Raw genomic sequence first — 57,458 nt, forward strand, 5'->3', positions numbered from 1 at the left:
CACTCACTGCCTAACAACTCATTCAAGCCGAAGTTGCTTCGCAACTCGGCTTAATGCAAGCGTTAGAATTGATGAGAACTTTTATTGCAGTTGTAACAGCATTTCTGGCAGCCGCACTCGCGCCTGCTCTGGCTTTTGTTTTTGCTGGTATGGTTTTGAACGGGAAAGCGCTATGCAGCGGCGAAGACGTCATTTCTTTCCTGGCCTTAATCGGTTTCTGCATGATTTTCGCCATTGCTCATGTAGTTATTCTTGGTTTGCCGGTGTCACTTTGGCTAGTGCATACAAACAAATTCGTGCTCCGCTCAATGCTTTCGGCGGGATTTCTCATCGGATCTCTACCCATCGCATTATTAGCCAACACTCTACTAAGATCTGACTGGGCCGATTATATTCAGCTTGTTTTTAATGCCGGCGCCCTCGGTATAATCGGCAGCACGGCCTTCTACTTCACGTTCAAGGGCATCATCTCTAACAATTCATTCAAGCCGAAGCCGCCTCGCGGCTCGGCTTAATTCAGGCGTTAGGCAGCAAGGAGAGATCATCGTGACTCAGACAGTGACCCCCATCCTTCGGGTAACCAGTGCTTCCGCCAGTTTTCCGTTCTACGTTCAGGGGCTTGGATTCACCGTCGATTGGGAGTATCGACACGAGCCGGATTTTCCGGTCTTTGCGCGGCTTACTCGCGGAGACCAAACGATCTTTCTGACAGAACACGCGGATGACTGTCAGGTAGGTGGTGCCGTCTACTTTGCTGTTCCCGATGTAGACGAGTGCCATCAGGCGTTTCAAGCAGCAGGACTTGTGCAATCTGGCGCGCGGCATAACACCGCATGGAAAACCCGCGAGATCCTAGTAACAGATCCAGACGGCAACAGGCTCACATTCTTCACTGAGCTCGCTTCCTAACAATTCATTCAAGCCGAACCCGCTTCGCGGTTCGGCTTAATTCAGGCGTTAGGGGCGTCTACCATGCGATATCGCAGTCTGTTACTGCTGGTTTGTTGCACCATCGCTGGCCAGGCTTTTGCCGGCTGCGACTCGTTGCCGTGGAAGTTCGGCATGTCTCAGGAAGAGGTCGCGGGTATCACCGAGTGCGGGCCCTACAAGTCGTTTAGTAACGGCGATCTTGAAACGTACAAAGGCGTCTTTGACGGTAAAGAGCAGAATTTCCAGTTCTTCTTCGCAGACAAGCAGCTCCGCCGGATCGGCGTCTATCTGTATGAAGGGCAAGATTCTAAGGGAGGGGCGAAGGTGTGGCTCGCGCTTTACGGCACCATGGCTAAGCTATTCGGGCCTCTTGAAACACCGGACAACGTTGCGCCTGCCACAAGCCAGATGACTGCAACTTCATTTGAGGCTAAGGCTTTGGAGATGGTAGAAAGTCCGGGCAAGACCCAAATGGCGCCACTGTCTCAACCCAAAGACGCTTCCGTATTCTCAAGCTTTATGCGGCGCGAGGTGGACGGTGAGAAGCACTACTACGTCGTATTGTATTTCGACAGACGCCCCTAACAACTCATTCAAGCCGAAGTTGCTTCGCAACTCGGCTTAATTCAAGCGTTAGGCCGCGGAGAGAAGCTGCTTGTGACCAAAGACTCCAAAGCGCGCCTCGTTTATTTCGTGCTTGCCTTGGCTGGCGTCTTCTTGCTTGGGGTAGCAACACCTTGGCTCAAGACTTTTGGTTCAACTGTTTACGTCTCGGCCGCCTTTGCATATCTAGCCGTGTTGTGGGTTGGGCTAAACTGGGTCGCGCACCGTGTCCGTACTAAGGATAATTCGTAGTCACACGCGACTTTTGAATGTGGAGCCGCGGCCTAAGGAACCTCTGAACAACTCGTGGCGTTGCGAACTAACTTGGGATTTCGCTTGATTGCGGCGGTCGCTCATGTTGCAAATCAATAACTTGCGAGTTACGGAGAGTGCCCCAGGGACTGATCGGAAGCTGGCGAAAGAGTTGTGCAGAGGTTCCCTAACAATTCATTCAAGCCGAGCCCACATCAGGGCGGCGCCTAGGTGCACGCCTTCGGCTATATTTGCACTCAATCGCCGCCCTGCTGTGGGCCGGCTTAATTCAGGCGTTAGGCACCGCATGAAAGTTCGATGGCTATTTTTTGCGTGGGGAATTTTGGCAGCTTGGGTTCTTTTGCTTCGTTTCGGAGTGGTCGGTCCACGAGAGTGGCTAATCACGCTTTATGCCGTGGGTAGTCTTGCACTTGCAGGCGGGGCTGGCGCGCTACTCAACATCCGTTTTCGCCAAGATCTTTTGGCCGTTGATCGAGCTGCCTGGGAACACCTCACGCAATTTCCTGGTCTTGGTCCTGGCTACCACAACAATTTTTGTGAGCTGAGCTGGATCACACAGCCGTCGTCTACTATCCCGCCCCACCTCAAACCGCTGTGGCTTCGGGCACGCAAGCTCGTCTGGCTGCCAATTGTCTGGTTTCTAACCACACCGGCAATCTGCGTTGTTGTAGGTGTCGGCAGTGCCTAACAATTCATTCAAGCCGAACCCGCTTGGCGGGCCGGCTTAATTCAGGCGTTAGGTCTCTGATGAGACTTCTCGTACTACTTCCTTTGCTCTTGCCACTCACCGCATCCGCGCGTGATATGGCGTCCTTAAATAATCCAGAGCTTGCTACGGTCCTTGGCCTTTTCCAAGAACTAACAACACCATCAAATTCAGACCATCCCTAAAGCACTCCCGTCATGCTCCCATCATCTCTATATCGTGTCGTACATCAAACGCCGACTATCGAAGCGTATCGTCATCTTCGCCAAGCAAGCGGCTTGAGCCCGAAAGCGTTGGAAGCGGCCGAGCGCGGGTTGCCCAACTCGCTGTTCAGCGTGCAGGTGCTTTGCGATGGCGAGCCGGTAGCGATGGGGCGCGTCATCGGCGATGGCGGCTGTTTTTATCAGGTCGTGGACATCGCCGTTTTGCCAGCGCATCAGGGCCGTGGTCTGGGCAAGGCTGTCATGGGTGAGATCGCAAGCTACATAGAACGCGAAGTACCTGCGTCTGCGTATGTCAGCCTGATTGCGGATGGTGAGGCGTATAAGCTCTACCAGCAGTTCGGTTTTGCGTTGACTGCGCCTGCCAGTGTAGGCATGGCCTTCAAGAGGAAAACATTGAGGACAAGCACGGCGTTTGACGTTCTGAAGAGCTAAAATTGTTCTGCTGCGCTCGCGCCAGTACTCCAATCTGTCATTCCAGCATTACCGCCAAGGAACGCATGTTCTCCATCTTCAAGAAGCAAGCCGCTCCATTACTGATTGTTCGTGCCGATGGGCGGGAGTTGTGTCGCATTAGCCAGAGCGATGTCCCGTGTGAGATCAAGCCTTCCGCATGGTTGAAAGCCGATAGCGTCCTGGAATTTGCCGACTCGGCGGGAGGTGTGCATCGGCATGAACTTGGTACTGCGACAGGATGGTTCCACTTCTCCATTCGCGTACATCCCAACCTGGGGTGCCAGGCAGACTGTGTCATTTCCCAGACCGAGCAGCTAGATCCAGACGCGTTTGCGAATGGGCAAGCAGACGGGATCAGATTTCAGCCGTTCTTCCTGCCGGGCGCCAGCGTCAGCAGTACCGCACTTGCAGGCAAGGGGCTTTTTGCCAGGGGTCTGCACTTCAGTGGACTAGTCACCGGTGGCAACGTGCTGCTTTCCTGTGAATGCGACCACTGCAAACGTTCGTTTCTGATCCGTTCCTACCACGCCGGCTTCAGCAACGCGGGCTATTTCTACTCGGAATCAGGCAGGTACACCATCACGGTGGAGGACCATATTGCGGGCAGTCCGGCTGCATTGACAGAGCCGGACCCCGAGCAGCTGCGTGCACTGGAAGAACGGCTGCCGCTGGCACCGGATGGGTCGGCCTATCGCTATATGAATCCGTTTCGCTGCCCACACTGCGCTGCACCCTATATCGACTTTGCAGCACACCCCGGCCTTCGAAAGAACGAGTACTACGGCAACTACTTTGTCGGCAGCGATCTGCTGCGATATACGCCAGCCGATCCCTGAGCCGTATCTGCTTACGGCGTCTCTGCTGTCGCGGCAGGCAAAGGTATTAGCGGGCTTGGGCCTAAATTTTGCTTAGCTGCGCCTGGTAATAAGAGCATCTGTCAAAACTACTGCGCAGTCGTCAGGCGACCGGTGCTCGGAATCGGTATGTACCCCGTACACTCCGGTTCCTGCGCGCCGTCCGCATACACATGAGAGAGCACGGCGATGGCGCGAGCTGTTGCGAGATCTGGCTGATCGTTCTGGTGCCCTACTTGGCGAAGTAAGCGCTTTTGGCCCTCTGGCAGCAGCGCTTGCTTGGATGAAAGAGCGACCCGACACTCACCAGGTGAGCGCGCGCTCATCAGCCATTCCAGCTCAGTCACCTGGATCGCCATGAAACAGATGTGGGCTTGCCCGACGTGCAGGCGTGCGTTCACGCGAACACATCAGCGGCACGCTTGCGGACTGGGTGACCCGGCGCAGGTGCTGCGCGATCGGCCGGCCGGGCTGGTGGCGCTGTATGGAGCGCTGGAGCAGTTTGTGCGCTCGCTCGGCCCGGTGGAACTTGTGACCCGAGAGCGCTACGTGCTGTTTCGCCGCGACCGGGTCTTTGCCGATGCCATCATCATGTCGGATGCGATCAGGCTGGCCATCCACCTGGAGCGCCGTGTTGCGCATCCACTCTTCGTCAAGGTGGCGACGGACGGGAAGCGGGTTACCGTGGTGGCAAAGCTTCGTCTTCTCGAAGAGTTAGATGAGATGAAGGAGCTTTTGCGAGAGGCTTTTGTCCACGCTACTGCATAAGCCAGGCTCCATGGGCCTGCGGCCGGCTTAGCGCAGCTATCAAAACGACTGCGCAGCCGCCAGGCGGGCGCGGCCGGTGCTCGGAATCGGCATGTACCCACGTACACTCCGGTTCCTCCGCGCCGTCCACACCCACCTGACGGCTGCTCGCTACGTTTTGTTAGCCGCTCTTAGTTCTTGCCTGGAGCCTTGTTGGGGCAGACTAGTCGCTACCAACCAGACCCGAGGTCAAGCCATGTCGCAAGCTGCCAGCTCCGGCTTGTTTATCTATGCCAAGGATCTTGAGCGTGTGGCGGCTTTTTACCAGCGCCTGCTGGGTATGCAAGCGATCCATTCCAGCAAGGAATTGGTTGTGCTGAACGCAGCCGCGTTGCAACTTGTCATCCATGCAATACCTGAGGAAATCGCCGCCTCCATCACCATCGCCGATCCGCCCAGCAGGCGTGAGAACACCGCGCTCAAGTTCTTTTTCACCGTCCCGAGTATCACGCAGCTCGCCGGGCTTGCAGCTGCGCTTGGCGGCGAAATTTTGCCAGAGCAGTGGCGCGGCGCCGGCTTCGTTGCCTGTAATGCCGTTGACCCGGAAGGCAATATCTTCCAGCTGCGCGAACGCGCTGCCTAGAGAGTGGTCGAGCAGCGCATCGGAGCGGCGAGGCTTCGGTCGCGTCGAGGCGCAGTGCTGCAGGGTGTTGTGAGCCTTCGCCCATGCGACGCCACGGGAACGTTCGCTCTGGGCGCACGCAATCATTCAGCCGTCCATGAACCAGATCCCGCTGCACGGCAGCGGCTGCAAAGCGATACTGGCACTGCTGTTCTGGCCTATGCTTCGCATCTTCCGAAACAACGCTTGGCGAATGGATTCACGATGAAGAAGAAAGTGTGGCTCATCTGCTTGCTGGTGTCGGGATCGGCGTTTGCGCAAGGCGTAGCCCCTGCCACGACACGGGAGATCAACCAGCTGTTCGCGGCGTTGAAGAGCTCCAACTGCGAGTTCTCGCGCAACGGGTCGTGGTATTCGGCGCCTAAAGCCAGCGAGCACTTGCAACGCAAGTACGACTACCTGCAGAAGAAGGGCCTGGTTACCAGCGCCGAATCCTTTATCGAGCTTGCTGCGACCAAGAGCAGCATGTCGGGCAAGCCGTACGAGGTGCGATGTGGTGGCGCGGCGGCAGTACCGAGCCAATCCTGGTTCACCGGCAAGCTGCGCGCATTACGCAAGGGCACGCCGGCCTCCGGCAGCTAATACCTCGGCCGAGCGATGACGCGCAAGATTGCAGGCATGTCACCGCCGGCTTCCCTGCGGCACTGAGCACGGCGGAGCGTCTGGATGCTGCAACGGCTAGAAACACGCGTTCCACCGCCTGTGCTGCTTGTGCTGCTGGGCGTGGTCGCCGCCGGCACGGCAGCGCTGTTACCGGGCATCGCTCCCGCTGCCGGGCCGGATGTTGATGGCCGGCACCTGTGTGCTCGGGGGCATCGCGTTGAATGTGCTTCCAAAGCTGACATTTGCCAGGGCCGGGCCACGATCAACCCGCTCACGCCGCAGCGTGCAACGCAGCTGGTAACCACGGGCCTGCATCGCTACACCCGCAACCCGATGTATCTCGGCCATGCGCTGCTGCTGAGCGGCTGGATCGTGTCGCTGCAGCAGGACGCCGCCCTGGTCCTGGTGGGTGCCTACGTGCTGGCAATCACGCGGCTCCAGATCCTGCCGGAGGAGCGCGCATTGGCGGCGCAGTTTGGCCCCGCCTACGCCGCGTATTGCCGGGTGACGCCGCGTTGGCTATAGACCACCACAGTGTTGCTCACGCGGCATGGCGTGCCTGTCTTGCAGCACTCTGCGCTGTGGGCGCTGCGTCTTCTACAAAAAGGCTCACTGCATCTTCCAGCTGTGCGGCATGGTCGCCCATGGCACGCGCGGCGGTGCTGGCCTCCTGCATGCGTAGCACGCCGTCGCGCATGTCGATATCCACGCGACTCAAGGTCTGATGCACCTGCGCGATGCTGCCGGCCTCTTGCTCGGAGGCGACCGCAATCGTGCTCAGCGTGCTGCTCACCTGGCCAATGGTGGTCACGATGTGCTGCATGCCGGCACCGGCGCTGCGTACTTGCTGCACACCGGCTTCAACGTGCGCCACCGACTCGCCGATCAACGCCTTGATCTGGCTGGCGGCGGTGGAGGAGCGTAGTGCCAGCGCGCGCACCTCGCTGGCCACCACCGCGAACCCGCGACCTTCATCGCCTGCACGCGCCGCTTCCACTGCAGCGTTGAGCGCCAGGATGTTGGTCTGGAAGGCCAACCCATCGATGACGGCGATGATGTCCTGGATACGCCGCGAGGCGGCTTCCATCTGTTGCATGGTGCCCATCGCCTTGCCCATGGTGTCGCCGCCTGCACGCGCCGCTTCCGATGCGGCGGCAGCCAGCACATCGGCATCGGCTGCCTGCGCGCTGTGCTGCTGCATGGTGCCAAGCACGGCCTGCATCTGTTGCGCCGCCTCGCCCAGCGTGATCGATTGGCGCCGCACCTGCTGCTCCAGTGCGTCGTTGCCGTGCAGAATGTGGCCGGTGGCCGCATTGATGGCGCCGCTGGAACTGCGGATCTGCACGATGATGCGGGCAAGCGCATCGGCCGTGGCATTGGCATCGCGCTTCATGTGGTCGAACACGCCCTCGCAGGCGCGATCGATGCGTTGCGACAGGTCGCCGTGCGCCAGTGCCGACAGCATGCGCCGCATGTCCTGCAAGCTGTCTTCGGTAACCGCAAGAAAGCGGTTGATGCCTTCGGCCAGCTGGCCCAAGGCGCTGTCGTGCGCATGTCCATGCAGCCGCGCGCCGAGCTCGCCGCGGGTGGCTTGCGCAATCACGGTGGTCAGTTGCGCTTCGAGCAACAAGGACTGGGTGCGGTCCTGCCATTCCACCACCACGCCCAGTGGCGTGCCGTCGTGATCGTGCACGGGCGTGACGCTCTCCTGCAGCTGCAGTGCGCCAAGCGCGCGCGCGCCTGCGCCACTTTCGACAGCACGCCGCTGTGCGGCCTCGGCAAGCGCCTGCTGCACGGTGTGCGCATCGCTGCGCGCGCTCAATTGTGCGAAGGAGTGATTGCGGTAGATCGCATCGCCATGCGTGTCGACGATGGCCACAGCCATGGCCGAGGCATCCAGCGCCAGGCGGATCCGGCGGTTTTCCTGCAGCAGCTGCTGTTGCGTGGTGATGCGTTCCTGCACCTGCGCGCTCATGCGCACCAGCGCCTGCGCCAGCGAACCCCCACGAAAATGCTGCTGCATGATGGCCGGCGGCAAGGCGTCGCCCTTGGCCAGCGTGTCGGCAAGCTGCGCCAGCGCCTCTGCTTCATGGTCCAGCGCGTCCAGCTGGCGTCGCAGTTGCACGGCCATGACGCAGACGAAGGCGGTTTCCACGATCACATAGCCGGCGTGCAGCACGACGATGCCAAACCCGCTGCCGGCACTGAAGGCCTGCACCGGCAGACCACGCGCCTGCAGCCAGTAGAACGCGAGGTGGTGCACGGCAATCGCGGCGGCGGCCACCACCACCGGCAGCCAGTCACGGTAGTACAACAGCAGCGCCAGGATCACGAAAACGCCGAAGTGCATTTCCACCAGCCCGTGTGCCTGCTGGATGGTGGCAGCCACCAAGGCCATCAGCACCAGCGCGGTGGTCACACTGGTCAGCCGCGTGCCGGGATTGAAGCGCGCCTGCCACAGCATCAGCAGCAGGCTGGGCAGCGTGACCGCCAGGAAGGGCGTCCACTGCCCCTGATACCAGGCCAGCGCCAGCGAGCCAGCGCTCTGTAAGGTGGCGAGCCAGAGAAAGAGACGGTCGGCCTTGATCGCCAGCCGGTTGGCGTAGCCCGAGGCCAGCTGCGCGGTGGGTGCGTGCGGTGCGGTGCTGCTCATGCCGACACCCCCGCAGCACAGGCGCACGGTGCCACCAGCGCGGCATCCGCCGGGCGTGCCAAGACCTGCGGTAGCCAACGCGGCCACTCTGCCGCACCGGCACGCCCGCATACCGCGCTGCCCTGCGCGGGGCCGGCATAGCGCGGCTGGCCATCGGCGCCAAGCAGCCACACCGCATAGCCGCTGCCATGCAGGGCCGGCACATCGATCTGCTGGACGCGCCCGCCGCGCGCGCGAACCGCCTGGCTCAATAACGCCCAGTCACGTGCATCGGCGGCGCCGTCGCAATTGCAGGCACCCACGACGCCGACCAGCATCGGTGCGGTCGACAGCGCCGGCAGGCTGGCCTGCACGCGCGCCCAGGCGCTGGCCGCATCGCCGGCAGCAGCCTGCGGCGTGGTCCAGGCAACGGCGATCCAACCGCACCACAGCGCCAGCAAGGCGACGCCGGCGGTGCGCCGGACGGCGGTTGAGGAGGAACCGATTAGGGACATGTGCGCTGGATCCGACGGGCTGGTGTCGCCTTATCGGACTTGGGCGCTTACGCTTGAGCCGGCTTCGATTGGTATTTCCGATCGCTGCGATAGCAGATGACGCTGCACATTGCAGCGCAACGGTTTGCGGTGATGGCCGGTGTGCGCACCCGAAAAAGATGTTTAGTCGCCGCGCGCCTTTGTGAGTGTGTTTTCACGGGCCGATGGCAACGCATGCCCTAGCGGAGCTGCCGATGCATGCAACGGTGGTGGCCCGACTGGATGTCCTGGGCCGTGCCGGTAGTGGGCCAACAACCATCCGCTCAGGTGTCGCGGCCGTGCCAATGCGCAGCCGCAGAGGATTGCGCGCCCGGACGAACATTCGGCGCGCAGCAGCAACGAGTACAAGGCATCACGCGGTCAGAGCCGTATGAGCGGCATGCAGAGCGATGCGCGACGCCGAGTCACGGCGACGTTGCCGCAGGCGACCAAACGAGCGCTGAGGCATACACGCCGGGCAGCCGACTATCGAACTACCAACACCTAGGTCACCCAGTCCAACGTTCGCCGTGCATGCCGGTGCATCGCAGGAGCGACCTGACGCGTGCACCAGCGTCGGCGCGCATACGCTGCCGCGGTCACCGCGATCGCCGTGACCGCGGCAACGCGCAGCGTCAGGCGATCGGGTCGTTGGCTTCCATCAGCCCGGCGGTCTGCGCGCGGTCGAAACGCTCACGTGCGGTGCGGATGTCGGCGTGGTGTTCGCCGGCCCAGTTGAGCAGCTGCGAGACCGGGCCGAGCAGCGCCACGCCCAGCTTGGCCAACGCATACTCCACGCTCGGCGGCTTGGTCGCGTAGACCTTGCGGGTGATCATGCCGTTGCGCTCGAGGTTGCGCAGGGTCTGGGTGAGCATGCGCTTGGAGATATCCGGCACGGCGCGCTGGATGGCGCTGAAACGGGACGGGCCAGGGATCAGCGTGAGCAGGATCAGCAAGGTCCACTTGTCGCCAATCTGGTCGAGCACATCGCGCACCGGGCACTTGGTGGCGTCGAACGGCCCTTCCAGGGACGGCGGCGGCGGAAACAGGGCAATGGCATTCACAGGGCATCTCACGGTAACCAGGGGGAGAAAAACTGCCTCCTTGCGGAGGATGGGACGACCCCGACAATAGGCTCGCTGGACTTCCGGTCTAAATACTAGACCAAACCTCTTATCGATACCTGACGGAGCGCATCATGGCACACACCTCCCCCCTGATTCTTGTCACCGGCGCCAGCGGACAGCTGGGAGCGCTGATCGTCGATGCGTTGCTTGAGCGTGTGCCTGCCGGCCGCATCGTAGCAACCGCGCGCGAGACCGCGTCACTATCGGCATTCGCAAAACGCGACATCAGCGTACGTCGCGCCGATTACGCCGACCCGGCCTCGCTGGACGCCGCCTTCGCCGGGGTCGGCACGGTCCTGCTGGTGTCCTCCAACGCGGTGGGCGCGCGCGTGGAGCAGCACCGCAACGTGATCGAGGCCGCCAAGCGTGCCGGCGTGGGTCTGCTCGCCTACACCAGCGTGCTGCGTGCCGACACCAGCACGCTCTCGCTGGCCGGCGAGCACGTGACCACCGAAGCACTGCTGCGCGACAGCGGCGTGCCGCACGTGCTGCTGCGTAACGGTTGGTACACCGAGAACTACACCGGCTCGATCGGCCCGGAACTGGCGCACGGCGCGGTTATCGGCAGCTCCGGCGATGGCAGGATCAGCGCCGCAACCCGTGCCGACTACGCAGCCGCTGCGGCGGCAGTGCTGGCCTCCGCCGAACCGCAGGCCGGGCGCATCTACGAGCTGGCGGGCGATCAGGCCTTCAGCATGGCCGACTACGCCGCCGAGCTGGCGCAGCAGGCGGGCAAGCCGGTGGCCTACAACGACATGCCGGAGGCGGACTATGCCGCGGCCCTGGTCCAGGCCGGGCTGCCGGCCGGCTTCGCCCAGGTGCTGGCGCAGTGTTCGGCGTCCGCAGGCGGCGGCAGCCTGTTCGACGACAGCCACACCTTGAGCAAGCTGATCGGCCGCCCCACCACCCCGCTGCGCGACACCATTGCCGCTGCGTTGGCGGCGCACCCGGCGGGCTGATCCCGGCACCGTTCGCAGGCAGGTCCTGCGAACGGTGGGTGGGCCCGGCGGAGACCTGTTGCCGCCAACGCAGCCGGAGCGAACGCGCCGGTCACTCGGCCAGAAGGGCGCCAGGCATGCGGCGCCCAGCTGCCGGCATGACGGCATGCCTGTGCCGTGCGTGTCGCGCCGACTGAAGCGAATTTGGCTTGAGTCGCTGCTGCGCCCGATGCGCAAGGAACACAACTCCGGTCGCTGCCGATGGCGTGCAGGCTTGGTCGCCATGGCGTCGTGCGGAGATCCTTGGCTCCGAGACGCAGAACGGCACCACCATTGATCCCTCGAACAAAGGCCCTGCATCCGGTAGGCGCGCGGTACCGGGCGGTCATCGCTGCGTCGTCCGCGCTCCACCGACCACACAGGCGACGCCAACGCGCTGTATCTCCGCGCCGCTGTCCATGGCCGTGGTCACGCATCCCGCAGCGCTAGCCGCATGCGCCATCGCGCCAAGGCAGTGGACGCCCGGCCTGGGCAGGCGCGCACTGCGCCGCGCCTGCCGCAGCACTGACATCTGCCGGACATGCAGCTGACACAGTCATCCGTCGGATGGCGCTGCCGATGTCACCAAACTGACATCAAACCTAAATATAACTGCACCCCATCGCTGCTACGGCAGCACTGCGGAGCGCCATGACGGTGCCCGGCATCTGGCCGCACGCGCCCTTCTTGCAGGAGCGCCTGGGCCGGCCACGCCACCGCCGCCCAGTTCCCCTTGCCGAGCCGGATCCATGAAAAAACGCAATCTCGCCACCGTCCTGTGCGCCCTGAGCGCGACCGCCAGCGGCAGCACGCTGGCCGCCGAGCTGGAGCTGTACGTCGACCGCAAGACCAAGCAGATCTTCGCCGAGCCCGCGCCCGGGCGCGACAAGCTGGGCAAGTTCGTGCAGGTGGACGAAAACGGCAAGCTGCCGGCATCCGCCCTGCCTGAAGCGCCCGCGGCACCAGTCCCGGCCACCGCGCCCAGCACCGGCGTGGCCCAGGCAGCGCCGCCCGCTCCGGCGGCCGCGCCCGTGCCGACCGCTGCCAGCGACGCGCCCAAGAAGTGGTACGACAAGTTGAGCCTGCGCGGCTACACCCAGATCCGCTACAACCAGGGCATCGGTGGCGATGCGCAAGACCTGCGTGCGCCCGGCGACCGCTTCATCGGCAATGACCAGAGCCTGGGCATCCGCCGTGCACGCCTGGTGCTGAGCGGCGATCTCAACGAGCACGTGTCGCTGTACTTCCAGCCGGATTTCGCAAGCACCCCGACAGGTTCGACCACCTCCAACTTCGCGCAGCTGCGCGATGCGTACGCCGACATCTTCTTCGACAAGAAGCGCGAATACCGCGTGCGCGTGGGCCAGTCGAAGATGCCTTACGGCTGGGAAAACCTGCAGTCCAGCCAGAACCGTCTGACGCTGGACCGAGCCGACGCGCTCAACTCCGGCCTGCGCGACGAACGCGACATCGGTGCGGTGTTCTACTACAGCCCCACCGTGACCAAGGGACGCTTCCAGGACCTGGTCAAATCCGGCCTGAAGGGCTCGGGCGACTACGGCGTACTCGGTGCCGGTGTGTACAACGGCCAGGGCGCCAACCGCGCCGAACGCAACGACGGCATGCATGCGGTGGTGCACGCCACCTACCCGTTCAAGTTCGCCAACGGCCAGTACCTGGAAGTGGGCGCCGATGCCTACGCCGGCAAGTTCGTGCCGACGGCGGCAGCGGTGAACATCGGTGGCCGCAGCTTCACCCCGACCATCACCGAGCCGAACGGCTACACCGATCAACGCGTGGCCGCGCACATCATCTATTACCCGCAGCCGTTTGGCCTGCAGGCCGAGTGGACCGTGGGCCGCGGCCCGGAGCTGGACGTGGCACAGCGGCGTATCCGCACGCGTTCGTTGAGTGGCGGTTACGTGCAGGCGATGTTCAAGCACGACTTCAACTACGGCACGCTGCTGCCTTACCTCAAGTGGCAGACCTACCGTGGCGGTTCCAAGTTCGATACCAATGCGCCACGCATGCGCCTGGACGAAGTGGAAGCCGGCGTCGAATGGCAGCCGATGGATGCGCTGGAACTGGTCTTCGCCTATTCGAAGATGAAGCGCACCGACGTCACCACCGCGCCGTATCCGGTGGTCGAAGGCGATCTGCTGCGGCTGCAGCTGCAGGTCAATTACTGATCAACGTGGCTGCACCACGGCGCATGGGTTGCGCCGTGGTGATGCGTTGTCAGTCGATCAGCGCGTCATTGCCAGCCTGCGACTGCATGGGGTGGCGCGATGGTTGCCTGCATCCGCATGCTTGAACGCAGCGCGGCTTTACGCAACGGCCGCCTCCTGCGTTGCGCGCCGGTGCTTGGAGCGGCTCAAGAAACGTAGCGAGCAGTCAGGTGGGTGCGGACGGCGCGGAGGAACCCGTGTGTACGTGGGTGCATGTCAATTCCGAGCAGCGGCCGCGCCCGCCTGGCGGCTGCGCAGTCGTTTTGATCGCTGCTCTTAATTACGCTGGCGCCACAGTGCTCTACAGCAAACCAATCCACTGCCGGATCACCGCTTGAAACGTGGCGCGCCCGGCAGCGAGATGGGCAAGGTCACGCACGGTCAGCACCGCGCGGTCCGCGGCCGGCCAGCGCAGCCACTGCGCCGGGTCATCGATCACTAGCCCGCCCGGTGGCAACGCACGCACCTTGGCGCCCCGGTGCAGTACCACTGCGATCCCCGTCTTGGCGCGGAGTTGTAGCGTGGCGAAGTACTCAACCGTGCGAAAGCTCGGCGCATTCCACTTGATGCCTTCGGCAATCGCCGCATCCGCCGACAGCAGTGCGCTGCGCACCGCCACAATCAGGTCCTTGTGCGGGTGGTTGAGTTGCACCAGAAACTGCTCGACGGCCTGCGTTGAATCGGCGGCTGAGGTATGCGCGGTGGAGAAGGTCGAGGTCGCTTGCATGCTGTCCCGCCTGGCCAGAAGGAAGTTGCGTTGCACGGCTGCACTATAGCCTTGCACCAGCGTGTGACAACGCGCCTGCGCACTGCGCCGCGATGTCGCGCCTGCTCATTGCACCGCGAATGCCGCGCGATTACAGCCGCACCACCACCTTGCCCTTGGCGCGGCCGGTTTCGACATAGGTCACCGCGTCCTGTGCCTGCGCGAATGGATAGACCGTATCCACCACCGGCTGCAGCACGCCGCTGTCGAGTAGCGTTGCCAGCGCTCGTAGCTGCGCGCCGTCGGCGCGCATGAACAGGAATGTGTACGCCAGGCCGCGCTGTCTGGCCTGCTGGCGCACCTTGCGGCTCAGCAGCCGCATGATGAGCCGCAGCGGCATTGCCAGGCCCAGTTGCTGCGCAAACGCAGGCGTCGGCGGACCGGAGAGCGACACCAGTGCGCCACCGCGCTTGAGCACACGCACCGATTTCATGAGCACCGGCGTATCCAGGCTATGCAACACCACATCGTAATCGCGCACCAGGGTTTCGAAATCCTGCTGCGTGTAGTCGATGACCAGATCGGCGCCAAGGCGCTTGACCAGCTCCACATTGGCCGTGCTGGTGGTTGCGGCGACGAAGGCGCCCAGATGTTTGGCCAGCTGGATCGCGATGGTGCCCACGCCGCCGGAGCCCGCGTGAATCAGCACCTTTTGGCCCGGCTTGAGCGCAGCGGTCTCCACCAACGCCTGCCACGCGGTCAGGCCCACCAGGGGAAACGAGGCCGCTTCTTCCATGCTCAAGCGCGCCGGTTTGCGCGCCACCGCTGCCGCGTCGATCGCCACGAACTCGGCCAGGGTACCGATGCGCCCCGGTTCGGTCTTGGCGAACACCGCATCGCCAACCGCGAACCCGCGCACCGCCGGGCCGACTTGGGTCACCACGCCGGCAACATCGTTGCCCAGGACGAATGGCGGCTTGAACGGCAACATCAGCTTGAAGTCGCCATTGCGCAGCATCAGGTCCAGTGGATTGATGCTGGCCGCGTGTACCTGGATCAGCACATCGTTGGCGCGCACGTGCGGCACTGGCACCTCACCGATCCGCACCAGCCTGCGCTTCTGGTAGCGATCGACAATGACGGCTTTCATCGGTGCACCTCGCACCGGCCTGCATGCAGACGCGTGCTAGTTACGGTGGTGAGGTGGCTCACGAGCGCACGCCCGCGGCCTGCGCGGCATGTGCCGCTGCCGGCACTGCGGCCACCTGGTGCAGCTTGAGGTCCTTGCGCACCGCGTCTCCCACCATCCGGTTCGGCAGCAGGCGGCGCAGGAAGCTCAACTGCCGAGCGACCTTGCCCGCGGTGTAGCGGGCTTTCGGGCGTGCGTCTTGCGCCGCGGCGAGCACCACGTCGGCCACCACGCTGGGTGCATCGGCCTTTTGCATGACCTGCGCAATGTGCGCGGCCACATGCGTGCGCACTGCCTGATAGATCTCCATCGGTGTATCGGGCTGCAGCGCGTTGGTGTCGAACGCCGTCCTGGTGTAGGCCGGCTCGATGACCGACACGCGGATGCCCCAGTCGCGCAGTTCGTGGTCCAGCGACTCCGTATAGCCCTCGATGGCGTGCTTGCTGGCCACGTACAGCGCCGCGTACGGGATCGGCACCAGGCCGAGCACCGAACCGATATTGAGGATGCGCCCACCGCCTTGCTTGCGCATCTGGCCGATCACCGCATTGGTCATGCGCAGGGTGCCGAAGAAATTGGTGTCGAACACCGATTGCGCCTGCTGGATGGAACTCTCTTCCGCAGCAGACGGCGCCACGCTGAAGCCGGCGTTGTTGACCAGCAGATCCAGCCGGCCTTCCTTGCGCAGGATGGTGTCCACCGCTGCAGTCACTGACGCGTTGTCGGTGACATCCAGCGCAAGCATCTGCACGCCGGCCGTTGTGGAGGTGCCACCGCGCCGGCTGGTGCCGTAGACCGTGTAGCCGGCGTTGGCCAGGCGCGCGGCGGTCGCTTCGCCGATGCCCGAGGAGGCTCCGGTCACAAGTGCAATCTTGCTGTTCATAGGTGCCTCTGTCTCTTGGGTGAGGTGCCGGCCGGTCGGCGCTGGAGGCGCTGCCGTCGCCACGGAATCGGGCTGTCAGGAAGGAAAAACGGGTGAGCGATTGCTGCGGAAACTCTACTTAATATTACGAACGTCATATTTTTGAGCAAAAACAATTCGGGGCTACGCCACACCGGCCGCACCGAAGTGCGCCAGCACGGCGTCACGCATGGCCGCAGACAGCGCAGGGTCGTCCACGGCACGCGCCAGCATCAAGGTGCCTGCCATCGCACACACCGTGACCAACGCGCGCTCATGCGCCTGCGGCGTTCCCCAGTCCGGGAATTGGCGTGCGGCCAGGTCGATCATCTCCTTGATACGGCGGGTTGCCGCCTGCCGCACCGCCGGTGCCTGGCGTGGCATTTCCGAACCCAGCGCAGCGATCGGGCAGCCGGATTCGAGGTTATTCAAGTGTCCATCGGAGAGGTACGCCTGCATCAGCGCCACGGCTGCCTGCTCCGGTGGCACGGACGAAACAATTTGTGCCGAGGTCGCCACGGTCTGCGCACCGGCATGGTCCGCGGCCTCGGCCAACAATGCATCGCGCGAGGCAAAGTGCGCGTAGAAACCGCCGTGGGTCAGCCCCGCCTCTTTCATGATGTCGGCCACGCCGGTGCCGTCGTAGCCGGTCCGGCGGATGGCACGTGCAGCGACCTCGACAATGCGCGCATGGCTGTCGGCCTTGCGGCCTGACGATGCGCGGGAGCGTGGCGAGGTCTTTTTCATGATGGTCATCATACATAAGATCGGCAGCGACGGACGCCGCACCGGCGGCTGTCCGACGAGCGGTAGGCGTGGGGTGCCGGGCACCGCCTGCTTTCAGCACCCAGCCGGCACTGCGACAGCGCATACGAGGGAGCGGGAATGGCAGTCGCGTGCATCCATGAAGCGATGGCTTGCGGTGCGCGGCTGTTTGATCGAGCGAATGGTGACGTCAGGTTCGCGCGGGTATGCGGCGATGTCACGCGGTGCCGGCTACGCCTGTTGCGCATTGAAGGCCTGATGAAAGCATGGTGCCAGAATCTGTCACTACGGCTTTCTACACTGGGCGCCCACTCCGAGGAATGTCCTGGTGACCATCTTCACCCGCTCCCACCCGACCGACCCCGCAGCGTCATGCGCGCGCGATGTCCACGCGCCCACCCTGATGCCCTCGCCTACGCACGCGCGCTATCGCGCCGGCGGACCTTTCGCCGCTCGCCGAACCGACCCTACCGCCCATCCAGGCAGTCCAGTCGCCCAACTGCGCGCACATCTTGCCTGCAAGGCCACATCCGCAGGTGCCGCTGCCACCGGAGCATCGCGCCCATGAAGCGCCTTCAATACAACCGCTACGGTGGCCAGGATGTCATGCAGCTGGCCGACTTCACGCTTGCTGCGCCGGCAAAGGGCCAGGTCGCGGTGAAGGTGAAATACGCCGCGATCAATCCGGTCGACTGGAAGATGCGCAATGGCGTCATGAAGATCGTGACCGGCCGGCAGTTTCCGCGTGCGATGGGCATGGATCTGTCGGGCGTGGTGCTCGCGGTGGGCGAAGGCGTCACCCGCTTCAAGCCGGGCGACGCCGTCTTCGGACTGGCACGCTTCAAGGAGTGCGGCGCATTGGCCGAGGCGGTGATTACCACCGAAGAGAACCTGGTCAAGAAGCCCGACAACGTTTCCTACGAAAACGCCGCCAGCCTGGGCACGCCGGGGGTCACCGCGTGGAATGGTCTGGTCGACAAGGCTGGCCTGAAAAAAGGCCAGCATGTGTTCGTTAACGGCTGCGCCGGCGCGGTCGGCGAAGCGGCGGTGCAGCTGGCGCAGCGATTGGGTGCAACCGTGTCCGGGAGTTGTAGCGCAGGCTCGATGGAACGGGCCAGATCGCTGGGCCTGAAACAGGTCTACGATTACAGGGTGACCCGACTGCAAGACATCCGTAAGCGCTTCGATGTGATCTTCGACACCTCGGCCGTCATGAAGGCAGCTGCAGGGTTGGCGCTGCTGCGCGACAAGCGCGGCAGTGTGCTGGATCTGGAACCGGACCTAGGGAAGTTCGTCCGCGCCGTGGTGGACCGCCGCTTCAAGCTGGTGTTCTGCAAACCCTCCGCCGCCATCCTGACCCACCTCGCCAACGCGGCGGCGGCCGGCACCTTCGGCCTGCCCATCGGCGAAATCGTTCCGCTGGACGGTGCCATCGGCTTGATGAATGCCCTTGAATCTGGCCAAAGACGCCCGGGCAAGGGCTTGGTCAGGATGGACTGACATGTCGCGTAGCCAGCGCCTGTTCGATCTGTTGCAAGTGTTGCGTCGACACCGCGGAACGGTGTCCGGTCGCACGCTTGCGCAAGAACTCGGCGTGTCGCTGCGCACAATCCGGCGCGACATTGCGACCTTGCAGGCGACGGGTGCCGATATCGAGGGAGAGGCGGGTGTGGGATACATCCTGAGGCCGGGCTTTGTGCTCCCGCCTCTCGCCTTCACCGAGGAAGAACTCCGCGCGCTGGTCACCGGCGCGCAGTGGGTCAGCCGCCAGAGCGATGAGGCGATGACCCAGGCGGTGCAGAATGCGCTGGCAAAACTCGACGGCGTGATCCCGCAGGAGATGCGCCCGGCGCTGGACGACAGTGCGCTGTATATCAGCCGGGGACACCAACCGGAGTCCATCGTGGACCTTGGCAAGATCCGCAAAGCTCTGCATGCACAACGCAAGCTGCGAATCGGGTACACGAGCACGGCTGGCGTGGTGTCGGAACGCACGATCTGGCCGATCATGCTGGGCCTGGTCGACGCGCGGTGGAAGATTGCCGCGTGGTGCGAAGCATGCGGCGATTTCCGCATCTTCCGCGCAGAGGCCATTGGCACGATCGATTATCTGCAGGAGCAGTATCAGCGCAATCGCCGCCAGCTGGTGAAGCAGTGGCGCGCCAGCGATCGCCATCCCTGCAAGCAGGGCGATTGCTGAGCGCCTGACATTCAGCGGCTACACCGATCGTTACCGCAGCCGAGAGCCGCTGGTGGTGGTTGCACCACGCAACCACCACCAGCGACGTTGCCCAACACCCTAGCGGTGATTCATCCGCGCGAACAGGGCTTCACCCAAACGACGGGTGTCGGCCGAGATCCCGATCAGCACCTCGTCCTTGCCGTCTTCAAGTTGGGTGATCGCCTCGGCGGCAAACTGCTCGGCAGACATCATGTTGCGTGTTGCCGTGCCTGCACTGCGCGTCCCGCCACCCAGCCCGGTATCGACGATTGGCGGGGCGATCTCGATCACGCGGACGGCACTGCCTTTCAACTGGTGACGCAGACTCAGGGTGAAGGAGTGCAGCGCCGCCTTGGTGGCGCAGTACACCGGCACATCGGCCATCGGCGAGAACGCCAGCCCCGAGGTGATGTTGATGATGGCCGCATGCTGTTGCTGCTGCAGCAACGGCAGCAGCTCGGCACTCAGATAGATCGGCGCGGCCAGGTTGATGGCGATCTCCTGATCGAGATTGGCCACAGCATCGGTGCCGGTGAAATCACGATGCTGCTGCACACCGGCATTGTTGATCAACACGTTGCAATGTGGATGGTCTGCCCGCAACCAATCCACCAGTGCACGACGACTTGCGGTGTCGGTGATATCGCAGACCTGGGTGATCAGCGCCGGCAGCGTGTCCTTGGCCTGGCGTAACGCAGCGGCGCTACGCCCACAGATGATGACGGTGTTGCCCTGCACCACCAGCGCACGTGCGAGCGCAAAGCCGATGCCGGTGGCACCGCCGGTGATCAAGATGGTGTTTGAGGTGAGATTCATGCGCAATATCCTTCCAGGGTCAGTGGAGGCGCGCCGATGATGGGTCGTGAGAGATCACCGGGCACACCTCGTTCCGGCAAGGCCGGTCTCGGTGTCGCGGATACCCTCAGCGGGAGAGCTTGCCACCCGGATCGGATGGATGACCGGGCTACCATCCGGCCTGCGCTCTTTCGACCTCGCAACTGTAGCGAGGCCACGCAGCGCAGACAATTGGGCAGCCCGCAGCGACGAGAGAAGGTTCAGCATCGGCGCTGTGTCGGCAGGCCGGCATGCACCCCGTTCGCACGCGGCCGCATCGGTTCGCGCCGCGCGCAGGTTCCACGCCGGGTGACGCCGCATGCTGTTGTCATGGCCGATTGACGCATGTGCAGACCACACATGCGCGCATGGCTGCTGGTCCCCGAGGGTTGTATGCGCATCAAAGCCACACTTGAGCGACTGCCTGGCGGCATGATGCTGGTCCCGCTGTTACTGGGGGCGCTCTGCCACACGTTGTGGCCAACTGCCGGCACCACCTTGGGAAGCTTCAGCAACGGCTTGATCAGCGGCACCATCCCGATTCTGGCGGTGTGGTTCTTTTGCATGGGCGCGACCATCCAGTTACGTGCCACCGGTCAGGTCCTGCGCAAGTCCGGCACGCTGGTGCTGACCAAGATCGGCGTGGCATGGCTGGTGGCGGTGCTGTGTCAACCGCTGCTGCCGCCCGCCGGCCTGCCCAGCGGCCCGCTGGCAGGATTGTCGGTGCTAGCGTTGGTGGCGGCCATGGACATGACCAACGGCGGCTTGTATGCCGCGTTGATGCAGCAATACGGCAGCCGCGAGGAAGCCGGTGCGGTGGTGCTGATGTCGCTGGAATCGGGCCCCTTGGTGACCATGCTGATCCTGGGCGCCAGCGGTGCCGCCTCGTTCGAGCCGCGTCTGTTCCTCGGTGCCGTACTGCCGTTGCTGGCAGGCCTTGCGCTTGGGAATCTCGACGCGGAGCTACGGCAGTTCTTCGCGCAAGCCACGCACACACTGGTGCCGTTCTTCGGCTTCGCACTCGGCAACACGCTGGACCTGACCACGATCGCCACCACCGGCGTGCATGGCGTGCTGCTGGGCATGGCAGTGGTGGTCATCACCGGCGTGCCGCTGATCCTGGCCGACCGCCTGATCGGCGGCGGCAATGGCACCGCCGGTCTGGCCGCCTCCAGCACTGCGGGTGCGGCGGTGGCCACACCAGCATTGATCGCAGCGATGGCGCCGCAGTTCGCAGCGGCCGCACCGGCCGCCACCGCATTGGTGGCCAGCGCGGTGATCGTCACCGCTTTGCTGGTGCCGCTGCTCACCGCCTGTTATTGGCGCCTGCTCAAACGAACCGCAGCGGCGGCGGCCTCACCGGGCTGAAGGCCATACGGAACGCGCCGCCCTCACCTCCTTCGCCAGGCGATCTACACAAGCACCAGCGCGCTACTGAGCTGACAATTCACCACGAATGATGTCTGCACCCGCACTGAGGGCACTGAGTTTGCCGCGTGCGACGTGCCGGGCGAGCGGCGCCATGCCGCAGTTGGTGGACGGGTAGAGCTTGTCGGCATCCACAAACCGCAGCGCCTTGCGCAGCGTGTCGGCCACCTCTTGCGGTGTTTCGATCGTATTGCTTGCCACGTCGATGGCGCCGACCATCACCTTCTTGCCGCGCACCAGTTCGATCAGATCGATCGGCACATGCGAGTTGTGGCACTCCAGCGAGACGATGTCGATCGTGGATGCCTGCAGCTTGGGGAACGACTCTTCGTACTGACGCCACTCCGAGCCCAGGGTCTGCTTCCAATCGGTATTGGCCTTGATGCCGTAGCCATAGCAGATGTGGACGGCGGTCTCGCAGGTGAGCCCTTCGATCGCGCGTTCAAGCGTGGCAACGCCCCAGTCGTTGACTTCATCGAAGAAGACATTGAAGGCCGGCTCGTCGAACTGGATGATATCCACGCCGGCCGCTTCGAGTTCTTTGACTTCCTGATTGAGGATCTTTGCAAATTCCCAGGCCAGCTTTTCGCGGCTTTTGTAGTGCGCATCAAAGAGCGTGTCGATCATCGTCATGGGGCCGGGCAGCGCCCATTTGATCGGCTGCCGGGTTTGCTGGCGCAAGAACTTGGCATCGTCCACGAAGACGGGCTTGGGCCGGCTCACCGCGCCAACAACGGTCGGGACGCTGGCGTCATAGCGATTGCGAATGCGTACGGTCTCGCGCTTTTCGAAATCGACGCCGCTGAGGTGTTCGATGAAGGTGGTGACGAAATGTTGGCGGGTTTGTTCGCCGTCGCTGACGATATCGATCCCGGCGTGCTGCTGTTCCTGCAACGACAGGCGCAGCGCGTCCTGCTTGCCTTCGGTCAGCTCCTCGTCCTGCAGCTTCCAGGGCGACCAGAGTTTCTCGGGCTGCGCGAGCCAGGACGGCTTGGGCAAACTACCGGCGGTGGAGGTGGGGAGCAGCTTATTCATGATGGGCAATGTCTTGCGTTGGTGTTGACGAGAAAGCGTGGCTGGAGGCCCACTGCTCAAGAATGTTCCCGTAGGGCTTGATGAAATGCTCCTGGGTGAATTTGCCCTGCGTCACCGCGAGCTGGCTGCGCTCTTGCCGGTCGTAGACGATCTGGGTGGCGGAGTAATCCTGATGCTTCAGGCTCGGCTGGTAGATGGTTCCCGCGGCGGAATTGGCGTTGTAGATTTCGGGCCGGTAGATCTTCTGGAACGTTTCCATGGTGCTGATGGTGCCGATCAGCTCCAGATTGGTGTAGTCGTTCAGCAGGTCGCCGAGGAAGTAAAACGCCAATGGGGCGACACTGTTCGGCGGCATGAAATAGCGCACCTGCAGGCCCATTTTTTCGAAGTATTGATCTGTCAACGAAAATGCGTCCTGCCTGTATTCAACGCCCAGGATGGGGTGCCGGTTTCCGGTGCGGTGATAGACCTTGCTGCTGGAGACGCTGATGCAGATGACCGGCGGCTTGGCGAACCGCGCCGTGTAGGCATCCGAGTTCACGAACTGCTTGAACAGCGTGCCATGCAGGCTACCGAACCCCTCCGGCAGGCTGAAGCTGGATGTGTCCTGATTGTGCGCCGGCAGCAGCACGCTGAAATCGTAGTCGCGCACATAGGAGGAAAAATTATTCCCTGCGATGCCATCGATACGCGCGCCGGTTGTTTGATCGAGGATGCTGGGCTGTAATATCTCGATCAACGGGAATGCATCGCCTGTGTCGCGCTCGCCGATCTTCATCTCGACAGAGATGATGTCGAGTTCGACAGCGTAGCGGTCACGCGTGGGGTTATCCCAATGCGCCAGGTCGTTGAAGCGGTTGTTGATCATCGCCAGCGTGTTGCGCAAATTCTCCTGACGCCGCTGCCCTCTGGCCAGGTTGGCAAAGTTCGTCGTGTTGCGTGTATTGGCCGCGGGACGGTAGTCCTCATCGAAGCGGAGGCTCTTGATGCTGAAGGTCAATTCTTGAGTCATTGCACACTGACGCCTTGTTCTCGAAATCAATACGAAACGCCGTTTTCAGCGCAGCGGTTGATGCTGGCTGGATGGAGCTGGGACACCGGATCGGCAAGCAATTCGCCAACGGACCCGGTGGCCCGCGAGCGGCGTGGTGGCACGCAAAGCGCCCGTGGGCGTGATAGCCCTCAGGCCGCAGCCACGTTTGCTGCGGCGGTAGCGCTGGCCTGCCACGTCACTGCGATCAGCGGCAATGCCCGCTGCACCGCCAGCCTGGCGCGTTCGGCCAGGGCCTCGTTGTGCACGCGGTAGTCCAGAAAATCCCGATCGGTTGCGTAGACGCCCAGCGGCAACGTGCGTGCCTGGAAGAAACTGAAGAGCGGCCGCAGCTGGTGGTCGATCACCAACGCATGCCGCTCGCTGCCCCCGGTGGCCGCCAACAGGACCGGTGTGTCGATCAAGGCATCTTGATGGACGAAGTCGAAGAAGTGCTTGAACAGCCCGGTGAAGGAGCCGCGATACACCGGTGTGGTCACCACCAGCACGTCGGCCTGCTCCACCGCGACCAGTTCCTGCTCCACCGTGGCGGGCAGCTGGGAACGCCAGAGTGCACCCGCGAACTGCGGTGCCAATGCTCCGAGTTCCACCAGATGCTGCTCGCATGGCACCTGCGCGGCGATCAATGCCAGCAGGTGCTCGGCCAGGGCGGCCGCCTTGGAGGGGCGTTGCATCCCGCCGGACACCGCAACGATGCGGAGTGGATGTGGCACGTTGACAGTCATGCAGATGGCCTTAAAACGACGAACTCCGATGCTAGGGCTCGCATTCGATGAAGTAAAATGGTGTTATTTCAACAATCCATGAATTCGGATCATCTGAATGCTTGAGCGCATCCACCTCTCCATCGTCCAGCAGGTCGAGCAGCAGGGCTCGCTGACGGCCGCCGCAGGCGTGTTGAACCTGACCCAGTCGGCGCTGAGCCACAGCATGAAAAAGCTGGAGCAGCAGCTGGGCACCGATGTCTGGCTGCGCGAAGGGCGCAGCTTGCGGCTGACCCAGGCTGGCCAATATTTGCTGGCGGTGGCCAACCGGGTGCTGCCGCAGCTGGATCTGGCCGAAGAGCGCCTGGGGCAGTTCGCGCAGGGCGAACGCGGTGCGCTGCGCATCGGCATGGAATGCCATCCCTGCTACCAGTGGCTGCTCAAACTGGTGGCGCCCTATCTGGCCACGTGGCCGGATGTGGATGTAGACGTCAAACAAAAGTTCCAGTTCGGCGGCATTGGCGCCCTGTTCGGCTACGAGATCGATCTGTTGGTCACACCCGACCCGCTGTACAAGCCAGGGCTGACGTTCGAGCCGGTGTTCGACTACGAGCAGGTGCTTGTGGTGGCCAGCGGTCATGCGCTGGCGTCGGCGGCCTACGTCACGCCGCCGCAGCTGACACGCGAGGTGCTCATCAGCTATCCGGTGGACCTGGAGCGGCTGGATATCTATAGCCAGTTCCTGCTGCCGGCCGGTGTCACGCCCAGGCGCCACAAGGCCATCGAAACCACCGACATCATGATGCAGATGGTGGCCAGTGGCCGCGGCGTGGCCGCGATGCCGCGCTGGCTGGTGGAGGAATATGCCGCCAGGATGGACGTGGTGCCGGTTCGGCTGGGTGCACGCGGCATCGCCAAGCAAATTTTTCTGGGGGCGCGCGAGGCAGATATCGCCATCGATTACCTGCGCGCCTTTATCGAACTGGCGCGCCAGCCTGGCAATGGCAGCGCCACTGCGCCGTGACTCCACTGATGGACACCACCGCCCAGGCGCGCGTGTTGCATGGCTGCCCTCCCGCACGATCAACGCTGATGTGCGCGAGCCAACCACTCACCACCACAGGACGGCGCCGCCTTTGATGTCCCCGGATCCACCTAGCCGCGCCGCCACCATCACCGATGCTTATTCGTTGGAGGTCGGCGCACACGACATGGCGGCGCTGACTGCAGCAGCGCCGCAGATCATGCGTGGCTCAAGCATGTTCATTCCCTACCTGCCCAGCCAGAACGACGAGGCGCGACTGGCCGCCGCACAGAGGGTGCGCGCCCTCGGCTTCGCGCCCATGCCGCACCTGTCCGCGCGCCGCATCGCCTCGCTGGACGCGCTACAGGCATTCGTCCGGCGCGCCGTCGATGAGGCCGGCGTTGAACGCTGCCTGGTGATTGCGGGTGATGCGCCGTCTGCGGTTGGGCCGTTTTCCGATAGCGTGTCGCTGATCGAGACAGGCGTGTTTGAGCGCTCGGGCATCAAGGCCATCGGCGTGGCAGGACATCCGGAAGGCCATCCGAGCATGCCTGCAAGCGCGCAGTGGGATGTGCTTGAACGCAAGTGCCGCAGCATCGCCGAGCGCGGCATGGCGCCGCTGATCGTCACCCAATTCGCGTTCGATGCCGACACTGTGCTGACGTGGTTGGAGGCGCTGCGCGCGCGTGGCATTGCCCATCCCGTGCGTGTGGGCGTGCCAGGTCCTGCGGGCGTCGCAGTGCTCGCACGCTATGCCGCACGGTGCGGTGTTGGCGCATGCGCATCGATGCTCTCCAAGTACGGCATCTCGCTCGGCAAGCTGTTCGGGACTGCGGGGCCGGATCGCTTTGTGGATCGCCTCACCGCCGGCCTCAGCGAAGCGCGTGGAGATGTCAGCCTGCACTTCTATCCATTCGGCGGAATCGCACAGTCTGTCGCGTGGGTTGAGCAGTACCGCCACCGCAGCGCGCGTCCCCTGGCGGACTGACACCCGCCAAGTTTCGGGGTTCGCCATCAACCGCAGACCTCTGGTTTTCTGCGGCTTGCAGGTGCGAAGAATCGGCACGTCCACGACGTGGATCACACTCTGTACTTTTTATTTCTGCAGGGTTGTTTGTTGCGCGTGAGGTGTTGCAGCGCACAGCAGAGCTGTCATGCATGCGGGGTATAACCGACTCCGAGTCGCAGCGAGGGGGCGCTGCATCCGATGCCGCTGTGTTCGATCGCAGCGCATCACTTTGCAACTCCAAGGAGCGCTGTTGCCATGCATACGCCGTCGCTGTTGTCGTTGTCGTGCGCCCTCTCGCTCATCGCCGCGCCCCTGGGCGCGGCCGAGCTACAGCCCAAACAATTGGCCGGCCCGCCAGAAGAGTTCGCGCAGATGCGCGCGCCCGATCCGGCGGAATCGGCCATCCTTTCGAAAAGCGCATTACTGCCGGTGGAGCTTGCACCGGCCGGTGCCAGTGCACGCTGGCAGGGCAGCCTGCCGGTGGAAAACGGCCACCTGCGTTTTATGGTGCTGGCCGGTGACCAGCAGTGGGACGCGGCCGTGGCCGCACCGCGCGTTGCCGGCGCGCGCGCCGCAGCAGCGCCGCAACTGCAAGCACAACGCACACAGCTCGGCAGTGTCGACAGCGGCACCAGCGGCATGCGCTATGCAGTGGACGCAGCACAGAACGGTGTGTGGTCGCTGACGCTGCAATCGGCCTCGCCCACGGCGCAACGTGGCTATGTGTTGATGGAAGGCGACCCGCGCACGCAGCTGGCCTCCTATCCACGGCATCGCCACCAGCAGGTGGGCCAGTCGCTGACGCTCAATGCGCTGCTCAGCGGCAGCGATGCACAAGGCGCGAGCTTATTGGCCGGCCAGGCCGGGCAGATCGATCAGGCCAGCCTGCGCGTGCTCGATCCACAGGGCACGGCACGCACGTTTGCGATGGCCGATGACGGCAAGCACGACGACGGCGCTGCCGGCGATGGCGTGTATGGCGGCAGCTTTCAGCCGACCAGTGCCGGCACCTGGGTCGCACAAGTGATCGTGCATGGCCGCGACCAGGCCGGGCAGCCGTTCGTGCGCACCAGCGAGCACGTGTTACCCGTGCTGGACACTTCTGTGCGCCTGCTCGGCACCGCGCTCAGCGCGCGCGCGGCGGACGGCACGCGCCTGAGTATCGGGCTGCCGATCGCCGCGCGCGGGCAGGCGCCCACGCATTACCGCGTGTTCGGTCAGGTGTGGGGCACCGACGCCAAGGGCAAGCAGATTCCGGTGGCCTGGATCGGCGGCATGCTCACGCCGCAGCAAGGCCAGCTGCCGTTGAGCCTGGACGAGCGCTGGGTGGCGCGTGCCGGTGCGCGCGCACCGTTCACGCTGCGCGGCCTGCGCATCGAAGACCCGGACCATTACATCCCGTTGGCACAGGCCGACACGCTGCCGCTGCAATTACCTGCACTGCGCCGGGCGAGCATTGCGCGCACCACGGCCGGCATCGACGAAAGCATGCGCATGGGGCCACGCCCGCGCACGCTGGCCACTGCCAGTGCACGGGCGCAACCGCAGGCCGCTGGATCGCGGCTGGTGCTGGTGCATGGGTACTGCTCCAACGGCGTGTGGCCGGAAGCGCAGTTCAGCAACGCGTCGTCGTTTATCGATGCCAAGCAGAACCGCAGCAACGATCAATTCGCACAGCGCTTGGCGCAGTTCGCCAGCCAGTGGTCCTCGTTCGCCACGGTGGCGCACAGCCAGGGCGGCATGGCCGCGCTGCATCTATACACCTACTACTGGAGCGGGCTGGATAACGCCACCGGTGGGCGCGTGATGCAGTCGGTAGGCACGCCGTACCAGGGCACCAACCTGTCCGGCATTCTGGCTGCGGTGGGTTCGTGGTTCGGCGTCGGGTGCGGCAGCAACACCGACCTCACCTACGACGGCGCCAAGGCCTGGCTGGCCGGCATTCCCGCCGATGCACGCGCCAAGGTCAACTACTACACAACCTCGTTCGCCAAGACCAACTGGTACACCAACGACTACTGCAACGCCGCCTCGGACCTGGTCTTGAACGACCCCGAAGACGGCACCGTGGAGCAGGCCAATGCGCAGCTGCCGGGCGGCGTAAACAGGGGGCACACCACCGGGCAATGCCACACCACCGGCATGCGCGACCCGGCGCAATACCTGGACGCCAGCCGCAACGCGGTGATGAACGCCAACGCGGCGAAGTGATGCGGGTTTAGCGGTGTGCACTGCGATGGCCGGCGTTTGCGTCGGCCATCGCAACATGTGTGGGACCACGTAGCGCTTTACTTGCAGGCAGTTTTCCTTGCTTAGGCGAGGCCCAAGCAACGCCTGCGTTCACCGCTCTTGGTTGCCTTGAGAGGTGATTGAACGGTGTGGGTTAGTCGGTTTTTTAGAGCGAATGATCTGCGGGTTTGCTGCAGGGCCCTTGCCCGCTCACCATCGCGGGACACGCTGCAAGTACGTCCTTGTAAGCTCTTACGCGGCATCCATGCCGCATAAGGTCCCGCGACGGTGAGCGGGCAAGGACCAGTCGCGGGTGTCGGTGCGCATGGTGCTAGAAGCGCACGCCATTCTTCTGATTCGCTGGCTCTCGTGTAGTTGTGACCCACATCGGCAGGCCAATGTAACTAGCGCGATGTCCTGCTGGTTACCTCGCTGCGGACCACCTTTCTGGTGCGGTGCCCTCGCCGATTGCGGGACCATGTGGTTGCATGGATGCCGCCACCGAGCCTCCATAACTGGATTCTAGGCGCGTCGCGCGATCAGTTAGGCACCGCGCTAGGCCGACTCAGCGTTTGGTTTTCGCATGACGTACAAAAGATTTATTAGCCACGCTCGGCAGCTTCGGCAGCCCACAGTTCTGCATCTGCGCCTGCAGGAATAAACATCGGCGCAGCCGGGTCGGTGGCTGCGCGCCAGATGGCCCGCGCGACGTCGATCGACTGCGTTCCGGGGCCAGCGGATGCGCTCATGCGCGCCAGCGTCTGTTGCATAAACGCACCATAGATCTCGTCATCAGCGCCGCGTAGACCCGCGCGGGCGGTGGCACGAAAGTCCGTCTCCCCGCACGAGCCCGGCGAGACGACCCGCACGCGGATACCGAACGCCTCCAGCTCGGCGGCCAGCGATTCGCTCAGCGCATTCACCGCCGCCTTCGCTGCACGGTAGGCGCCGATCAGCGGAAGTGGCTTGAGCGTTGCGCTCGACGACACATTGACGATCACCCCGGCGCGGCGCGCGCGCATCTGCGGCAAGACCGCCTGCGTAACAGCCAGCGTGCCAAAGGTGTTGGTTTCGAACAGGTCGCGTACCGCCTGCAGGCTTGCCAGTTCCAGCGGTGCGGGCGCACCGAAGCCTGCGTTGTTGACGAGCGTGTTCACCGTGCCGGCCGCCGCAATCGCGGCCTGGATGCTCGCGGGGTCAGTGACGTCGAGCTGCAGCACCTTCAACCTTGGCGATGCAGGAAACAGGTCCTCACGTGGAGTGCGCATGGTGGCAACCACGTTCCAGTCGCGTTCGAGAAAGTAATGTGCGGTTGCCAGGCCAAAGCCCGACGAACAGCCGGTGATGAGTACGGTTTGCATGAGGCGCCCTCGGTGACGGTGTGAGGGATCTACGTTAGGCTGCCCAGGTCGCACTTTCGATCTTCTAAAGTGCTTAATCCATTAGCGAGAGTCCAATGTGCTCGACCCGCTTGCTGAGGTCGTCCTTCTGCTGAGGCCGGCACCAGGGTTCTCCAAACTTGTCCTTGGCGCTGGTGTGTGGTCGGCGTACCGCTCCGATGCGCCCGGCCCGTTTTACTGCGCGGTGATCGAGGGAAAGTGCCGGCTGGCGCTTGAAGATGGCCAGGCGCATGTGCTGGAAGCAGGCGACTTTGTGCTGGCACCCGCCATGCTTGCTGTCACGCTCTCCAGCGCGCAGGCGTCGACCGGGCAAGCCCACACCGTGCCGACCCAGATGGACGATGGCAGCTTCCGCATCGGCGCGCAGGACGGCCCGGCGGATGTTCGCATCGTGATTGGGCATTGCAGCTTCGGCTCGCCGGATGCGGCGCTGCTGGTGTCGCTGCTGCCCCGGCTGGTGCATGTGCGCGGTGAGCCTCGGCTCACCATGCTGGTGAATCTGGTTGGTGAGGAGGCGCGCACAAACCGGCCCGCCCGTGCGGTGGTGCTTGCACGACTGTTGGAGGTGCTGTTGATCGAAGCATTACGCTCGCTGACGGCGAGCGACACCACGCCAGGACTGGTGCGGGCGTTATCCGATGCACGCCTGGCAGCGGCGCTGCGCGCCCTGCACGGCGCACCGGCGCATGCCTGGACGATCGACGCATTGGCCAAGGAAGCGGCGCTATCGAGATCATCGTTCTTTACGCGCTTCAACCGTGCGATGGGTGTGACGCCAATGGAGTATCTGCTGGCATGGCGTATGGCGCTGGCAAAGACGCTGCTGTCAGAACAGGGGCTTGGCGTGGCGCAGGCGGCGCAGCGGGTGGGCTATGGCTCGGCCAGTAGTTTCAGCGTTGCCTTCACTCGCCACACTGGCAGCCCACCATCGCAGTACGCCCGCGTGCGCACTGCAACCTCGTTAGATGCTGTGTAACGGCACCCAATGCCGTCAGGCCCGCGCGCGCGGTGATGCGCCTGCAGCTGCGGTGAGAGACAGCTGCAGCTGCGAGCTTGCAGTGCTCCCCTAGCGGAACACCACCGTGCGGTGCCCGTTGAGCACGATGCGGTGTTCGACATGGCGGCGTACCGCGCGCGCCAGCACCAGCGACTCGGTGTCGCTGCCCAGGCGCACCAGGTCGCGCGGGGTCATGGCGTGGTCCACGCGGGCGACGTCCTGTTCGATGATCGGGCCTTCGTCCAGGTCTTCGGTGACGTAGTGCGCGGTGGCGCCGATGATCTTGACCCCGCGCGCGTGCGCCTGGTGATACGGCTGGGCACCCTTGAAACTGGGCAGGAAGCTGTGGTGGATGTTGATCGCACGCCCGGCCAATGCGCGGCACAGTGCAGGCGAAAGGATCTGCATGTAGCGCGCCAGCACCACCAGGTCCACCTGTAGGCGCTCGACCAGCGCGAGCAGCTGCGTTTCCTGTTCGGCGCGCGTATCTGCGCTCACCGGCAAGTGGTGGAAGGCGATGCCGTAGGACGCCGCCAGCGGTGCGAAGTCGGTGTGGTTGGAGACCACCGCCACGATATCCACCGGCAATTGCCGGCTATGCATGCGGAACAGCAAATCGTTGAGGCAGTGGCCCTGCTTGCTCACCAGCACCAGCAGCCGCGCGCGGCGGCGCGCATCGTGCAGCTGCCAGGTCATTTCAAAACTGGCGGCCAGCTGTGAGAACTGTTGCTCCAGCTGCGCAATGTCGGTTCGCGGCGGCTTGTCGAAATGCACGCGCAGGAAAAACCGCCCGCTCTCGTCGTCGCCAAATTGCTGGGCGTCGAGAATATTGCAGGCAAGATCGAACAACAGCCCGGTCACGCGATAGACGATGCCGGTACGGTCGGGGCAGGACAGGGTGAGGATGTAGTCAGAGCGCATCGGCGAGATGATAGCCAATGGATGACACCGCTGGCGCAGTGCTTGCGTCGGTAACTTTTACATTGCGCCGCAGTGCAACCGTTGGGCCAGCCGCACTGCAGCTCTGCACCGTGGCACTGTGCTCGCCATGCATGCAGATCCGCTGACCAACGCATCGCAGGTGTTGCGCTGGTGGCATGCATCGCAGAACGCGGTGCGCATGCCACTGACGATGAGGATCAGCGCGGCGGCAGGCGCAGCATCAGCCGCCGGTTGATTTCATCCAGCTGCGCAAGCGAGGCGTCGACCGAGGTCTCCATCGCTTCCTGGGTAGTGATGTGGGCGCGCAGATGCGCTGGGTCGTCCAGGGCGCCACGCACCAGGAACACGTTCTCGCCTACCTCGCCGAGATGGCGGCTGAGCACCACCAGATCCACCTGGTCGAAGCCATGCTGCTTGGCCAGCGGCAGCAGCCGCGCGGCCATGCGCATGCTGGCCTCGTCGGTGGGTTTACCCAGTTCGGTGTCCAGCACGCTCACCGCTTCCTGGATCTGTGAGAACAGGTGATGGTCCGGATGTTCGGGATGGTCCGGGCCGACCGGGCCCTGATGGATGACCGGTGCGTTGGTCATCGTGCGCCACCACCGGCGTGGGCCGATGCGCGCGTGGTGTGCACGGTCGAACCGGGCCTGATGTTGGGGTGTCGCATCGCATCCTCCCTGGAGCGGCGTTTGTTACGAGCAGGCACCTTAGCCGCTTGCCTGCCAAGCCTCAAGCCAGCCACGTCGCACCAGGCGTTATGCCTGCGGGACACACCGCAAGATGCGCAACGCGGGCGCTTGATGCGCATGTCGTTGAAGGCGGTTGGCGCAGCGCGTGTGCCTGAGCGGCGTGCCGTCGTAGCCACACCGTGCTGCACGGCACCGCTCGCACACGATGCCACTGCGAACAGCGCGCGCGACTGCATCAGTCACACGCGCTGGCGGTGCTACGCCTGCCCTGCACGCCGTGCGGAAACCTCGGCCAGCACGGCCCAGTCGGCGTTGCCATCGCCGTGCGCAATTGCCTCATCCAGGCCGCTGCGCAGCAGCTCGCCCAGCGGCATCGGCACCTGTCGCGCTGCGCCGGCCTGGATCGCCAGATCCACGTCCTTGCGGCCCAGGGTGGCAGTGAAGCCGGCAGGCGTGTACTGGCGCTGCATGATCAGCTTGCCATAGCCTTGATACGCAGGTGCAGCGAACAAGGTGCTGGTGAGCATGCCCAAAAACTGCGTGGCATCCACGCCATGCCCACGCGCCAGCGCGCTGGCTTCGGCCATCGCGCCGATCGCACTGGCCAGGCAGAAGTTGGCGGCCAGTTTCACCGCGTTGGCCTGCTCGGGCGCGCTGCCAATCTGCCAGGTCTGCTGGCCCAGCACATCGAACATCGGCTGCACGCGGGCAAGCGCGGCATCGTCGCCCGCGGCCAGGATGTTGAGCTTGCCCGCTTCGGCCACCTCCACGCGGCCAAGCACCGGGGCGGCGACGTAGGCCACGCCCCGCTCGGCATGCAGTGCGGTCAACTCGTGCGCCAGCGCCACCGAGATGGTGGCCATGTTGACGTGCACGCTGCCGGCCGGCAGCGCATCCAGCACGCCGCCGTCGAGTACCGTCTGCCGCACCGCGGCGTCGTCGGCCAGCATCGAAAACAGCAGCGGGCCGTGCGCGGCCTGCTGCGGCTGCTCCACCACGTGTGCACCGGCCTCACGCAGCGGCTGCGCACGTGCCGGCGAGCGGTTCCATACGGTCAGTTCAAAGCCGCCGCGCAGCAGGTTGTGCGCCATCGGCAGGCCCATCGTGCCCAGCCCCAGAAATCCTATTGGCATGCATGCCCTCTGCTTGGTCGAGATGATCGGTCCATGGTCGGTTGTGCGCGCGTCAGCTGGCGAACACGCCACGCGCTTCGCGCGGTTCGCAGCGCTGGTACTGCGGCGCCGGGGTGACCGATGCGCCCAGCGCGGCGGCGGCGTGCCATGGCCAGCGCGGGTCGTAGAGGATGCCGCGCGCCAGCGCGATCGCATCGGCCTGGCCATCGCGCAGGATCGCTTCGGCCTGCTGCGGTTCGGTGATCAGGCCCACGCCGATCACCGGCGTGTCCACCTGCGCGCGGATCGCCTCGGCAAACGGGATCTGGTAGCTGGCCTGCACCGGAATCTGCTGGCGCGGGTCCAGCCCGCCACTGGAGACATGGATGTAGTGCGCGCCGCGCGCATCCAGCGCCTTGGACAACGCAATGCTCTGCGGCAGGTCCCAGCCGCCATCCACCCAGTCGGTGGCCGAGATGCGCACGCCGATGGCCATCTGGTCAGACACCGCCGCGCGTACCGCATCGAAGATGCGCAGCGTCAGCCGCATGCGGTTGTCCAGCGAGCCGCCGTATGCATCGCTGCGCTGGTTGCTCAGCGGCGACAGGAACTGATGCATCAGGTACCCGTGCGCGGCATGCAGTTCGATCAGCTGCAGCCCCAGGCGTTCGGCGCGCTTGGCCGCGGTCACAAAGGCCTCTACCACCGCATCGATGCCGGCGGCGTCCAAAGCCTGCGGCAGCGGTTGGCCATCGCGGAACGGCAGTGCCGAGGCGGACACGGTCTGCCAGCCATTGGCGTGGTCCGGGGCGATCGCCTCGCCGCCCTTCCACGGCAGATCGGTGGAGGCCTTGCGCCCGGCATGTGCCAGCTGGATGCCGATCGGCATCGGCGACCAGCGCCGTACCGATGCCAGCACTTCGCCCAGCGCCTGTTCGGTGGCGTCGTCGTACAGGCCCAGGTCGGCGTAGGAGATGCGGCCCTGCGGCTGCACCGCGGCCGCTTCCAGGATCAACAGCGCGGCACCGGATTGCGACAGCGTGCCCAGGTGGATGCGATGCCAGTCGGTGGCACGGCCGTCCTGTGCGGAGTACTGGCACATCGGCGCGATCACAATGCGGTTGGCGAGCGCAAGCGGACCAAAATTGATGGGGGTGAACAACTGGCTCAAGGCGACATCCACACGCGACGTAGGGATGCCCATTGCACTGCGCCACGCGCGTGGGCACAACCGCTGCGATGGATCACTGCGTCATGCCGAACGCGCACTGTGGTACCTGGCGGTGGCCGTGTGCAGGGGGTCTGGCGGCTGTTGCAGGAACGCCAGCGCCTGCGCGCAGGATTGCTCCACCTTCAGGCTGAGCAGGTCGTCGGCACGGGTGCGTCCGAAGTTGAGCGCGGCAATCGGCAGGCCGGCGCGTGCGGCGGCCTGCACGAAGCGGAAGCCGGAATACACCATCAACGAAGACCCCACCACCAGCACCGCATCGGCGGCCTGCAGATGCGCAAAGGCGCGCTCCACGCGCTCGCGCGGCACGTTCTCGCCGAAGAACACCACATCCGGCTTGAGCACGCCGCCGCACGCCGGGCAGGCCGGCACCACGAAGTTGTCGAAGGCCACGTTGTCCAGATCGGCATCGCCATCGGGCGCCTGGGCGGCCTCCAGGTCGGCCCAACCAGGGTTGTCGCGCTCCAGCAGCAACTGGAACTCGGTGCGCGGCATGCGTTGTTCGCAGCCCATGCAACGCACCACATCGAGCCGGCCGTGCAGATCGATCACCGCCTGGCTGCCGGCGGCCTGATGCAGGCGGTCCACGTTCTGGGTGAGCAGCAACTCCAGTTGCCCGCGCGCCTCCAACGCGGCCAGGGCGTGATGGGTGGCGTTGGGCCGCGCCAGGCCGAAGCGCGGCCAGCCCACCAGGCTGCGCGCCCAATAGCGCTGGCGCGTGGACAGCTCGCCCATGAACGCCTGGAAGGTCACCGGTTGCGGGCGCTTCCAGCCGCCCTGCAGATCGCGGTAATCGGGAATGCCCGAATCAGTGCTGCAGCCCGCGCCGCTGAGCACGAACAAGCGCTGGTGGCGCTCGATGAACTCCTGCAGCGCCGGGCCGGCCTGCGTGATCGCAACAGTCATCCTGCAACTCCGGTCATGGTGTGGTCACTGTGCAACAACGCCCGCGTGCGTGCCTGTAGCGGTGCAACACGTTCAGGCGCTGCGGTGAGTGCTGGCCGGTGCCGCGGCAGTGGGCTGCACGCGGCGCGCAGGCGCTGGTTGCGCACCCTGGCAGGCCGATCCTTCATGCCCACGTTGCCACGGACGCGCGCAGTGGCGAGGTGCATGGGACGGGAGATGACGCAGAGCGATTCACGATGCAAAGACGCCACGGGAGATGGCCTTTCAATCGGGGTGCGCGGTGCGATTCCAAGCACAGGCGCATCTGCCTGCATCGCGGTTGCGCTCGTCTCCTGGTTGCACGCTGCGCGCGTGAGGCGCGGCACCCGGTCAAGCATCTGTTCGCGATCGCCGAGCTCAAGCTGCAGGCCAATGCCTTGGGCGTGCGCAAGCTGGATCTTGGCGCGTTCACTCCCACCTGCACGCTGCACCGCATTTAATTCGCCTTGGCGAACGCCACCATCACTGATGCAAAGTGCAACGCCGCAGCCGATGCGAACGCCAGCGCAGGACGCGCAGATGACAGAGCGAAGTAAAGTCTGCACACGTCACAGTTCCAGGCACTGCACCGGCTTTTTTGCGTGATCTGCCGCACACGCAACGCATCTGCAATAAGACATCGCGAAAGTGACGCGCTCCCCCGCTCGCCCATGCCCGCCATGCCAATCACCGACATCCGGATCGCCTCCGGACTGCGTCGCGCCCCGCTGTGTCTTTGCCTGTCCCTCGCACTTGCCTCCACGCTTGCCGGCCCGGCGCTGGCGCAGCAGACCACCGCTTCACCGCCGGCACGTACGAGCGACGACGGCATCTTCTCGCTCGACCGCATGATCGTCACCGGCGCCGGCCAGGCACAGAGCCAGTTCGAAGCGTCCTATGCGATCACCTCGATGACCGCCGAACAGATCGACAAACTGGCGCCGCTCAACCTCACCAGCCTGATCGGTTCGATGCCGGGCATCTACGCCGAATCCACCGGCGGCGAAGTGCAGAACGTGTACCGCATCCGCGGCATCCCCGATGAAGGCTCGTTTGCGGTGATCCAGGAAGACGGTATCAGCCCGTATCCGGACAACAACGGCTATTTCTACAAGACCGAAGGCCTGGTGCGCCCGGACTTGATGGTCGAATCGGTGGAGACCGTGCGCGGCGGGCCCTCGCCGATCTTCGCCTCCAATGCCGCAGCCATCGTCAATTTCGTCACCCGCCAGGGCGGCGACACGCCCGAAGGCGCAGTGCGCACCACCGTGGGCGATACCGGCCTGTATCGGCTCGATGGCTACTGGTCGGGCAAGCTGGCGCAGGACTGGTACCTGGCCGCCGGCGGTTTCGTGCGCCGCAACGATGGTTACCGGGATGTGGGCTTTCCTGCCGATGAGGGCGGCCAGTTCCGCATGAACCTCACGCACACGCTGGACCACGGCAAGATCACCTTCACCGCCAAGCATCTGGACGACAAGAATGCGTTCTACATGCCGATCCCGCTGTATGACCCGCGCGACACCACGCGGTCGCTGGACCCGTTGATCGACCGCTTCACCGGCACCTTGAGTGCGCCGCAACTGCAGCACGCCACGCTCATTTCCAGCGATGCCAATGGCCAGCCGCAACGCGAGGCGCGCGATCTCTCCGATGGCCGCCACATGAAATTCAACCATCTGGGTGCGAACCTGGACCTGGCCTTCGACAACGGCTGGAGCCTGTCCAACAAGGCGGTGGTCAATCGCCTGGACATGACCTTCGACGCGCTGTATTCCAGCAATGCGCCGCAGGATGCCACCGCCTATGCGAACAGCCGCCGTGCAGCCGCGAGCGCAGCGTTTCCGGGCCTGACGCGGCTGGGCTACGTGTACACCGACGATGGCAGCCGCTTCGATCCGGCCAGCACCGACGGGCTGGTGATCCAGGGCCAGTACCGTGCGATGGATGTGCGCGCCGATTCCATCGCCGACGATCTGCGCCTGCACCGCAGCTTCGACTGGGGCGGCGACACCCACGACATCACGCTGGGCCTGTATGGCGCCTATTACGCGCGCTCCTACAACTCGCGCTATCAAAGCTACCTCTTTGAGATGCGCCAGAACCCGCGCAGCATCGACCTGCTCGGCTATGACGCCAACGGTGCGATTGTCGGCGGCGTCACCCAGGACGGCGTGGTGATCTACGGCGCCGACCGCACTCAGGGCAAGGCCTACACCAGCATGCTGGCGCCCTACATCGCCGATACCTGGCAGGTGACCGACAAGCTGCGCCTGGAAGGCGGCGTGCGCCACGAGCGCTATCGCTACCGCGCCTGGGCCATGGCCCGCACCACCGGCACGTTGGGCATGCCCGCAACGCTGGCCGACGATGCCGCACGGCTGTTCAACGGCACCCGCACGCAGACCGCGCTGGATGTAGGCGTGACCAACTGGACGGCGGGATTCAACTACGACCTCACCCCGATTGTCGGTGTTTACGGCCGCGCCTCGCGTGCGCACCGAGCGCCCAGCGAGGGCGCCAACGAAGGCAACGTCAACATTCCCACCGCCGAGCAGTACGAACTGGGCACCAAGCTCAACTTCGCCACGCTGGATGTGTTCGCCACGGCCTTCTACACCAAGTACGACCCGTACAACATCGGCACCAGCGCGGTGAATCCGTTGACTGGTGCAGCCGAGTCCAAGGATTACCGTGGCAGCGTCACCAACCCGGGCGTGGAAGTGGCCGCGGTGTGGACGCAAGCGCAGTGGCTGCGCCTGGATGCCAATGTCACCTACAACGACACCAAGGTCTCCGACCTGACCGAAGTGGTCGCCAATGGCGCGGTGGCGGTGGTCGATGTGGACGGCAACATGCCCAACCGCCAGCCCAAGCTCTATGGCAACGTCGGGCCCACGCTGCTGTTCAGCACCGGCGCGTTCGATTGGGAAACCTCGCTGCGCTACGCCTACGTGGGCAAGCGCTACGCCGACCTGGAAAACACCACCGAACTGGCCGCCTATCACACGCTGGCGGCCAACATCCTGGTGCGCAACGGGCCGTGGGATGTGCAGCTGGCGGTGGACAACCTCACCAACACCTTTGCGCTGACCGAAGGCAACCCGCGCACCGATACCATCTCCGGGCAAGGCACGCGCGAACCCATCTACGGGCGGCCGATCTACGAGCGCAACACCCGGCTGGTGGTGACCTACCACTTCTGAGCACGCCGGCCACCGCCGCTTTCGCGTGCGCCGTGGCCCTGCCCGGCGCGCGCCCGACCAGGATCCTTATGAAGCCTTCCCTGCTTGCTGCGGCCGTCCTGCTGACGGCCAGCTTCGCCCCCACGGCTGCGCTGGCCTGGGGAAAACGCGCTCACGCGGCGATCGATACCGCGGCAATCCAGGCACTGCCCGACGACGGGCCGGTGTTCCTCAAGCGCCATGTGCAGGTGATTGCCGATGGTGCGGTGCTGCCCGATGGCTGGCGCAGCGAAAGCGAGCCGTTCCTCAAGATCGAAGAAGATCCCAACCACGGCTGGTTCCGCGAGCAGTTCGCATTCATGGCCAACCCGCCGCGCTCGCGCTATGCGTTCGTGCTGGCCTTGTACGACGAACAGCGGCGCCTTGCACAACGCGACCCGGCCGCCGCCGAGCGCATGAATGTGCGCTGGGCCGGCACCTTGCCGTATGCAGCCACCGAAGGCTACGAACGCATCGTTGCCACCATGCGCCAGATCCGCGCGTTGCGTGCTGCCGGTGAGGACACGCGCGAACTGGAGCGCACCTGCGCGTTCCTGGTGAGCTGGTTTGCGCACTACATCGGTGACGGCGCGCAGCCGCAGCACGACAGCATCCACCACGATGGCTGGCAGGGACCCAATCCACACGGCTACAGCACCGACCCGAAGGTGCACGGCAAGTTCGAGAGCGACTACGTCGACAAGATCGCGCTCACTCCGCAGGACTTGCTGACCCGCATGCCGGCATTGGCGCATCAGGACGGCGATGTGTTCGAGCAGTTGCTGGGTTTTCTCGCCATTGGCACCGGCCGCGTCGAGCAGGTGTATCGCCTGGAAAAAGCCGGTGCGTTCGACGATGCCTCCCGCACCGACGGCCGCGCGATGGTCTACCTCACCGCCGGCGACGGCGCGGCAATGCTGCGCGATCTGCTGGTGCGCGCCTGGCGCGAAAGCGCGCTGCAGCCGGTTTCCGTACGCAGGCCACGCAGCATGGATCCGGCACATCCGCAGTACGACCCCAGCACCGGCAGCGCGCCTGCGCCGCGCTCACCGGCGTTGCCTGCGGCGCAAATGAAGTAACGCAGGCGCGTTCTAGCAGTGCGCGCGTGATACGGCACGCGCGCTTGCCGTTGTTGGCACGTCGCGCAGCGCGCGGATGCAATGGCGCGCGTAACCGGTGCGCGCGCGTGCGCAATCACAGGCCGCAAGCACGTGAGTGCCGACCTTGCGGCGGAGCGCACGCAAGCACGCCGACAAACCGTCTAGCGATCGTAGACAGCGCTGCGCTTATTCCCCGCGCGGCGGATGTGGCGCAAAGCGCCCATACGGGCGCGAGTCGTCCGCACTGCGGCGTAGCACCTGCGCCGCCAGCAAGGCCAGGGCGAGCAAGCTGCCGCAGAACGCCACCAGCGCACCCCAACCGCCGTGCTGCCAGAACCAGCCGCTGACCGCGCCGACCAGGCTGGCACCGCTGTAGTAGGCCAGCAGATACAACGACGCTGCATGGCTACGCGCCGCACCGCCCAACCGGCCCACCCAGGCGCTGGCCGACGAATGCGCAATGAAAAACCCGATCGTCAGCAACACCACCCCGGCGATCACCACCGGCAAGGCATGCGCCAGCGTCAACGCCACACCGGCCGCGGCGGTGAGCGTGCCGGCCAGCACCACCGGGCCACGGCCGAAGCGGTCCGAGGCGGCACCGGCCACTGATGAAGACACGATGCCGAACACGTACGCGCTGAAGATCATGCCGATCTGGCTCTGGCTCAGGCCGTATTCCGCGCCACCCAGGCGAAACCCGGCGTAGTTGTAGACGCTGACGAACACGCCCATCAACAGGAACGGGATCGAGAACAGCCACAACAACTGGCGGTTACGCAGATGCCCGCCCCAGGCGCGCAGGTGGTAGTGCAGGTTGACGCCGTGCCGGCGCACGAAGTGACGCGAGGGCGGTAGCAGCCACACGAACGCCACCGCGCACAGCAGGTCGAACACGCTCAACACCGCAAGGGCTGTACGCCAGTCGTAGTGGTCGGTGAGCAGGCTCATCACGATGCGCCCGCTCATGCCGCCAAACGCATTACCGGCCACGTACAGGCCGGTGGCCGCGCCCAGTTTGCTGGCCGGCAGCTCTTCGGCCAGATAGACCATGGCCACCGCCGGCACCCCGCCCAGCGCAATGCCGGACAAGGTGCGCACCGCCACCAGCGCGCCCCAGTGCGGCAGGAAGGCGGCGATCAGGTTGAGCACCGCGGCCAGCGCGATGGAGACAAACATCAGCCCGCGCCGGCCCAGGTTCTCCGACACCGCGCCGGCACAGAAGATGGCAATCGCCAGCGCGCCGGTCGCCAGCGACAACGGCAACGAGGCCGTGGCCGCATCCACGCCGAAGGTGCGGGCAAATTCCGGCAGCACCGGCTGCACGCTGTACAGCAGCGAGAAGGTTGCAAAGCCGGCCAGGAACAACGCCAGGCGGATGCGGCCGGTTGCCGGCGTGTCTGCGGGCAGGGCGGCGGCGGACAGGGTGCCAGGGCGGTAATCGGAGGAAGACACAGGAGCGCAACCGAGACGTGGGACGGCGAGTATTCGCCCCGGCCAACCCCCTGTCCAATATATGATTGCCGCAGCGTCCATATGCGAAACAGATACCTTGGAACTTCGCCACCTGCGCTATTTCCTGGCCGTTGCCGAAGAAGGCAACTTCACCCGCGCCGCGGCACGCGTGGGCATCGGGCAACCGCCGCTGAGCCAGCAGATCCAGGCGCTGGAACGCGACTTGGGCACGCCGCTGTTCCGTCGCACCCATGCCGGCGCCGAACTCACCGCGGCCGGCGAGGCGTTCCTGGGCGAAGTGCGCCGGGTGTTGGTCGATGTGGAACGGGCTGCCGAAACCGCACGCCGCGTGGCGCGTGGCGAATCCGGCCGGCTGCGGCTGGGCTTCACCGCCTCGGCCGCGTTCAACCCGGTGGTGCCACGGCTGATCCGCGATTTCCGCCGGCAGTGGCCACAGGTGGAGCTGCTGCTGGAAGAAACCAACACCGCCGGCTTGCTGGTGGCCCTAGCCGAAGGAAAGCTGGATGCGGCGTTCGTGCGTTACGGTCTGAGCACGCCCCCGGACCTGCAGCTGCTGCGCTTTGCCGACGAACCGATGAAGATTGCCGTGCCCGCCGCGCACCGGCTTGCCGCGTTGGACAGTGCACCGTTGGCGGCCCTGGCCGGCGAGCCGTTCATCCTGTTTCCGCGCAGCTTCGGCTCCAGCCTGTACGACGAGATCCTGGCCGCCTGCCGCGCCTCCGGCGTGACCTTGCGCATCACCCAGGAAGCGCCGCAGATGTCGTCGATCGTCAATCTGGTGGCCGCCGAATTGGGTGTGTCGGTGGTACCCGCCTCCACGGCACAGCTGCAGCTGCCCGGCGTGCGCTATCTGGACATCGAAGGCCAGATGCCGCTGGCCCGCCTGGCCTTGGCGGTCTCGCCGGGAGCGTTGGAGAGCGCGCCATTGGTGCGGCATTTGTGGGCGTTGGCGGAGTTGATTTGAGGGTAGGTGAGTGGCGGCAGATGGCTGCGATGTCGTTGGCCAGGTAGGAGCGCGCTTGCGCGCGATGTGGCTTTAACGGTAATGCGTTCGCGCACGAGTGCGCTCCTACAAGGGCATGTGCCTATGTGCACTCCATACATGCGGGCTGCACATGAAGCAGCTGCGCTGTGCACACCCACGTAGGAGCGCGCTTGCGCGCGATGTGGCTTTAACGGTAATGCGTTCGCGCACGAGTGCGCTCCTACAAGGGCACGTGCCTATGCGCACTCCACGCGTGCGCGCTGCACACGCAGCAGCTGCGCATTGCACAGCCACGTAGGAGCACGCTTGCGCGCGATGTGGCTTTACCGGTAATGCGTTCGCGCACAAGTGCGCTCCTACAAGAGCATGTGTCTGTTCGCACTCCATGTGTGCGGAGGCACCGCAGACAAACCGCTTGACCTCAACCATGCTTTAGGTCGTTGAATGGGCGCACCTTCTGACTGGTGTGCTTCCATGCGTCTGCGTCATCTGCTGTTGCCGTGTCTGGATCCGGATCTCACCCTGCGCTTCTATCGTGATGTGCTGCAGCTGCCGCTCTCCGGCAACAGCGTGCACATCGGCTGGAGCACGTTGGAATGCGTGCAGGCGCAGCAGCCGGTGGGTAGCGTGCATCTGGCCTTCAATGTGGCACCTGCGCGCTTCGATGCGGCAGCTGCCTGGATCGGCGCACGTGCCGCGCTGCTCACCGATCCACATGGCCAGGAGCGCTTCCAGCTCGATGGCGTGTGGCAATCGCAGTCGGTGTATTTCGCCGGCCCCGATGGCGCCGTGCTCGAACTGATCGCCCGCAACGCGCTGCAGGACGCACCCACCGGCGAGGGTGCGTTTCACGGTAGCGAACTGCTGTGCCTGAGCGAGATCGGGCTGCCCAGCAACAATGTGGCTGCGGTGACCAGCAGCGTGGGCCATCACTTCGGCGTGCAGCCGTTTGCACCGACGCTGGAAGGGTTTGCCGCGCTCGGCGACGACCACGGGCTGTTGATCGTGGTGAACCAGGCGCGGCGCTGGTTTCCGCAACAACGCCAACTGCCGTGGGCCAGCGGCCTGCGCGTCAGCGTGGACGCGCCGCAGCCAGGCCTGCGATTGCGCGATGCGCAAGGCTGGGAATTGCTGGCGGCGTGAACACCGCCGCCGCACTCACTCGGCGGTGGCAGGCACCGGCAGCCGGAAGAATGCGCGCGCGGCGGCCGTGCTGTTGGCAGCGGTCACCGCGACATCTTCGCCGCGGTCGCGCGCCAGCTCTTCGACAATGTGCGAGAGAAACATCGGTTCGTTGCGGCGGTCCTTGGGCAGCGGCTTGAGCGTGCGTGGCAGCAAGTAGGGCGCATCGGTTTCGATCATCAGCCGGTTGGCCGGGATGTTGCGCACCAGCTCGCGCAGATGCGCGCCGCGGCGCTCGTCGCACAACCAGCCGGTGATGCCGATGTAGTAATCGCGGTCCAGGTAATCGAACAGTTCTTCGCGCGTGCCGGTGAAGCAGTGCACCACCGCCGCGCCCAGGCGGCCGTCGAACGCGCGCATGATCGAGAGGAAATCGTCATGCGCATCGCGCTGATGCAGGAACAGCGGTTTGCCGTTATCGGCGGCCAGCTGCAGCTGCCGTTCGAAGGCCTTGTGCTGGGCCGGGCGCGGCGCGAAATCGCGGTAATAATCCAGCCCGCATTCGCCCACCGCCACCACCTGCGGCTGGGCCTGCAGCGCGCGCATTTCCCGCTCGCATTCGGCGGTGAATTCCACCGCATGGTGCGGATGCACGCCGGCGGTGGCGTAAAGAAATCCGGGGTGCTGCTGCGCCAGCTGCAGGGCCAGCGGCGAATGCTCGCGGCTGGCACCGGTGATCACCAGCTGCGCCACACCGGCATCGCGCGCACGTTGCAACACGGCGTCGCGATCGCGATCGAAGGAGTCATGGGTGAGGTTGGCGCCGATATCGATCAACTGCATGGTGCGGGTGTCGTGTGGGGGAAGCCTGGCAAGTTTAACTAACCGAAGTTGTATGCGCTTGGCGTCCCTTCTCCCATCGGGAGAAGGTGGCGCGCAGCGCCGGATGGCGCCTCCTGCATCTGTCAGTGCCTGCAGTGACAAACGCGTCGCCACGCGCCTTCAGAAGTGCTGCACCGACTGCTGCGCCGCCGTACCCTCACCCCGACCCCCGCTCCGCGCCCCGGCCCGCGTTTGCGACGCGGGCGCTCCAAGGCACGCGCGCCAGTGGCGCGCAAACTGTGCCCGCTCGCCCCGAGGGGAGAGGGGCTTTGCTCCCTTCTTCCAGGAGGGAGAGGGGTTCAACCCACCGCCGGCACCGCCATCGCGTCGATTTTCGCCGCCAGCGCCTGGATCGCCAGCTGTGCCGAACGCGAGAGCTGGCGCTGCGGGGCCACGCACAGGGCCAGGGTCATCGGTTTGGTCAGGTGCTGGCGGAACGGTACGAAGGCCAGGCGGCCGTCGGCCACGTCGGGCGCGGCGTCCAGCCACGACATCAGGCCCACGCCGGCGCCAGCCCGCACCAGCCCGCGCAGCGTGCGCACGTCGTTGCAATGGGTGAGCCGCTTCACGTCGATATGCTGGCGCTGGTACAGCACCTTGGCGTGCTCGCCCACGATCAACGGCGCAGCCGGCAGCAGCAGGCGGTGCTCCAGCGTTTCGCTCAGCTGCAGCTCGCTGCGGCTGCTCAACGGGTGACCCACCGGCATCGCAATGCCGAGCGGAATGTCGGCAAATGCACGCACCTCCAGGTCCACGCTGCTCACCGGGTCCAGCAGCAGGCCGATGTCCACATCCGCCGAGGTCACCATCTCCATCACGCGCTGGTTGCGCGCGGTGGACAGATTGAAGGTGATGCCGGGGTATTCCTGCACCAGCGCCGCCACCGCGGCCGGCACTACGCCCTCGCTGAGCGCGTCGATCATGGCGATCTCCACGTGCCCGCGGCGCAGCCCCTTGAGCTCGTCGAAGCGCTCCAGCGTGCGTGCGTAGGCCTTCTCCCACTGGCGCACGTCCACCAGCAGCAGCTCGCCGGCGGCAGTGAGCCGCAGGCGGCCGGGCAGGCGTTCGAACAGCTGCGCGCCCAGCTCTTCTTCGGCCTTGAGGATCTGCCGGTCGATCGCCGAGGCGGACACGTGCAGCACGTCCGATGCCTTGCGGATGCTGCCGCAGCGGGCCACTTCGATGAAGTAGCGGGTGAAGCGGGAGAAGGTCAGCATGGGGCGGGCTCGGTTGGCCGTTGCATTTTTTGCAATGGCTTGGCGGAAAAACGATGTTTGATCACACACCCCCGGCTTCCTAGAGTCAATCCGGCACCGCTCCCGCCTTACGCCAGAGACCGCCCCATGGATGTCGCCGTCCCCGCCCTGCCGCTGCACTGCACCTTTGAGGCCGCCGACTGGCAGCGCCTGGCCCAGCATTGGCACGCGGTGGCGCTGAGCAGCGAGGTGAGCGAGGCGCCGTTCAAGGCCATGCTGCTGGACGAGCCGTTGGTGCTGTACCGGCTGGGTGCCGAGCTGGTGGCCGCGCGCGATGTCTGCCCGCACCGCGGCGTGCCGCTGAGCATGGGCAGCGCCGATGGCGCCGGGGTGGTGTGCGCCTATCACGGGCTGCGCTTCGGCGCGGGCGGGCGCTGCAACCACATCCCGGCCAGCCCCAACCAGAACATCCCCGCCAAGATGCGGTTGCACACCTATGCGGTGGCCGAGCGCTACGGGCTGATCTGGGTGTGCCTGTCCAAGCCGGCCGGGGTGAGCGCGGCGGAGGTGCATATCCCGCCGATGCCGGGCTGGGACGAAGACGGCTTCCAGCAGATCGTGTGCCCGGGCTTCGACATCGCCGGCAGCGCCGCGCGGCAGCTGGAAGGCTTTATCGACGTGGCGCATTTCGCCTTCGTGCACACCGCCACCTTCGCCCAGCCGGACAAGCGCGAAGTGCCGGCCTACACCACCACCGAAACGCCGACCGGTTTCAACGCCGATTACCTCAGCAGCGTGGCCAATTATTCGGTGGATATGCCACTGCCCGACGTGGACCCCGGCTTCCAGTGGCTGCGCCATTTCGAAGTGCACCTGCCATTCACCGCCACGCTCACCATCCACTTCCCGGTGCCGGGCAAGCGGCTGGTGATCATGAACGCGGCCAGCCCGGTGTCCAAGCACAAGACCCGGCTGCTGGTGCCGATTGCGCGCAATTTCGACACCCATCTGCCGGTAGAGGACGTGCATGCCTTCAACCTGCGCGTATTCGAGGAAGACCGCGCGATGGTGGAAGCGCAGCGCCCCGAATACCTGCCGCTGGACCCGCTGCTGGAAGTGCACATCCCCGCCGATCGCAGTTCGATCGCCTATCGCCGTGGCCTGCGCAGCCAGGGCTATAGCGACTTTTTCCTGCGTTGACCGGCGAGGATGACGGCATGAGCCTGCATGAGGTGCGTGTGGCGGAAGTCGTCGACCAGGGGCATCGCCAGCGGGCGATCCGGCTGGAGCCGATCGGCGCGGAATTGCCGGCGTTCGAAGCCGGCGCGCATGTGGACCTGCACCTGCCCGACGGCTTGATCCGCCAGTACTCCATCGCCAGCGCGCCGCATGCGCGCGACCATTACCTGTTGTGCGTGAAGCTGGCCGATGCCTCGCGCGGCGGCTCGCGGCATCTGTGCGAACAACTCGCGGCCGGCGACCGGCTGCAGATCTCCACGCCGCGCAACCTGTTCCCGTTACACCCGGGCGAACGCCATGTGCTGCTGGCCGCCGGCATCGGCATTACTCCGCTGCTGTCGATGGCCGAGGCGCTGGAGGCGCGCGGCGAGGCCTTCGTGCTGCACTACTACGCGCGCCGGCAGGCGGATGTGGCCTTCGGGCAGCGCCTGCAGCAGGGCTTCCAGCATGGCCAGGTGCAGGTGCATCTGAGCGATGACGGCGAGAGCCCGCGTGTGCACATCCCCACCGAACTGCGCCAGGCACGCACGCGTGACCAGCTGTATCTGTGCGGGCCGGCCGCGTTCATGGATCACTTCAGCGCGCTGGCCCTGGCGCAGGGCTGGGCGCCGACGCAGCTGCATCGCGAACACTTCGCCGCGGTCGCGCCGGCCGTGCCGCACGCCGCCGACGACGCCTTCGAAGTGGAGCTGTCCGCCAGCGGTCGCGTGGTGCAGGTGGCGGCCGATTGCAGTATCGCCAATGCGCTGATGGCCGCAGGCGTGGAGGTGCCGCTGTCGTGCGAGCAAGGCATGTGCGGGGCCTGCCTGACCGGCGTGCTCGATGGCGTGCCCGATCACCGCGACAGCGTGCTCAGCGATAGCGAACATGCGCAGAACACGCAGATCACCCTGTGCTGTTCGCGCAGCCGTACGCCCCGGCTGGTGCTGGACCTTTGAGCACAGCGACAGGGCCGACACGTGATGCGACCGACGCGGCAACGATCAAGCGCGGGCGCGTTGGCGATGCTCAAACACGCTGTGATCTATGTCCCCGCTAGCGACACCTGCCATCACTGGTACCGCTGGGTCACGCTCGCCGCCATCCAGCGAGAGCACGAGCCAGGCACACGCGTGGCGCAACGGCGCGCTGCAACCTTCCCATCAAGCGTTGCCAACCAACGCGATCCACAGGCCACTGCCCATTTCGGGCAACACGTCCACGGCATGCCACCGCGCACAGTGCAAGATACGCAGCCCGCGCTTATGCGCCGGTGCCTGCGTTCGATGAGATGTTGCCGATGACACTGTTCTGCTGTGCCGCCGCCTGCCGGCCGCTGGGGCGCGCCTGATGCGCTGGCCCAACTTTGCGCTTGCCGCCAACGGCAGCAATGTGCGCACCGAGCTGCTGGCCGGCGCCACCACCTTCCTCACGATGGCCTACATCGTGTTCGTCAACCCGGACATCCTGGCCACTACCGGCATGGATCACGGCGCGGTGTTCGTGGCCACCTGCCTGGCCGCGGCATTCGGCTCGGTGGTGATGGGCCTGCTGGCCAATTACCCGATCGGCATGGCGCCCGGCATGGGCTTGAACGCCTTCTTCGCCTTCAGCGTGGTGGGCACCCTGGGCTACAGCTGGCAACAGACGCTGGGCCTGGTGTTCGTGTCCGGCTGCGTATTCCTGCTGCTCACCCTCACCGGCGCGCGCCGGTGGCTGGTGGACGGCATCCCCACCACGTTACGCAGCGCAATCGCCGCCGGTATCGGCCTGTTCCTGGCGGTGATCGGCCTGCAGAAAGCCGGGCTGGTGGTGGCCCACCCGCAGACCTTGATCACCCTGGGTGACCTGCACCGGCCCGAGCCCTTGCTGGCGTTGGCCGGGTTGCTGCTGATCGGCGTGCTGGAGCTGCGGCGCGTGCACGGAGCGATGCTGCTCGGCATCCTGGCGGTTACCGCTGCGGCGCTCGCACTCGGGCTGGTGCAGTACCAGGGCGTGATCGCGCTGCCGCCGAGCCTGGCACCCACCTTGCTGCAACTGGATATTGCCGGTGCCCTGCAGGGCCACGCTGGCGAAGGCGCATTCACCGCGGTACTGCACGTGGTGCTGGTGTTCGTGCTGGTGGAGATGTTCGATGCCACCGGCACCTTGATGGGGGTGGCGCAGCGCGCCGGCTTGCTGCGCACCGCAGCCCAGCGCCGCCAGTTCGACCGTGCCCTGCTCGCCGACAGCAGCGCCATCCTGGCCGGCTCGCTGCTTGGCACCTCCAGCACCACGGCTTATGTGGAAAGCGCCGCCGGCGTGCAGGTGGGTGGGCGCACCGGGCTGACCGCGCTGGTGGTGGCCGCGCTGTTCCCGCTGGCCCTGCTGTTCTCGCCCCTGGCGGCCATGGTGCCGGCCTATGCCACCGCACCGGCGTTGCTGTATCTGGCGGCAGTGATGCTGCGCGAGTGCGCGCATCTGCAGTGGGACGATGTCGGCGAAGCGTTGCCGGCCGCCATGTGCATGCTGGCGATGCCGTTCACCTATTCGATCGCCAATGGGTTGGCGTTGGGCTTCATCACCTATGCGGTGCTCCGGCTGGGCAGCGGGCGTTGGCGTGAGGTGCATCCGGCCACCTGGGCCATCGCCGGCCTGTTCGTGCTGCGCTATGCACTGGAGTGACGCGCCTGCACCGCGCTGCCTGCAGGCGCGCAGCGCGCTGGCCGTGCAACGCACTGCAAGGCAAGCTACCCCTCCGCTGGGCGCCCGTGCGCGCCGGCACACCTTCTTGCGAGTTTTCTGGATGCCCATGCTGCGTCGTTGTCTGATCCTTACCGTGTGCGCGCTGCTGCCCGCACTTGCGCAGGCGCGCCAAACGCCTGCGCCGGCACAATCGCGCGAGCAGCAGGTTGCGCAGTTGTTTCGCGATGGGGCCGGCCAATCGGCGCAACTGCGCAGTTGGCTGCAGGCCATGCCCAAGGGCGGCGACCTGCATAACCATCTCTCCGGCTCGGTGTATGCCGAGGACTACCTGCAGTGGGCCAGCGAAGACGGCGCCTGCGTGCAGCTGGACGACCTGAGCCTGCGCGCACCGCCGTGCGTGGCCGGCCAGGTGCCCGCACGCGGGCTGGCCACGCGCGATACCGCGTTGTATGGCCGCGTGGTGGATGCCTTGTCGATGCGCAATCACCTGGCCAGCCCATCCCAACCCAGCGGGCACGGGCAGTTCTTCAGCACCTTCGGCAAATTCGATGCGGTGGTGCGCGCACGCGTGGCCGACACCGTGGCCGCCGTGCTGGAGCAGGCCGCGCGCGACCGCGTGCCGTACGTGGAAATCATCGCCAACCCACCGCAGATGGACGACGCCGCGCAGCGCATGCAGGCGCTGCCCTGGCATGGCACCGACGATGCCGCCAACCTGCGCGAACTGCAGAACGCGCTGCCGCCGCTGGTGCAGGCCGCGCAGCGCAGTCTTGCCGACCTCGACGCGCAGGTGCGCCGCGTCCTGCAGTGTGACCAGGCGCAGCCACGCGCGGCCTGCCAGGTGCAGTACCGCTATGTGCCGTATGTGTTGCGTGTGCTGCCTGCGCCGCGGGTGTTCGGGCAGATGGCGCTCGCCCATGCGCTCGTGGCCGCCGGCGGCAGCCGCGCGGTGGCGGTGAACATCGTCGCGCCCGAGGACAACCCGGTGGCGGTGGCCGATTACGCGCGCCACATGGCGATGTTCCGATTCTTTGCACAGCGCTACCCCGGCGTGCCGTTGTCCTTGCATGCCGGCGAGCTGACCCTGGGCCTGGTGCCGCCCGCACAGCTGCGCTCGCATATCCGCCAGGCGGTGGATGCCGGCGCGCGGCGCATCGGTCATGGCGTGGATCTGCCTTACGAAGACGACGCGCAAGGGCTGCTGCAGCGCATGCGCCGCGACCAGGTGGCGGTGGAGATCAACCTCACCAGTAACGATGTGATCCTGGGCGTTACCGGGGCCGCGCATCCGTTGGCGATGTATCTGCGCGCCGGTGTGCCGGTGGTGCTCTCCACCGACGATGCCGGCGTGTCGCGCGCGGACATGACCCATGAATATCAACGCGCAGTGCAGGAGCAGGGCATCGAGTACCCCACGCTCAAGCAACTCGCCCGCAACGGGCTGACGTACAGCTTCCTGCCGGGCGCGAGCCTGTGGAGCGCCAACGGTAAAGCTGCGCAGGCCTGCGCCACTGCATTACAGCGCGAAACCGATGATGCTGGGTGCCAAGCATTTCGCCAGAGCAGCGAGAAGGCACGGCTGCAATGGCAGCTTGAAACCGATCTGGCGCAGTACGAGCGCATGCTGATGGAGCAGCGCAAAGTGCAGACAACACCAGCTGACACATAACCCATAGGAGCGCGCTTGCGCGCGAAGAGGCTTCATCGATAACGCCTCATCGCGCGCAAGCGCGCTCCTACAACGCGACTTCCGCTGTATCGCCGCTGCAATACATTTTCCCTCCATGACCACAGCGCAATGACCCACTCGCACGCCGCCTCATCCAAACGCCGCGTCATCCTCGAAGACGACATCGACGGCTTCACGCCTGCGCAGTTGTTGCTGCTGCAGTCGCCAGAGGTCGAGGTGCTCGGCATCAGCGCGGTCAGCGGCAACATCTGGCGCGATGAAGTGATCGCACACAGCTGCCGCCTGCTGGAACTGGCCGGGCAGCCGCAGATTCCGGTGCATCCCGGCCCGGTGCATCCGCTGCTCAACAGCGAGCTGGCCGCCGAACGGTGGGAAGCGCTGTACGGCAAGCTGGTGTGGAAAGGCGCATGGACCAAACACTGGGTGGATGGCGACACCGTGCAGAGCGCGCCGCGTTATCACGCGCACGACGTGGTGCCCGATCTGCCACTGGGCAACCCCAGCGTGGTGCGCGCATCCGACGAACCGGCGGCGTTGTTCATGCTGCGCATGGTGCGCCAGTACCCCGGCGAGGTGAGCATCATTGCCACTGGCCCGTTGACCAACCTGGCCCTCGCGCAGGCGCTGGACCCGGCCTTCGCCACGCTGGCGCGCGAACTGGTCTACATGGGCGGCAGCCTCAATCCACGGCAGCAGCGCGACAGCGTGAGTGCGCGCCAATTTGCGCGCGAGTTCGTCAACTCGCCACGCCGCGAATTCAACATCCGCTGGGATCCGGAAGCCGCCAGCATCGTCATGTGTGCACCGTGGCGCAAGATCACCATGGTGCCGGTGGATCCCTCCACCGCCACCGAACTCACCCCGGAGCTATTGGCGCGCATGAGCGCGGCCGATACCCCCATCGGCCACGCATTGCGTCGCCGCGAAACCGGCTTTCCGATGTGGGACGAGCTGGCCACCGCGGTGTGGCTGCGCCCCGAATTGGCAACGCACACCGAAACGCTCTACATCGACACCAACACCGCGTTCGACGCAGGCTATGGCGACATCCTGTCGTGGGCGCCGGGCTATCAGCCTGGACTGGGCGAACAGGCACAGACGGTGGTGCATGCGGTGAATGTGCAGGCGTTTGAGCAGCTATTGGTCGATCACCTCACTGCGCCGCAACCACCAGCAGTCGGTTTACCGCTCCCCCTTCTCCCGTCGGGAGAAGGTGCCCGAAGGGCGGATGAGGGTACGTCACCCGATAAAGACGCCACGCCAGTTGAGTAGGTGGCAAGCAAGGTAAACGCGTACCTGATACATCTCCAACTAGCGGGGCACCCTCACCCCAACCCCTCTCCCGGCGGGAGAGGGGCTCGAGCAACACCCACCCCCGCGACTCCCAGCAAACCAAGGTGACCCCATGCAACTCCCAGCGCAGTGGCAGGCCGGCATCGATCGCAACACCGAGGTCCTGCGTGGTCACGCGCAGCTGCTCGCCAGCTTCGACGCACCGCGCCCCGCATCACCGGAAACAAGCACTTCGCGCGGGCAGATCGCCTCCATCGTCGGCAGCACGCGCAGCCAGCCCGCACAGGCGGCGCGCCTGGCCACCCAGACACTGGGCCGCATCAATCAGGCCAACGACGGCCTGCATGCCATCACCCGCTTGTTGCCGGCGCGCGCCGCGGCCGATGCCGCGCGCGTGCAGGCCGCGCTGGCCGGCGGCAGCGATGGCGGCGCGCTGGCCGGCGTGCCGTTCGTGGTCAAGGATCTGTTCGATGTGGCCGGGCAGGTCACCACCGCTGGTGCTGCGCTGCGCGCACAGAGCGCGCCGGCCACGCGCGATGCGGCTGTGGTGCAGCGCCTGAGCGATGCCGGTGCAGTGCTGGTGGGCACCGCCAACATGGACGAATTCGCCTACGGCTTTGCCACGGTCAACGCGCATTACGGCACCACCGCCAATCCACACGACCATCGCCATCTGGCTGGCGGCTCGTCCGGTGGCTCGGCCGCCGCGGTGGCAGCTGGATGGGTGCCATTTGCACTGGGCTCGGACACCAATGGCTCCATCCGCGTGCCGGCTGCCCTGTGCGGCGTGTACGGGTTGCGACCGACCCACGGCGCGCTGCCGTTGCAGGGCGTGTTCCCGTTCGTGGATGCGCTGGATGTGGTGGGCCCGTTCGCGACCTCGGTCGCCGACCTGCGCCGCGTCTACGAAGTGATGCAGGGCCACCCGGTGCCCGCTTGCAGCATGGAGACGCTGCGCATCGCGCAACTGGGCGGCTGGTTCCAACGCAATCTCGATCCCGAACTGGAGGCCGGCCTCGGCACGCTGCTCGCCGCCATCGGCAGCACCACCATCGTGGACTTGCCAGACGCCGAGCGCGCACGCGCCGCCGCCTTCGTGCTCACCGCCGCCGAGGGCGGGCACCGCCATCGCAACGCCCTCAGCACACAGGCCGCCCAATTCGACCCAGCCACCCGCGACCGCCTGTTGGCCGGCCTGCAATTGCCGGCCAGCGCGGTGGCCGATGCACACCACTTCGCGCAATGGTTCGCGCGGGCCATGCGCATGTTGTGGGACCGTGTGGATGTGTTGATCGCGCCGGCCACGCCGGGCGTGGCGCCACGCATCGACCAAGAGAGCATCATCATCGATGGCCTGCCGGTCTCGGCACGCGCCAACCTGGGCATCTTCACCCAGCCGCTTGGGCTGGCCGCCTGCCCGGTGCTGGCCGCGCCGCTACCGCGCCCGGGTCGCTTGCCGCTGGGCGTGCAGCTGATTGCCGCGCCAGGCCGCGAAGACCGTCTGTTCGCGCTGGCCGCGCAACTCGAACGCGATGGGCTGCTCGCCTTCAGCGCACCGGCGGAGACACGCTGATGCTGCACACCTTGCGCGCACGCCGCGGCATGGTGGTCGCGCCTCACCATCTGGCCGCGCAGGCCGGGCGCGACATCCTGCGCGCCGGCGGCAACGCCATCGAAGCAGCGGTGGCCACCGCCGCCTGTCTGGCCGTGGTGTATCCGCACATGACCGGCATCGGCGGCGATGGCTTCTGGCTGATCCACGAACCCGACGGCCGCGTACACGCCATCGACGCCTGCGGCCGTGCGGCACAGGCGGCCACGCTGGACTTCTATCGCGGCCACGCCCACATCCCCTGGCGCGGCCCGGGCGCCGCCAATACCGTGGCCGGCACCGTCTCCGGCTGGGCGCTTGCGCTCCAGCACGGTGGTGGCACGCTCCCGCTGCAGCAGCTGCTGGAAGAGGCCATTCACCATGCCGAGGTGGGCGTGCCAATCACGCTCGGCGGTGCGCACATCGCCGCCAGCAAGGGCGATGAACTGCGTTGCCTGCCGGGCGCCTATGCGCGCATCTTCGAGCCGCGCGGCGCGCCCCTGCATGAGGGCGCCGTGCTGCAGCAACCGCACCTCGCGCGCACCCTGCAACGGCTGGCGCACGATGGCCTGGACAGTTTCTACCGCGGCGCGCTCGCCGATGACATCGCCGCCGACCTACGCGCACTCGGCAGCCCCTTGCATGCGGATGACCTGGCCGCACACACCGCCGAGGCCAGCGTGCCGCTCTCAGTCGCCATCACCGGCGCACGTTTGTATAACCACGCACCGCCCACGCAAGGGCTGGCCTCGCTGTTGATCCTGGCGCTGTTCGACCGCCTGCCGGCCACGCAGGCAGACAGCTTCGCGCACCTGCATGGCTTGATCGAAGCCACCAAACAGGCCTTCCTGATTCGCGACGCCCACATCGGCGACCGCGCCTGGATGACGCTCGACGCACAAGCCCTGCTCGACGACAGCGCTGCGCTGGACGCATTGGCCGCCCGCATCGACCTGCACGCGGCCCTGCCCTGGCCGCAGCCCTCGCAGGCCGGCGACACCGTCTGGTTCGGCGCCATCGACGCGCAGGGCCGCGCGGTGAGCTGCATCCAGTCCACCTATTTCGAATTCGGTTCCGGCCTGGTGCTGCCGCATACCGGCATCACCTGGCAGAACCGCGGCTGCAGCTTTCGCCTCGCCACCGACGGCTGGAATGCACTTGCCCCAGGCCGCAAACCCTTCCACACCCTCAACCCCGCCCTGGCCACCTTCGACGACGGCCGCGTCATGGCCTACGGCACCATGGGCGGCGAAGGCCAACCGCAAACCCAGGCCGCGCTGTTCTCGCGCTACGCCCACTTCGGCATGCCGCTGCAACAGGCCATCACCGCACCGCGCTGGCTACTCGGCCGCACTTGGGGCGAAGACAGCACCACGTTGAAGCTGGAAGACCGCTTCGACCCGGCGGTGGTGCAAGCACTGCGCGACGCCGGCCACGCCGTCGAACTGTTACAGGCCTATAGCTCGGTGATGGGGCACGCCGGCGCCCTGGTGCGTGAGGTAGATGACGTCATTAGCGGCGCGAGTGATCCACGCTCGGACGGCGCGGTGGCTGGGTGGTAAGGCTTGGGGCTTAGATCCATCCAAGTGGGTAGACAAGATTGTATGTACCAAGACCGGCCGTTTTTATAGGTTTGTATCCACACCTGCGCCAAAAGCCATTACAACTGATGCCTGCAAGGCTTATAAAGCCGAACGCAAAAAGATAAAATTTTATTTCAAACCCGCTCGACATTATCTCCACCCGCTTCGATTAGGTAGCAAATCATCGCTAGAGCGGTCTGCACAATCATTTCAGCTTCGACTCTCGTGGGAGCCACTCCATTAATTTGTCCATGACGAATGAACGGAGATTCGTTCGAATATGCATATAATTTCTCTATTATTTCCAAGCCCCAGCGATTGAGATTACTTTTCTTTCGAAGTTCTTTTAACCCACTACCAAGAGTGGCGGCTTTAGGGACGATGACCTTGGTGACGCTCTCCAAAGCGCTGATAATTTCCCGGATACTGTTTGCCTCATCGACGGGATGGGTTAGCAAGTACCTCATTGAACGCCTGTAGTGCTCGCGAGCACTCCTGAACCGGCCATCGAGTGCAGCTTCAGCTGAAGTGATTGACCGATCCATTGCGCGGATCTTACGCTTCAGCTCCCCATGAAAATCCATCTGCCAGCCAATATTTTCCTCATCCATAAGGTCGTTTATTCGAACCCTGTAACCATCGAATTTGGCAGGACTATCAAATGGAATGCAATCATTTTTTTCGATGAGCATTTCACCTAATAATTCAACAAAGTCAAAGAATTGCGCCCAGCAGCTACTTTTCAAATGTGTGGTTAGCGCTTCCCAAGAACTGCTTTCGCCCCATTCGTGCGGATCCCCATCGATACGGCATCGAGCTAAAAATAACTCGTGCACCTCATCAATTCCCAGGGGCTCCCGCCTCGCTAGTCGCGTAGACCGGCTCTCACCCACATAGGTTGGTAGTAGCAGCTTGATATATCCAATGCGTAGAGTTGCCGGTGCATCATCGAAAATCAATGGGCCGCGATTTTCCAACCTAGCCGAGAAGCGACGACGCTTAGTTTGAACAGCCATCTGACCATCCAGTTGTATGAGTTGAGCTTAAGTGTATGAGTGATAGCTCCCTGCAACCATGCACAATCCTGTGGATAAGTTTTTCCTGGCACTCAATCCACGTGCCTTGGAAGGAAGAACTCAGGCTCTAGCCTCCACATCTTAGGGCGCCCGTTAAGTGAAGAACTGCACATCGCCTATCGCTCTTCAGTGCGCCTGAGGGTCGAAGTATGCCTCCCAGGAGTGAGGCGATGACTGAAACTGCACTGACTTATTAAAGAACATCGTGGCTTCTCCGCCGTTCTGGAGTTGAGCAGTGACGCCGAGATTGAAGAAGGCATTTCTGTCTTGTGATGCGTTGGCTATGGCTTGCCGCAAATGCATGGCCGCAGCTTCGTGTCGACCTTGACCGCAAAGAACTGTATCCATACAGGTGAGCAAGAGCGGATTTTTTAGAT

General features: G+C 64.8%; 51 protein-coding genes and 2 other RNA genes. 31 read left to right on the top strand and 22 right to left on the bottom strand.

The features are described 5' to 3' along the window. Positions 1-71 precede the first annotated feature (71 nt). From QRM60_RS12420 to QRM60_RS12470, 11 genes are all read left to right on the top strand, one after another. Positions 72-515: a hypothetical protein gene (locus QRM60_RS12420; protein WP_147309372.1), complete on the top strand. Its 444-nt coding sequence runs from the start codon at positions 72-74 to the stop codon at positions 513-515. A 31-nt stretch (positions 516-546) separates the two neighbouring features. Beyond that, positions 547-909, top strand: a complete 363-nt coding sequence (locus tag QRM60_RS12425; protein WP_285446295.1) for a VOC family protein — start codon at positions 547-549, stop codon at positions 907-909. A 63-nt stretch (positions 910-972) separates the two neighbouring features. Beyond that, entirely contained in the window at positions 973-1,515 is a 543-nt protein-coding gene (locus QRM60_RS12430) for a hypothetical protein (RefSeq protein WP_274316982.1), read from the top strand. A gap of 577 nt (positions 1,516-2,092) precedes the next feature. After that, complete coding sequence (locus QRM60_RS12435; protein WP_285446296.1) at positions 2,093-2,494, top strand: hypothetical protein; 402 nt, start codon at positions 2,093-2,095, stop codon at positions 2,492-2,494. Between the two features lie 215 nt (positions 2,495-2,709). Further along, a complete protein-coding gene (locus QRM60_RS12440) occupies positions 2,710-3,168 on the top strand; it encodes a GNAT family N-acetyltransferase (RefSeq protein WP_116902492.1) in 459 nt (152 codons plus the stop codon). Positions 3,169-3,233: 65 nt separating this feature from the next. Then, positions 3,234-4,025 (top strand): hypothetical protein, encoded by a 792-nt coding sequence (locus QRM60_RS12445; RefSeq protein ID WP_285446297.1) that lies wholly within the window; start codon positions 3,234-3,236, stop codon positions 4,023-4,025. Between the two features lie 375 nt (positions 4,026-4,400). After that, a complete protein-coding gene (locus QRM60_RS12450) occupies positions 4,401-4,811 on the top strand; it encodes a DUF5655 domain-containing protein (RefSeq protein ID WP_285446298.1) in 411 nt (136 codons plus the stop codon). 91 nt (positions 4,812-4,902) lie between these two features. Next, positions 4,903-4,977: non-coding RNA, sX9 sRNA (locus QRM60_RS12455), on the top strand. Between the two features lie 69 nt (positions 4,978-5,046). Beyond that, positions 5,047-5,433 carry a VOC family protein gene (locus tag QRM60_RS12460; RefSeq protein WP_285446299.1) on the top strand — a complete coding sequence of 129 codons (387 nt, stop codon included), beginning with the start codon at positions 5,047-5,049 and terminating at the stop codon, positions 5,431-5,433. A gap of 54 nt (positions 5,434-5,487) precedes the next feature. Beyond that, positions 5,488-6,054, top strand: coding sequence for a YfeK family protein (locus QRM60_RS12465; RefSeq protein WP_285446300.1), 567 nt, complete (start codon positions 5,488-5,490; stop codon positions 6,052-6,054). A gap of 120 nt (positions 6,055-6,174) precedes the next feature. After that, the gene (locus QRM60_RS12470; RefSeq protein ID WP_343237651.1) at positions 6,175-6,600 is read left to right on the top strand and encodes an isoprenylcysteine carboxylmethyltransferase family protein; all 426 of its coding nucleotides are present in this window, start codon (positions 6,175-6,177) and stop codon (positions 6,598-6,600) included. Positions 6,601-6,616: 16 nt separating this feature from the next. Here QRM60_RS12470 and QRM60_RS12475 read toward each other — a convergent pair whose 3' ends face one another. From QRM60_RS12475 to QRM60_RS12485, 3 genes are all read right to left on the bottom strand, one after another. Further along, positions 6,617-8,728, bottom strand: a complete 2,112-nt coding sequence (locus tag QRM60_RS12475) for a methyl-accepting chemotaxis protein (RefSeq protein WP_285446301.1) — start codon at positions 8,726-8,728, stop codon at positions 6,617-6,619. Further along, on the bottom strand, positions 8,725-9,222 hold the full coding sequence (locus QRM60_RS12480) for a hypothetical protein (RefSeq protein WP_285446302.1): 498 nt from the start codon (positions 9,220-9,222) through the stop codon (positions 8,725-8,727). The genes QRM60_RS12475 and QRM60_RS12480 overlap by 4 nt, the downstream gene beginning before the upstream one ends. Positions 9,223-9,875: 653 nt before the next feature. Beyond that, the gene (locus tag QRM60_RS12485) at positions 9,876-10,304 is read right to left on the bottom strand and encodes a helix-turn-helix domain-containing protein (protein ID WP_011035577.1); all 429 of its coding nucleotides are present in this window, start codon (positions 10,302-10,304) and stop codon (positions 9,876-9,878) included. Positions 10,305-10,438: 134 nt separating this feature from the next. On the opposite strand from QRM60_RS12485, the gene QRM60_RS12490 reads away from it, so the two are divergent. Together QRM60_RS12490 and QRM60_RS12495 are read left to right on the top strand one after the other, a co-directional pair. Beyond that, a complete protein-coding gene (locus QRM60_RS12490) occupies positions 10,439-11,326 on the top strand; it encodes an SDR family oxidoreductase (protein ID WP_285446303.1) in 888 nt (295 codons plus the stop codon). A gap of 767 nt (positions 11,327-12,093) precedes the next feature. Beyond that, positions 12,094-13,533, top strand: coding sequence for an OprO/OprP family phosphate-selective porin (locus QRM60_RS12495; RefSeq protein ID WP_285446304.1), 1,440 nt, complete (start codon positions 12,094-12,096; stop codon positions 13,531-13,533). 182 nt (positions 13,534-13,715) lie between these two features. Here the strand turns inward: QRM60_RS12495 and QRM60_RS12500 are convergent. The 5 genes from QRM60_RS12500 to QRM60_RS12520 form a co-directional block, all read right to left on the bottom strand. Beyond that, a non-coding RNA gene (locus QRM60_RS12500) (sX9 sRNA) lies at positions 13,716-13,787 on the bottom strand. A gap of 86 nt (positions 13,788-13,873) precedes the next feature. Continuing rightward, complete coding sequence (locus QRM60_RS12505; protein ID WP_285446305.1) at positions 13,874-14,299, bottom strand: DUF1801 domain-containing protein; 426 nt, start codon at positions 14,297-14,299, stop codon at positions 13,874-13,876. A 130-nt stretch (positions 14,300-14,429) separates the two neighbouring features. After that, the gene (locus tag QRM60_RS12510) at positions 14,430-15,428 is read right to left on the bottom strand and encodes an NADP-dependent oxidoreductase (protein WP_285446306.1); all 999 of its coding nucleotides are present in this window, start codon (positions 15,426-15,428) and stop codon (positions 14,430-14,432) included. 58 nt (positions 15,429-15,486) lie between these two features. Next, a complete protein-coding gene (locus QRM60_RS12515) occupies positions 15,487-16,350 on the bottom strand; it encodes an oxidoreductase (RefSeq protein WP_285446307.1) in 864 nt (287 codons plus the stop codon). A 162-nt stretch (positions 16,351-16,512) separates the two neighbouring features. Then, positions 16,513-17,115, bottom strand: a complete 603-nt coding sequence (locus QRM60_RS12520) for a TetR/AcrR family transcriptional regulator (protein WP_285446308.1) — start codon at positions 17,113-17,115, stop codon at positions 16,513-16,515. A gap of 624 nt (positions 17,116-17,739) precedes the next feature. On the opposite strand from QRM60_RS12520, the gene QRM60_RS12525 reads away from it, so the two are divergent. Together QRM60_RS12525 and QRM60_RS12530 are read left to right on the top strand one after the other, a co-directional pair. Continuing rightward, positions 17,740-18,633 (top strand): NAD(P)-dependent alcohol dehydrogenase, encoded by an 894-nt coding sequence (locus QRM60_RS12525; RefSeq protein ID WP_285446309.1) that lies wholly within the window; start codon positions 17,740-17,742, stop codon positions 18,631-18,633. Further along, on the top strand, positions 18,584-19,333 hold the full coding sequence (locus tag QRM60_RS12530) for a YafY family protein (RefSeq protein ID WP_285446310.1): 750 nt from the start codon (positions 18,584-18,586) through the stop codon (positions 19,331-19,333). The genes QRM60_RS12525 and QRM60_RS12530 overlap by 50 nt, the downstream gene beginning before the upstream one ends. A gap of 99 nt (positions 19,334-19,432) precedes the next feature. Here the strand turns inward: QRM60_RS12530 and QRM60_RS12535 are convergent, their stop codons facing one another. Continuing rightward, positions 19,433-20,170, bottom strand: a complete 738-nt coding sequence (locus QRM60_RS12535; protein ID WP_115556977.1) for an SDR family oxidoreductase — start codon at positions 20,168-20,170, stop codon at positions 19,433-19,435. Between the two features lie 411 nt (positions 20,171-20,581). On the opposite strand from QRM60_RS12535, the gene kdgT reads away from it, so the two are divergent. Next, the gene (kdgT, locus tag QRM60_RS12540; RefSeq protein ID WP_285446311.1) at positions 20,582-21,556 is read left to right on the top strand and encodes a 2-keto-3-deoxygluconate transporter; all 975 of its coding nucleotides are present in this window, start codon (positions 20,582-20,584) and stop codon (positions 21,554-21,556) included. Positions 21,557-21,619: 63 nt separating this feature from the next. Here kdgT and QRM60_RS12545 read toward each other — a convergent pair whose 3' ends face one another. From QRM60_RS12545 to msuE, 3 genes are all read right to left on the bottom strand, one after another. Beyond that, entirely contained in the window at positions 21,620-22,651 is a 1,032-nt protein-coding gene (locus tag QRM60_RS12545; protein ID WP_285446312.1) for a methionine synthase, read from the bottom strand. Continuing rightward, positions 22,644-23,663, bottom strand: coding sequence for a DUF1852 domain-containing protein (locus QRM60_RS12550; protein WP_115541241.1), 1,020 nt, complete (start codon positions 23,661-23,663; stop codon positions 22,644-22,646). Before QRM60_RS12550 ends, QRM60_RS12545 begins: the two co-directional genes overlap by 8 nt. Positions 23,664-23,833: 170 nt before the next feature. Continuing rightward, entirely contained in the window at positions 23,834-24,427 is a 594-nt protein-coding gene (gene msuE / locus QRM60_RS12555) for an FMN reductase (RefSeq protein ID WP_161962085.1), read from the bottom strand. A 97-nt stretch (positions 24,428-24,524) separates the two neighbouring features. On the opposite strand from msuE, the gene QRM60_RS12560 reads away from it, so the two are divergent. The 3 genes from QRM60_RS12560 to QRM60_RS12570 all read left to right on the top strand — a co-directional run bounded on the left by QRM60_RS12560 (position 24,525) and on the right by QRM60_RS12570 (position 28,650). Beyond that, positions 24,525-25,430, top strand: coding sequence for a LysR family transcriptional regulator (locus QRM60_RS12560; protein WP_115556980.1), 906 nt, complete (start codon positions 24,525-24,527; stop codon positions 25,428-25,430). 112 nt (positions 25,431-25,542) lie between these two features. After that, the gene (locus QRM60_RS12565; RefSeq protein WP_192884300.1) at positions 25,543-26,418 is read left to right on the top strand and encodes a methylenetetrahydrofolate reductase; all 876 of its coding nucleotides are present in this window, start codon (positions 25,543-25,545) and stop codon (positions 26,416-26,418) included. A 276-nt stretch (positions 26,419-26,694) separates the two neighbouring features. Then, complete coding sequence (locus QRM60_RS12570; protein WP_285446313.1) at positions 26,695-28,650, top strand: choice-of-anchor X domain-containing protein; 1,956 nt, start codon at positions 26,695-26,697, stop codon at positions 28,648-28,650. 620 nt (positions 28,651-29,270) lie between these two features. Here QRM60_RS12570 and QRM60_RS12575 read toward each other — a convergent pair. Further along, positions 29,271-30,029, bottom strand: a complete 759-nt coding sequence (locus QRM60_RS12575) for an SDR family oxidoreductase (RefSeq protein ID WP_285446332.1) — start codon at positions 30,027-30,029, stop codon at positions 29,271-29,273. Between the two features lie 97 nt (positions 30,030-30,126). Between QRM60_RS12575 and QRM60_RS12580 the strand changes: the two genes are divergently transcribed. Next, positions 30,127-31,044 carry an AraC family transcriptional regulator gene (locus QRM60_RS12580; protein WP_285446314.1) on the top strand — a complete coding sequence of 306 codons (918 nt, stop codon included), beginning with the start codon at positions 30,127-30,129 and terminating at the stop codon, positions 31,042-31,044. Positions 31,045-31,134: 90 nt separating this feature from the next. Here the strand turns inward: QRM60_RS12580 and purU are convergent, their stop codons facing one another. The 5 genes from purU to QRM60_RS12605 form a co-directional block, all read right to left on the bottom strand. Next, the gene (gene purU / locus QRM60_RS12585) at positions 31,135-31,986 is read right to left on the bottom strand and encodes a formyltetrahydrofolate deformylase (protein WP_161962224.1); all 852 of its coding nucleotides are present in this window, start codon (positions 31,984-31,986) and stop codon (positions 31,135-31,137) included. Between the two features lie 218 nt (positions 31,987-32,204). After that, complete coding sequence (locus QRM60_RS12590; RefSeq protein WP_115005373.1) at positions 32,205-32,597, bottom strand: XVIPCD domain-containing protein; 393 nt, start codon at positions 32,595-32,597, stop codon at positions 32,205-32,207. Between the two features lie 356 nt (positions 32,598-32,953). Continuing rightward, on the bottom strand, positions 32,954-33,829 hold the full coding sequence (locus tag QRM60_RS12595; RefSeq protein WP_115572082.1) for an NAD(P)-dependent oxidoreductase: 876 nt from the start codon (positions 33,827-33,829) through the stop codon (positions 32,954-32,956). Between the two features lie 52 nt (positions 33,830-33,881). Continuing rightward, positions 33,882-35,012 carry an NADH:flavin oxidoreductase/NADH oxidase gene (locus tag QRM60_RS12600; protein ID WP_012437089.1) on the bottom strand — a complete coding sequence of 377 codons (1,131 nt, stop codon included), beginning with the start codon at positions 35,010-35,012 and terminating at the stop codon, positions 33,882-33,884. A gap of 48 nt (positions 35,013-35,060) precedes the next feature. Next, positions 35,061-35,942 carry an NAD-dependent protein deacetylase gene (locus tag QRM60_RS12605; protein ID WP_285446315.1) on the bottom strand — a complete coding sequence of 294 codons (882 nt, stop codon included), beginning with the start codon at positions 35,940-35,942 and terminating at the stop codon, positions 35,061-35,063. A 698-nt stretch (positions 35,943-36,640) separates the two neighbouring features. Between QRM60_RS12605 and QRM60_RS12610 the strand changes: the two genes are divergently transcribed. Together QRM60_RS12610 and QRM60_RS12615 are read left to right on the top strand one after the other, a co-directional pair. Beyond that, on the top strand, positions 36,641-39,166 hold the full coding sequence (locus tag QRM60_RS12610) for a TonB-dependent receptor (RefSeq protein WP_285446316.1): 2,526 nt from the start codon (positions 36,641-36,643) through the stop codon (positions 39,164-39,166). Positions 39,167-39,234: 68 nt separating this feature from the next. After that, positions 39,235-40,263 (top strand): nuclease, encoded by a 1,029-nt coding sequence (locus tag QRM60_RS12615; protein WP_285446317.1) that lies wholly within the window; start codon positions 39,235-39,237, stop codon positions 40,261-40,263. Between the two features lie 207 nt (positions 40,264-40,470). Here QRM60_RS12615 and QRM60_RS12620 read toward each other — a convergent pair whose 3' ends face one another. Further along, positions 40,471-41,739 carry an MFS transporter gene (locus QRM60_RS12620; protein ID WP_161962847.1) on the bottom strand — a complete coding sequence of 423 codons (1,269 nt, stop codon included), beginning with the start codon at positions 41,737-41,739 and terminating at the stop codon, positions 40,471-40,473. Positions 41,740-41,836: 97 nt separating this feature from the next. On the opposite strand from QRM60_RS12620, the gene QRM60_RS12625 reads away from it, so the two are divergent. Together QRM60_RS12625 and QRM60_RS12630 are read left to right on the top strand one after the other, a co-directional pair. Further along, positions 41,837-42,724 (top strand): LysR family transcriptional regulator, encoded by an 888-nt coding sequence (locus QRM60_RS12625; protein WP_014509352.1) that lies wholly within the window; start codon positions 41,837-41,839, stop codon positions 42,722-42,724. A gap of 495 nt (positions 42,725-43,219) precedes the next feature. Beyond that, complete coding sequence (locus QRM60_RS12630) at positions 43,220-43,888, top strand: hypothetical protein (RefSeq protein ID WP_285446318.1); 669 nt, start codon at positions 43,220-43,222, stop codon at positions 43,886-43,888. A gap of 15 nt (positions 43,889-43,903) precedes the next feature. Here the strand turns inward: QRM60_RS12630 and QRM60_RS12635 are convergent, their stop codons facing one another. Next, a complete protein-coding gene (locus QRM60_RS12635; RefSeq protein WP_050911977.1) occupies positions 43,904-44,710 on the bottom strand; it encodes a TatD family hydrolase in 807 nt (268 codons plus the stop codon). Positions 44,711-45,048: 338 nt separating this feature from the next. Next, complete coding sequence (locus QRM60_RS12640) at positions 45,049-45,966, bottom strand: LysR family transcriptional regulator (RefSeq protein ID WP_011035553.1); 918 nt, start codon at positions 45,964-45,966, stop codon at positions 45,049-45,051. A 126-nt stretch (positions 45,967-46,092) separates the two neighbouring features. On the opposite strand from QRM60_RS12640, the gene QRM60_RS12645 reads away from it, so the two are divergent. The 7 genes from QRM60_RS12645 to QRM60_RS12675 all read left to right on the top strand — a co-directional run bounded on the left by QRM60_RS12645 (position 46,093) and on the right by QRM60_RS12675 (position 55,984). After that, entirely contained in the window at positions 46,093-47,145 is a 1,053-nt protein-coding gene (locus QRM60_RS12645; RefSeq protein ID WP_285446319.1) for an aromatic ring-hydroxylating dioxygenase subunit alpha, read from the top strand. A gap of 17 nt (positions 47,146-47,162) precedes the next feature. Beyond that, a complete protein-coding gene (locus QRM60_RS12650) occupies positions 47,163-48,122 on the top strand; it encodes a PDR/VanB family oxidoreductase (RefSeq protein ID WP_161962849.1) in 960 nt (319 codons plus the stop codon). 391 nt (positions 48,123-48,513) lie between these two features. Next, positions 48,514-49,827 carry an NCS2 family permease gene (locus QRM60_RS12655; protein ID WP_285446320.1) on the top strand — a complete coding sequence of 438 codons (1,314 nt, stop codon included), beginning with the start codon at positions 48,514-48,516 and terminating at the stop codon, positions 49,825-49,827. A 121-nt stretch (positions 49,828-49,948) separates the two neighbouring features. Beyond that, positions 49,949-51,517, top strand: a complete 1,569-nt coding sequence (locus QRM60_RS12660) for an adenosine deaminase (protein WP_285446321.1) — start codon at positions 49,949-49,951, stop codon at positions 51,515-51,517. A 129-nt stretch (positions 51,518-51,646) separates the two neighbouring features. Continuing rightward, the gene (locus QRM60_RS12665; RefSeq protein WP_285446322.1) at positions 51,647-52,810 is read left to right on the top strand and encodes a nucleoside hydrolase; all 1,164 of its coding nucleotides are present in this window, start codon (positions 51,647-51,649) and stop codon (positions 52,808-52,810) included. 133 nt (positions 52,811-52,943) lie between these two features. Beyond that, positions 52,944-54,404, top strand: a complete 1,461-nt coding sequence (locus QRM60_RS12670; RefSeq protein ID WP_285446323.1) for an AtzE family amidohydrolase — start codon at positions 52,944-52,946, stop codon at positions 54,402-54,404. Beyond that, positions 54,404-55,984 (top strand): gamma-glutamyltransferase family protein, encoded by a 1,581-nt coding sequence (locus tag QRM60_RS12675; protein ID WP_285446324.1) that lies wholly within the window; start codon positions 54,404-54,406, stop codon positions 55,982-55,984. Before QRM60_RS12670 ends, QRM60_RS12675 begins: the two co-directional genes overlap by 1 nt. Positions 55,985-56,139: 155 nt before the next feature. On the opposite strand, the gene QRM60_RS12680 is transcribed toward QRM60_RS12675, so the two are convergent. Next, on the bottom strand, positions 56,140-57,021 hold the full coding sequence (locus tag QRM60_RS12680) for a hypothetical protein (protein ID WP_285446325.1): 882 nt from the start codon (positions 57,019-57,021) through the stop codon (positions 56,140-56,142). Between the last annotated feature and the right edge of the window lie 437 nt (positions 57,022-57,458).

The sequence above is a fragment of the Xanthomonas sp. fls2-241-TYG-148 genome (assembly GCF_030208815.1).
GTDB classification, from domain to species: domain Bacteria; phylum Pseudomonadota; class Gammaproteobacteria; order Xanthomonadales; family Xanthomonadaceae; genus Xanthomonas; species Xanthomonas campestris.

Bases quoted from the DNA above. Each gene is read 5' to 3' on its own strand.
- QRM60_RS12420 (WP_147309372.1), top strand. From the start codon at position 72: ATGAGAACTTTTATTGCAGTTGTAACAGCATTTCTGGCAGCCGCACTC.
- QRM60_RS12430 (WP_274316982.1), top strand. From the start codon at position 973: ATGCGATATCGCAGTCTGTTACTGCTGGTTTGTTGCACCATCGCTGGC.
- QRM60_RS12435 (WP_285446296.1), top strand. From the start codon at position 2,093: ATGAAAGTTCGATGGCTATTTTTTGCGTGGGGAATTTTGGCAGCTTGG.
- QRM60_RS12440 (WP_116902492.1), top strand. From the start codon at position 2,710: ATGCTCCCATCATCTCTATATCGTGTCGTACATCAAACGCCGACTATC.
- QRM60_RS12445 (WP_285446297.1), top strand. From the start codon at position 3,234: ATGTTCTCCATCTTCAAGAAGCAAGCCGCTCCATTACTGATTGTTCGT.
- QRM60_RS12450 (WP_285446298.1), top strand. From the start codon at position 4,401: ATGAAACAGATGTGGGCTTGCCCGACGTGCAGGCGTGCGTTCACGCGA.
- QRM60_RS12460 (WP_285446299.1), top strand. From the start codon at position 5,047: ATGTCGCAAGCTGCCAGCTCCGGCTTGTTTATCTATGCCAAGGATCTT.
- QRM60_RS12475 (WP_285446301.1), bottom strand. From the start codon at position 8,728: ATGAGCAGCACCGCACCGCACGCACCCACCGCGCAGCTGGCCTCGGGC.
- QRM60_RS12480 (WP_285446302.1), bottom strand. From the start codon at position 9,222: ATGTCCCTAATCGGTTCCTCCTCAACCGCCGTCCGGCGCACCGCCGGC.
- QRM60_RS12490 (WP_285446303.1), top strand. From the start codon at position 10,439: ATGGCACACACCTCCCCCCTGATTCTTGTCACCGGCGCCAGCGGACAG.
- QRM60_RS12495 (WP_285446304.1), top strand. From the start codon at position 12,094: ATGAAAAAACGCAATCTCGCCACCGTCCTGTGCGCCCTGAGCGCGACC.
- QRM60_RS12505 (WP_285446305.1), bottom strand. From the start codon at position 14,299: ATGCAAGCGACCTCGACCTTCTCCACCGCGCATACCTCAGCCGCCGAT.
- QRM60_RS12510 (WP_285446306.1), bottom strand. From the start codon at position 15,428: ATGAAAGCCGTCATTGTCGATCGCTACCAGAAGCGCAGGCTGGTGCGG.
- QRM60_RS12515 (WP_285446307.1), bottom strand. From the start codon at position 16,350: ATGAACAGCAAGATTGCACTTGTGACCGGAGCCTCCTCGGGCATCGGC.
- QRM60_RS12520 (WP_285446308.1), bottom strand. From the start codon at position 17,115: ATGAAAAAGACCTCGCCACGCTCCCGCGCATCGTCAGGCCGCAAGGCC.
- QRM60_RS12525 (WP_285446309.1), top strand. From the start codon at position 17,740: ATGCAGCTGGCCGACTTCACGCTTGCTGCGCCGGCAAAGGGCCAGGTC.
- QRM60_RS12535 (WP_115556977.1), bottom strand. From the start codon at position 20,170: ATGAATCTCACCTCAAACACCATCTTGATCACCGGCGGTGCCACCGGC.
- kdgT (WP_285446311.1), top strand. From the start codon at position 20,582: ATGCGCATCAAAGCCACACTTGAGCGACTGCCTGGCGGCATGATGCTG.
- QRM60_RS12545 (WP_285446312.1), bottom strand. From the start codon at position 22,651: ATGAATAAGCTGCTCCCCACCTCCACCGCCGGTAGTTTGCCCAAGCCG.
- QRM60_RS12550 (WP_115541241.1), bottom strand. From the start codon at position 23,663: ATGACTCAAGAATTGACCTTCAGCATCAAGAGCCTCCGCTTCGATGAG.
- msuE (WP_161962085.1), bottom strand. From the start codon at position 24,427: ATGACTGTCAACGTGCCACATCCACTCCGCATCGTTGCGGTGTCCGGC.
- QRM60_RS12560 (WP_115556980.1), top strand. From the start codon at position 24,525: ATGCTTGAGCGCATCCACCTCTCCATCGTCCAGCAGGTCGAGCAGCAG.
- QRM60_RS12570 (WP_285446313.1), top strand. From the start codon at position 26,695: ATGCATACGCCGTCGCTGTTGTCGTTGTCGTGCGCCCTCTCGCTCATC.
- QRM60_RS12575 (WP_285446332.1), bottom strand. From the start codon at position 30,029: ATGCAAACCGTACTCATCACCGGCTGTTCGTCGGGCTTTGGCCTGGCA.
- purU (WP_161962224.1), bottom strand. From the start codon at position 31,986: ATGCGCTCTGACTACATCCTCACCCTGTCCTGCCCCGACCGTACCGGC.
- QRM60_RS12590 (WP_115005373.1), bottom strand. From the start codon at position 32,597: ATGACCAACGCACCGGTCATCCATCAGGGCCCGGTCGGCCCGGACCAT.
- QRM60_RS12595 (WP_115572082.1), bottom strand. From the start codon at position 33,829: ATGCCAATAGGATTTCTGGGGCTGGGCACGATGGGCCTGCCGATGGCG.
- QRM60_RS12600 (WP_012437089.1), bottom strand. From the start codon at position 35,012: ATGGGCATCCCTACGTCGCGTGTGGATGTCGCCTTGAGCCAGTTGTTC.
- QRM60_RS12605 (WP_285446315.1), bottom strand. From the start codon at position 35,942: ATGACTGTTGCGATCACGCAGGCCGGCCCGGCGCTGCAGGAGTTCATC.
- QRM60_RS12610 (WP_285446316.1), top strand. From the start codon at position 36,641: ATGCCAATCACCGACATCCGGATCGCCTCCGGACTGCGTCGCGCCCCG.
- QRM60_RS12615 (WP_285446317.1), top strand. From the start codon at position 39,235: ATGAAGCCTTCCCTGCTTGCTGCGGCCGTCCTGCTGACGGCCAGCTTC.
- QRM60_RS12630 (WP_285446318.1), top strand. From the start codon at position 43,220: ATGCGTCTGCGTCATCTGCTGTTGCCGTGTCTGGATCCGGATCTCACC.
- QRM60_RS12635 (WP_050911977.1), bottom strand. From the start codon at position 44,710: ATGCAGTTGATCGATATCGGCGCCAACCTCACCCATGACTCCTTCGAT.
- QRM60_RS12640 (WP_011035553.1), bottom strand. From the start codon at position 45,966: ATGCTGACCTTCTCCCGCTTCACCCGCTACTTCATCGAAGTGGCCCGC.
- QRM60_RS12645 (WP_285446319.1), top strand. From the start codon at position 46,093: ATGGATGTCGCCGTCCCCGCCCTGCCGCTGCACTGCACCTTTGAGGCC.
- QRM60_RS12650 (WP_161962849.1), top strand. From the start codon at position 47,163: ATGAGCCTGCATGAGGTGCGTGTGGCGGAAGTCGTCGACCAGGGGCAT.
- QRM60_RS12655 (WP_285446320.1), top strand. From the start codon at position 48,514: ATGCGCTGGCCCAACTTTGCGCTTGCCGCCAACGGCAGCAATGTGCGC.
- QRM60_RS12660 (WP_285446321.1), top strand. From the start codon at position 49,949: ATGCCCATGCTGCGTCGTTGTCTGATCCTTACCGTGTGCGCGCTGCTG.
- QRM60_RS12665 (WP_285446322.1), top strand. From the start codon at position 51,647: ATGACCCACTCGCACGCCGCCTCATCCAAACGCCGCGTCATCCTCGAA.
- QRM60_RS12670 (WP_285446323.1), top strand. From the start codon at position 52,944: ATGCAACTCCCAGCGCAGTGGCAGGCCGGCATCGATCGCAACACCGAG.
- QRM60_RS12675 (WP_285446324.1), top strand. From the start codon at position 54,404: ATGCTGCACACCTTGCGCGCACGCCGCGGCATGGTGGTCGCGCCTCAC.
- QRM60_RS12680 (WP_285446325.1), bottom strand. From the start codon at position 57,021: ATGGCTGTTCAAACTAAGCGTCGTCGCTTCTCGGCTAGGTTGGAAAAT.